This window comes from Aeromonas sp. QDB63 (assembly GCF_027707425.1).
GTDB lineage: Bacteria > Pseudomonadota > Gammaproteobacteria > Enterobacterales > Aeromonadaceae > Aeromonas > Aeromonas caviae.
The window spans coordinates 55,787-104,734 of the sequence record NZ_JAPCIS010000012.1 but is presented as its reverse complement, the minus strand read 5'-3'; the positions used below and the strand labels follow the sequence as shown (position 1 = coordinate 104,734).

Here is a 48,948-nt window from a genome sequence, read left to right as displayed (position 1 = left end):
CCATTGTGCATCAGTCAGCTGATAACGGCGGGACACGGAATGGATCTTAAGCTGTTGAGAAGATGTGAGATTATATCTTCATCACTTTAAGAACACAGCCTAGGGCGCCACCCTACCGCAGACGCCATGCCAATGGGAAAGAAGAGCTCCGATGGATAACAGCTAGCCTTACGGTGACTTGTTTTCGCTGGCATACCTACATAACCCCAACAAAAGAGGCTCCTGCGGTCTGTCTGCATAAGATGGGGATGCGTTACTTGGCTTTGCCAAAATGATAGAATTCGGAGCAGCATCAATCCCAAGGCATAGCTCATGAAAAATACTGATGACAATGTGGTTGAGTTTGAAGGGCAAGATGAGCTGGAGCTCACCTCTCATCCTCATCAAATGGGTACAGATACCCAACTTCGGATCACTAAAGAACAGTCCAGTGTATTTGAGCTACTCAGACGTGAGAGTCGAGGCGATTTGGTACTAGCACCTGATTTCCAACGCACTGATGTTTGGGATAAAAAGCATAAATCAGAACTCATTGAGTCTATTCTTATGGGGATTCCTATCCCTCTCATTTATCTGTTTGAAGATGAAGATGGTGTAAGGCAGATCATTGATGGAAAACAACGTATTACAGCTCTTAAAGGGTTCCTAAACAATGAATTCCCTCTTACTGAACTATCCATGCTCCCTAATTTAAAAGGGAAAAGATTTTTTGATATCCCGCTACTACTTCAAGCAAAGCTAGAAGATTATCAATTGCACTCATATGTAATTCAACCGCCGACCCCAGAATATGTAAAATTCAATATTTTTGAACGCGTCAATCGGGGGGGCGTAAACCTTAACAAGCAAGAAATGCGTCATGCACTTTACCAAGGTAAAGCAACAACATTAATTCAAGAACTTGCTGAAAGTAACGAGTTTAGATTAGCTACCGGAGATGGCGTAAAACCAAACCGTATGCGCGATCGCTACTTAGTTTTACGATTTGTTTCTTTCTACCTATTAATAACAGGCCAATTAACAGGAATTAAATATCGTTCGGACATTGATGCTTTTTTAGCAACAGTGATGAAATATTTAAACAAGCAATCATCACTTGATCTAATTGAACATGCTAAAGCTGTTTGTCTATTAGGCATGAAGAACGTTTACCAAATCCTAGGAAATGAAGCTTTTCGTTTTTCAGCTAAAAATGGTGGAAATAGACGCCCTGTAAATATGGCTCTATTTGAGATGTTGGTTTTTTCTTTTTGCTATTTAGAACATGACCACGTGAATGATGAAAAAGCAAAAAAAATTGTTGACAATTGGAAATCGGAAATTGATGAGAGAGATTTTTTCGCGGGTTCAATAGACACTCAGGAACAGGTGAAATTAAGATTTGAACTTGCACTTAAAATTACCGAGGAAATAAAGAATGCTTAATAAGTTAACAATAGAGAATTTGAAAAGCATTGATAGAGCCGAACTAATATTGGCTCCTCTAACTATTTTCACAGGGGCTAACTCCTCAGGAAAATCTACGGTCCTTCAAGCATTAATGTTGCTCATAAAATATAGTGTAACCGCAAACAGATATAGCATGGAGGAGTTATTACGATATTTAGATCAATTTTCTGCCATAAGAAATAAACATGTAAATGCAAAAATAATAACAGTACAAGTTGTAGACAATAATGGTATATCACATGCCATTGATATTTCATCTGATGCAATCAGCACGAACTCAGCCCTACAATATCAATTCGAATCGATAGTTGATAAAGATAAACCGGAAATATTCTATTTAAATGCCAATCGTATAGGAGCCCAAGACTATGTGCCATTCTCGGAGAGAAAAGTTGGCATTATAGGGGAATATCTCTTCTCTCACTATGAGAAAATAAAAAGAGAACCACTACCAAAAGAACTTGTAAAGTTCGAAGACTCTAGCACGTTAGCATATCAACTAACTCAATGGCTGGCATTTATTTCAGACACGGACGTTGAACTCGTTACCGAGAAAATTGGAGACCGAGTACAAGTTTCATTTAACGTAAAAGATATTGAAGGTAATGTATCACCGTTTAACCTAGGTGCTGGTATAAGCTATATTGCCAAGGTGTTGATAATTTGTTTGATGGCAAAAAGTGGGGATTTGGTTTTATTAGAGAACCCCGAAGTTCAACTTCACCCTAAATCTCAAGCTCTATTGGGTGTATTCCTATCTTTCATTGCAAGCAAGGGCATTCAACTTATTGTGGAAACACACTGCGAGCATTTGATTAATAGAATTAGGCTGGAAGTAAGTAATGAGAAAATTAACAACCAAAGCGTGGTGATTCATTACAAACCATCTACTACAATGCCATTTGAAACTTTATTATTAGATGAAAATGGTCATTTTGTAGACTTCGAAGAAAACAGACTTAGTTTTCCTTCCGGTTTCTTTGATGCAAGTGTTGATACACTCTTGAGTTTACGCTAGGTACATTATGTCAAATTTCAGGTACAAAGTGGTTCTTTCAGATAAGCTATACAGCATATACAAAAGAGCATCACTATCAGGCACTTTAAGTACTAAAGAAAAAAAAGCATATGAAGCTTTAATTGGCAATGTAGAATTAGATATATTAACCAATTTAGCTCAGATAGAACGTTGCAGAGAGACCCACGGGCTTCCAGAAGAAATTTACAACGATCTACGTCCAGCCTTATTAAATGCAGGAGATCTCTGTCATCTTACGTTAGAGGAATTATCAAAAAAAACATTATTTAAGTTTATAATCACACAGTCGAGTGATAATGTTGCCCCACCATATTTCAATCTCAAAGAACACCATGTAAAACGAAACTACAATATAAGCAAGTTACATGGAGAAGATCGCAATCCGTTACAAAAATATCTTTCTACAATTTTGCAGGATGCAAAAAAAGTCTTCATCCATGATAAGTACTTCTCAAAAACAGAAGACAACAAAAAACTATTTGACTTACTACCAGATGAACACTTAAATATAATTTATGTTGAAAATGCGGAAAGACTGAATGGTCCATTCATTGAGAGCAGATGTAATCTAAATGGTAAGTGGACAGTGACAAAATGTGACACAACTCAAGCTGAGTTCAACCGATTTGCTCGCTCTCATGACCGTTACCTTATAATTAACGATAATGTAGAAATAACATTGACCAGTGGTTTCTCCTACATTTGGAGTGACGAAAAAGAGATATCATGCATTATCAAAGAATATATGACATAGTTTTTACAAAAGGGAGCGACTAATCGCTCCCTTATTGTTTATCACCCTTCCTGATTTTCCCCCGCCACCGGCTCACCACCAGCAACAGCTTCAATCTCGATACGATCGACTCGCTGCAAACCGCGGGGCAACTTGGCGCCACGGCGGCCGCGCTCGCCGCGGTAGTAGTCAAGGTCAGCTGGCTTGAGGGTCAGCTTGCGCTTGCCGGCAAACAGGGTGACCGACTGGCCCTGGGGGATGACGGCAGCCATCACCACAAACTCCTCCCGCGCCTTCACCCGAGCCGACGGGATGCTGATGAGCTTGTTGCCCTTGCCCTTGCCGAGTACCGGCAGGGTATTGAGCGGGAACAGCAGCATGCGCCCCTCGTTGGAGATGGCCATGCAGAGATCCGTGTCCGGCGCGCCTATCCTCTGGGGCGCCATGACGATGCCCCCTTCCGGCACGGTCAGCAGCGCCTTGCCGTTCTTGTTCTTACCGATCAGGTCATCGTACTTGCAGACGAAGCCGTAACCGGCGTCAGAACAGATGAGATACGGCTCGCCCTCGTTACCCATCACCAGATGGCGCACCTCTTCCCCGGCCCCCAGCGCGAAGCGGCCGGTGAGCGGCTCGCCCTGACTGCGGGCGGAGGGCAGAGTGTGCGCCTCCAGGGAGTAGGTACGTCCCAGGGTGGAGAGGAACACCGCCTGCTGGTTGCTGCGGCCATGGGCGTGGGCGAGATAGCCATCTCCCGCCTTGTAGGAGAGGCCCTCCACATCCACGTCGTGGCCCTTGGCGGCGCGCACCCAGCCCTTGTCGGAGAGGATCACGGTCACCGGCTCGCTCGGGGTGAGCTCCTTCTCGGTCAGGGCCACGGCGGTGGCGCGCTCCACCAGCGGGGTGCGGCGATCGTCGCCGTACTTCTCGGCGTCCGCCAGGATCTCTTTCTTGAGCAATGTGCTGAGACGGCGCTCGGAACCCAGGATCAGTTCCAGCTTGTCGCGCTCTTCCGCCAGTTCATTCTGCTCGGCGCGCAGCTTGAACTCTTCGAGCTTGGCCAGGTGGCGCAGTTTGAGCTCGAGGATCGCCTCGGCCTGGTTCTCGCTGATGTTGAAGCGCTCCATCATCACCCGGCCCGGCTCCTCTTCGGTGCGGATGATCTCGATCACCTCGTCGATGTTGAGGTAGGCAATGAGCAAGCCTTCGAGGATGTGCAGGCGAGCCAGCACCTTGTCGAGGCGATACTGCAGGCGGCGGCGCACCGTCTCGCGGCGAAAACTCAGCCACTCGGTGAGGATGGTCTTGAGGTCTTTCACCTGGGGCCGGTTGTCCAGACCCAGGATGTTGAGGTTGACCCGGTAGTTCTTCTCCAAGTCCGTAGTAGCGAACAGGTGGGCCATCAGCCCCTCCACGTCCACCCGGTTGGAGCGCGGCACGATCACCAGACGGGTCGGGTTCTCGTGGTCCGATTCATCGCGCAGATCGGTCACCATGGGCAGCTTCTTGGCCACCATCTGGGCGGCGATCTGCTCCATGATCTTAGCGCCGGAGGCCTGATGGGGCAGCGCCGTGATGACAATGTCGCCATCCTCTTCGCTCCACACCGCTCGCTGCTTGATGGAGCCCTTGCCGGTCTCGTAGATTTTGCGGATGTCGTCCCGCGGCGTGATGATCTCGGCGTTGGTCGGGTAGTCCGGCCCCTGCACATGGGCCATCAGATCGTTCAAACCGGCGTTGGGATTATCTAGTAGCTCCACGCAGGCGTGGGCCACTTCCCGCGCGTTGTGGGGCGGGATATCGGTCGCCATCCCCACCGCGATGCCGGTCACCCCGTTGAGCAGGATGTGCGGCAGGCGGGCGGGCAGCACCACCGGCTCCTTCATAGTGCCGTCGAAGTTCGGCGTCCACTCCACCGTGCCCTGGCCGAGCTCGGAGAGCAGCAGTTCGGAGAAGCGTGACAGCCGCGCCTCGGTATAACGCATGGCGGCGAAGGATTTGGGATCGTCCGGCGCACCCCAGTTGCCCTGACCGTCCACCAGCGGGTAGCGGTAGGAGAAGGGCTGGGCCATCAGCACCATGGCTTCGTAACAGGCGATGTCGCCATGGGGGTGATATTTACCCAGCACGTCACCCACGGTACGGGCGGACTTCTTGTGCTTGGAGAGGGCCGACAGACCCAGCTCGCTCATGGCGTAGATGATGCGCCGCTGCACGGGCTTGAGGCCGTCGCCGATATGCGGCAAGGCCCGATCCATGATGACGTACATGGAGTAGTTCAAGTAAGCCTGTTCGGTAAAGGTGCGCATTGGCTGGCGCTCTACCCCGTCCAGACTGAGCTCGATGGCATCACTCATGTGATTATCTCTTTCGGTTCGGGAGCTGGTTGGCGCTCTACTTCATCCAACAGACTGAGCTCGATAGCATCACTCATAAGGTTGTTCTCTTGCTATGGCACGCCCTCAGAGGGCACGCCGGAAATGCGGGTCGGCAAGGGGCCGACGGTGAATCACAAGACCCCCTCCCAACCTCCCCCTCCCCTTGCGAAGGGGAGGGCCGGGGTGGGGTACTTGCGACTCGCTTTAGATGATGGCGAGGTTGCCCTTCTCTTCCAGCCATTCGCGGCGATCACCGGCGCGCTTCTTGGCCAACAGCATGTCCATCAGTTGCAGGGTCTCGTCCCCATCTTCCCCTTCTGCCCCCCCTTCCGCGCCCATGGTGAGCTGCACCAGGCGGCGGGTGTTGGGATCCATGGTGGTTTCCCGCAACTGCTTGGGGTTCATCTCACCCAGCCCCTTGAATCGGGTCACCATCACCTTGCCCTTCTTCTTCTCGGCTTCGACCCGTTGCAGCACGCCGTTCTTCTCGTCCTCGTCGAGGGCGTAGAAGACCTCCTTGCCGATGTCGATACGATAGAGGGGCGGCATGGCCACATAGACATGGCCCTTTTCCACCAGCGTGCGGAAGTGCTTCACAAAGAGGGCGCAGAGCAGGGTGGCGATGTGCAGACCGTCCGAGTCCGCATCCGCGAGGATGCACACCTTGCCATAGCGCAGGCCGGAGAGGTCGTCGGAGTCGGGGTCGAGCCCGATCGCCACCGAGATGTCGTGTACTTCCTGGGAGGCGAGCACCTGACCGGCCTCCACCTCCCAGGTGTTCAGGATCTTGCCGCGCAGGGGCATGATGGCCTGGAATTCGCGATCCCGCGCCTGCTTGGCACTGCCGCCCGCGGAGTCACCCTCCACCAGGAAGAGCTCCCCCTGCATGGGATCGGCGCAGCCGCAGTCGGTCAGTTTGCCGGGCAGGGCCGGGCCCTGGGTTATCTTCTTGCGCACCACCGTCTTGGCGGCTCGCATCCGGCGCTGGGCGCTGGAGATGCAGAGCTCCGCCAGCTGTTCGGCCAGCTCGGTGTTGCTGTTCAGATAGAGGCTGAAGGCATCCTTCACCACGCCCGACACGAAGGCCGAGCTCTGGCGGGACGACAGTCGCTCCTTGGTCTGCCCTGCAAACTGCGGGTCCTGCATCTTGATGGAGAGGATGTAGGCGCAGCGATCCCAGATGTCTTCCGGGGTCAGCTTGACCCCGCGCGGCAAGAGGTTGCGGAACTCGCAGAACTCGCGCATGGCATCGAGCAGCCCCTGGCGCAGGCCGTTGACATGGGTGCCACCGAGCGCGGTGGGAATGAGGTTCACATAGGATTCGGCGAGGCACTCGCCCCCTTCCGGCAACCAGCACAGGGCCCAGTCCACCGCCGACTGCTCGGAGCTGAAAGAGCCGACGAAGGGCTGCTCCGGCAGGCAGGTGAACTGCTTGACCGCATCGATGAGGTAATCCTTGAGGCCGTCTTCGTAGCACCACTCAAGCTTGATGCCGGTGTTCTTGTCGAGGAACTTGATGGTGAGGCCCGGGCAGAGCACGGCCTTGGCTTTGAGCAGGTGCTCGAGCTTGGAGACCGAGAAGCGCGGCGAATCGAAGTAGCGCGCCTCTGGCCAGAAGCGCACCCGGGTGCCGGTGTTGCGACGGCCGCAGGTGCCGGTGATGGTCAGCTCCTGCACTTTCTCGCCCCGCTCGAAGGCGATGTCATAGACCTGGCCGTCCCGGCGCACCGTCACCTCGACCCGATCGGAGAGGGCGTTCACCACGGAGATCCCCACCCCGTGCAAGCCACCGGAGAACTGATAGTTCTTGTTGGAGAACTTGCCCCCCGCGTGCAGCTTGCAGAGGATCAGCTCCACGCCGGAGACCCCTTCCTCCGGGTGGATGTCCACCGGCATGCCGCGACCGTCGTCGATCACCTCGAGGGACTGATCCTCGTGCAGGATCACCTCCAGATTGCGGGCGTGACCCGCCAGCGCCTCGTCGACGCTGTTGTCGATGACCTCCTGGCCGAGGTGATTGGGCCGGGTGGTGTCGGTGTACATGCCGGGGCGGCGACGCACCGGTTCAAGGCCATTGAGGACCTCAATGGCATCCGCATTGTATTGAGTGGACATGGAGGGCCTTGCGAATTGACGTTTGGGGGGAATCTTACTCGCTGGGAGGGCCCGGGACAAATGGGGCGCTCGCAAAGGGTGATCCAGAGGGGCTCCGGCCTCCCCGCCCGGGATCAGGCGGGTTCCCCGGGCAGGGCCTGCACAAGCTGGGAGAGGGAGCAGTGGAGTCGCCACACCAGCCCCGCCAGTGCCCGGGCCGCCGGGTCTGCATGTTCCCCCAGCCCCTGGCTGATGCGGTCCAGCTCCGCCAGGGTGCGCCCCAGGGTCTCGTGCTGCACGCCCCCTTCGGTCAGAATGCCTTTCAGGCAGCGCAGACAGCCGTCCCGCACCAGATAGAGGGCCGGATCCCGGCTGCGCCAGAGCCTGAGCTGCCAGACGATATGGCTGCAATTGAGCAGCACCACGCCCCAGCGCAGCACCCAGAGCCGGGCCCCCTGATCCTGACTCTGGCTGAGCTGGCTCACCGCGTGATAGACCCGGGATTCAAACTCCCCCTCGCTCTGCTGCGGGGCCGGGGCCAGCTGGTCCACGAAATCACGCCGCAGACGATGCATCAGGCGGCGGCTCTTGCGCCGATCCGAGCTAGGTCGCAGCAGCTGGAACGCCAGCCCTGCACTCATCACTCCCAGTGCCTGGGCAAGGCTGCTGTTGACGAAGGCGAGGTAGTCGTAGCTCGGCGGATTGGTGATGGCGAGGAAGGAGCCGAGCAGCACGATGAGCTGACCCCAGAGCGCCGCCCCCTGGGGGCGCTGCAATTTCAGCAGTTGCAGGGTGATGAGGGCGGGGAACAGCAGGGCGCAGAAGATCCAGAAGTCGTCGATGCGGATCATCAGCCCGAACTTGACCCCGAAGCAGATAAAGCTGAGCAGCACGATGGCCTTGAGCATGGTCTGGGCCCCCTTGGCAGGGGCCGGGGTGGCGGAATAGAGCACGCAGCAGATGGCGAGCAGGGTCAGGGCTGCGGCGCCCGCATCCCACTGGCTGTGGATCCAGAAGGTGCAGCCCAGCATCACGCAGAGGAAGGTGCGCCCACCGTTGTAGGCCGCCTCCAAACCGTCGGTGTGGCTGGTCAGAGAGCTGTGGCGCGGCGGCGCCGGCCACTCCTGACCATCGTGGCGGGCCAGCCTTTCCAGCCAGCGCTGACACTCCAGGTAGCTCCAGCAGAAGTGGCGCAGCCGCAGCCAGAAGGCCTGACAGCGATAATCGTTCCCCGAACGGGCCACGAAGGGCGCCATCAGGCGGGCGATGCGCAGCTTGTCGCAGCCCCCCTGCCCCAGCTCCCGCAGCACGGCGGCCAGCATGGGGGCCGGGTCGACTGCGTCCTCTGGCCAATGTTGCAGCATGCGGCGCAGCCCCGAGATGAGGCTGACCATCCTCAGCTGGCGATGGAGCAGATAGTTCAGCAACTGGTTGTGGCGGCGCAGGCGGTGGTGGCTCCAGACGGCCTGGATGCGCAGCACGTTCAGGGTGAGGATCTGACCGATCACCCCCTCGTGGGCGGTGCGCACATCGGCGCCCGTCTCCCCGAGCCAGAGCAGCTGGGCATGTTCCAGCAGCCGGGTCTGGCTCTTGCCAAGGGAGTCCAGCAGGGTCTCGCCATCGGAGAAACTCGGCAGGATCATCATCATCAGGCCACCGCAGAGGATGCCGACGATCACCTCGCTCACCCGGGCCTGGGCGATGTCGAAGATATGTTGCGGGTCGGTCAGGTTGACGCAGGAGAAGGCGATGATGGCGGCGGTATAGCCCGCCAGGGCGAAACCGTAGGAGACGTTGTTCTGATGGTGGTTGGAGATGTAGGTGCAACCCCCCAACCAGAGGGCGATAAGCAGGCTGAAGAGCCAGGGATCACCGATGCCAAGGCCGGTGATCATCACCGCCGCCATGGCGCCGATGAGGCTGCCCACCACCCGCCCCAGGCTCTTGCTGATGACGCCCCCCACGGTGGGAAAGCTCACCACGGCGGCGGAGGTCATGGCCCAGTAGGGAGAGTCGAGTTGCAGCACGAACGCCAGCCAGAGCGACAGGCACATGGCCAGGGCATTGCGCAGGGCGTAGCGCCACTGGCCACCGTTGGCCTTGCCCCAGGGGGTCTGGCGCCAGAGCGAGGGGATCACTCTAGTCCCCTATGGTGATGGTGCAGGTCGTGCCCGCGATCAAGACCAGATCCGGGGGAATCGCCAGCAGCCTGATCCGCACCGGCACCCGCTGGGCCAGACGCACCCAGGGCACGTTCGGCTTGACGTCGAGCAGCAGCCCCTCACTGCCTTCCAGGCTCTGATCGTGAATGGCGCGCCCTATGCTTTCCACCTCCCCCCTGAGTACCCGATCCCCGCTGTAGAGCACCACCTCGGCCGGTTTGCCGGGGGCGATGTGTCTGAGCTTGGTCTCTTCGAAATAGCCCTGCACATAGAAGGAGTGGGTGTCTATCAGGGCCACCAGGGGCACCCCGGCGGTGGCGTAGTTGCCGACCCTAGCCTGCAGATTGGTGATGTAGCCGTCGCTCGCGGCGTGGACCTCGGTCCGGGCAAGGGACCATCTGGCCTGCTCCAGATTGGCTTGGGCCACCTCATAGGCCGCCTTCATCGCCTGGGCATTGAGCCTGGACTCATCCACCGCCTCGGCGGAGATGACGGTGCGGGAGAGGCTCTGGCGACGGTTCGCCTCGTGCTCCGCCTTGTCGAGATCCGACCTGGCCTTAGCCAGGGCCGCGCTGGCGTTGTCCAGCGCGATGCGATAGGGCTCGGGATCCAGGGTGAAGAGCAGCTCCCCCGCCTTCACCAGCTGGTTGTCCTTGACCCCTATCCTGACGATCTTGCCCGACACCTGGGGCGTGATGCTGACCAGCTCGGCCCGCACCTTGCCATCCCGGGTCCAGGGCCCCTGCATGTAGTCGTTCCACAGCCACCAGAGCGACACCAGCGCCAGGGCAAAGACCAGCAGGGTGGAGAGGTATTTGAGGGTCGCAAGGGGTGATTTAGCCATGTAGCAATATCCATAGGGCGCCGCTGACGGCGAGGATGAAGAGGGAGAGATCCATCAGCAGGGGGTGCCACACCTCGCCGCCGTAGAGCCAGTCCCGCAGCAGATGGTGCAGCGGCAGCCAGCCCAGCAGACCGAGCAGCACGGCCTTGAACAGAGGCGGAAAGTAGAGCGAGGCCCCGAGGATCAGATCCGGCAGCGCTGAAGCAGTCGTCACGGGTGTGCCCCCTGTTGGCAGAGATGGAATGAAGAGAGAGGCCGGGGTCCGCCGGGAGACGGACAGGGCAAGGTTAACACAGCCATGGCGGGGGCTACACAAGCAGATGACCCCTGAGGCGTCGTCACGGGAGTGGCACGACAACGCCTCGCCCGTCCTCCCCGCCCCCCGTCGGGGCAGTCACCTCGCGTTCAATCGGCCACGGTATCTGCCGGGTGATGCACCCCGTCGCGGGTCGGCACCTCTCCCAGATCGAACGGGTTGACCCCCTCAAGACAGGCGAGGTTGTAGCCATATTCCGCCGGATTGGATCGGCGCTGGTGATGGGTGTAGATGCCGCAGACGCTGCAGAAGTAGTGTTTCGCGGTGCGGGTGTTGAACTGGTAGCAGCGAAGCGCCGCCTCCCCTTGCAGGATGCGGATGCCGGAGAGCGGCACCGAGGCGACGATGGCCCCTCGCCGCCGACAGAAGGAGCAGTCGCAGCGGCGCGGATCCACCACGCCATCCGGCAGGGTCAGCTCCAGCACCACGGCGCCGCAGTGGCAGCTCGCCTTGTGTTTCTTCTGGATGAGGGTATTGCCGATGCGTGTGATCATGCTGCCTCCTTGCCGCAGTGTCAGGCTGCGAACCGGTTAATCGAACAGGGTATCCCCCCGCCCCTGCGACAGATGGTCATGCAAGGTGCGCAACTGGGACGCCACCACCCGGTGGCGGGAGAGTTCGGGCAAGGCGTCGATGGGGAAGTACCCCGCCCCTTTGGTTTCATCGGTGTCGGTAAGCAGAGCGCCGCCCGTCACCTCGCACAGGAAGAAGGCCTTGTGGGCATGGGGCAGCTGCGGGGGATGGGGATGCTTGAGCTTGTCGAACAACGCCAGCAGCTGCACCGCCCGACAGACGAGGCCGGTCTCCTCCACCACTTCGCGCACCACGGCGTCCGCCGGCGAATCGCCGATGTCGCACCAGCCCCCCGGCAGAGTCCAGCAACCGTCACTGCGCTCTTGCACCAGCAGGACATGGCCCGCATCGTTCTGAATGAAGGCCCGCACATCGAGCTTGGGGGTGGGATAGCCGCTGTCGAGGGCAATCCAGTCGCCGATGGCGTCGGGGGCCAGCTCGCTCTGGCTGGCGATGAGCGTCACCGTGGCCGCTCGCAGCGCCTCGAAGCGGGCGATGTCGAAGGGATCGCGGGAGTAGGTGAGCCCCGCCTGGGCCGTGGCCAGCACCTGTTCGAGGAAGGCGGCCAACGGCAGTTGCATGGCTAGAGCCCGAGGAAACGGACGATCTGGGCGGGGTAGCGCTCGAAGCCTGTGAAGGCGTGATCGCCGCCGCACTCCAGGGAGAGACGGGCAAAGCGGTATTCGTCCAGCGCCTTGCGATAGTCGAGCACCTCGTCCTCCTGCTGTTGCAGCACCCAGAGCCGCTCGGGAGCAGTCACCGGCACCGCCAGCGCTCTCAGCTCGTCCATGTGCCCAGGCAACAGTTCATAGCGTTCGCCGCTGTAGGGGTTGGTCTGGGGGCCGAGGTAGTCGCAGAGCAGCTCGTGGGGGCGCACCGCCGGGTTGATGAGGGCAGCGCGGCAACCGTACATCTCGCTCACTCTCGTGGCCATGAAGCCACCGAGGGAGCTGCCCACGGCGCCCAGTCGCAGGGCGCTACCGTGGCGGGCCTTCAGGTCGGCGATGGCCTGCTCGATGGCAGCCCAGGCGGCCGCCGGGGTGTTGGGCTGGGCCGGGATCACCACCTCGATATCGGGCCTGTTCTCTGCCACCCAGGCCGCCATCTGCTGCGCCTTGGCAGAGCCGGGGGATGAATTGAAACCGTGCAGGTAGAGGAGTACGGGCTTCATGGCAACCCCTCAGTAACCGGTGGCATTGGGGTCGGGCACGAACTGCCCCAGCGGCAGGCGCCACACCTGGCTCGCCACCCGGCCATCCGGGTACAGGGTGAGATAGCGCCAGCCCGGGCCGGATTCGTCCAGTGCGAAACCGTCGGAGAGCGGCTTGAACTGGATGCAGGTAGAGGGGCTGGCGATGAGCCGCACTCCGTAGTGCACCTCGTCAAACTCCTGATGGACGTGGCCGAACAGGATGGTCTTCTGCTGCGGGTGGCGGGCCAGCACGGCGAACAGGTCGTCGGCATTCTTGAGGTTGTGCTGATCCAGCCAGGCGCAGCCCACCGGCACCGCCTGATGGTGCAGGGCGATGAGGGCATGGCGCTCGGGATGCTGGCGCAGGGCCTGATCCAGGGCCGCCAGCTGGTGATCCCCCAGCACCCCGTGGGGTTTGCCGCGCACCTGGGTATCCAGCAGGATCACCTGCCAGTGATCCCCCACCAGCTGCTTGGCCTCGCTGATGCCGGCCGCATGGAGGTATTCAGTCATCAGGGGGCCGTCGTCGTGGTTGCCGGGCAACCAGTAGATGGGGCGAGCCAGGGGCGCCATCATGGAGGCGAAACGCTGGTAGGACTCCGGGCTGTGATCCTGGGAAAGATCCCCGGTGGCGAGGATGAGATCGAACGGGTGCTCGTTGGCCTGCACCCGCTCCAGTACGGCGGCCAGACTCTGCGCCGTGGGCACGGCCAGCAGCCGCCCCTCGGTACTGGCGAAGAGATGGGTATCGGTAATCTGTAACAGGCGCACACTGCCGTCCGGCGCCTGAGGTAGCTCTGTTTCCAAAATCACGCTTCTTTTTTATGGGTTCGACTAGAGGATGTTAATCAGGCTGGTGCCGTGTTTGAGACAAAATCTCAACCAATCGGCCAAGAATAGATTTACCTGCTCCTTTTCATCCCTGTGATGCATTTTTTGATTGGGATAATCATAACGTGGTTGCAACATTGAAATCTGTTGCGCCGCACACACTTCCGCCATTCGCACATCATGATACAAACGAATCTCTATCCGGGCTTGCAAGTAGCTCGGCAATTCGGGGTTGTGCTGGGCCAGGATCACCTGGCTGGTGAAGCGGCTCTCCTCTGTCACCGTGAGCTGGAACTGCAGGCCGTTGCCGACCTGATAGCGGCGCTCGGCACCCACGCTGCCGCCAGGCGGCAACAGTTTCATCAGCGCCATGTAATTGACCTCGCAGGTACGCTGCAAGGACATCAAATCAGGCACATAGCGCTTCATCGGGCTCTGGACTAATGACATGTCGCGGCTCCCTCAATCAGGGTCCATGAAGGGTGGACCCACTGCACAGTGTTCCAGTCGGACACAGGGCACCTGACCCGGGTCTGAACGAGCGTCACCTCAGCGCCCCGCCAGCCAGCGTGCCCGCAGCTCGCCGTGGTTCAGAGCCAGCCACTGCAGGGCGATGACGGAGGCGGCATTGTCGATGCGCCCCTCTTTGAGCCAGGCATAGGCCTGCTCGCGGCTCACCACGTGGACCCGGATGTCTTCCCCCTCTTCCGCCAGACCGTGGATCCCCTTGGCCTGACTGGCATCCACCTCGCCCACGAACACCTCGATGCGCTCGGTGCTGCCACCCGGGCTCACCAGATAGCTGATGGCGTGTTCGCAGCGTCCCACCTCGATCCCTGCCTCTTCCACCGCTTCGCGCCGCACCACTGCCTCGGCGGTCTCCCCTTCATCGATGATGCCGGCCACCAGCTCCAGCAGCCAGGGGGTGGCGCTGGTCTCTATGGCGCCGATGCGAAACTGCTCCACCAGCACGATCTCGTCTCGCACCGGATCATAAGGCAGCAGGGCGGCGGCATGGCCACGTTCGAACAGTTCCCGGACGATGGGGGCGTTCCAGCCACCGGCAAACAGCCTGTGTTGCAGGCGGTAGACATTCACCTTGAAGAAGCCATTATATCCAGCTGATTTTTCAATGATTTTCACATCATCGCTGGAGTAGTGGCAGGTTTGAGGCAAGGCTTGCTGTGACATTCGAGACTCCTGCCAGCTTGACTTGGCTTGGTTTGACCATAATATTCGGGGGCATGAATGAACATTCATTCACTCGCTCTCGCCGACGATGAGGGAAGGATTTTAGCAGCCACAGGGCATTTGGCTAGGCGCGTTGCCGAGAAAACTCGCCCCGGACCTTGACGTTTCCGCAGCTGGAAAAGAGACAGTTCGCAATGAAATCTGCTTATAGTAGAGTGGTTAAGCTGAAATCAAGCTTGGTCGGTGACAATCCCCCCTTCATCCAGCGGACAGCTTTGGGTTGATACAAAAGGTTAAAACTATCATATGAAAAGAACACTCTTGTCAGTCATGGTGATGCTGGGTGTGAGCGGCGCCGCTCATGCCGAAAACCTGCTCGATATTTACCAACAGGCCCAGATCAAGGACACCCAGCTGCTGGAATCCAAGGCCAAGCGGGACCAGGCCTTCGAGAAGATCAACGAATCCCGTGCAGCCCTGCTGCCCCAGATCAACCTGGGCGCCGGCCTGAACTACCTGCAAAACAAGAACGACACCATGACCAACACGGGCGCTACCGGCTCCGTGACCCTGGATCAATCCATCTACCGTCGCAGCAACTGGGTCAACCTGGATCTGACCGAGAAGAGCGCCACCCAGTCCGACGTGGCCTACAACCTCGAGTACCAGAACCTGATGCTGCGTACCGCCCAGGCCTACTTCGACGTGCTCAAGGCCATGGATACCCTGGAATTCGTGCGTGCCAACAAGACCGCGGTCGAGCGTCAGCTTGAACAGACCCAGCAGCGCTTCGAAGTGGGCCTGACCGCCATCACCGACGTGCACGAAGCCGAGGCCGAGCGCGATCAGGCGCTGGCGGACGAGATCAATGCCGAGAACACCCTGGACAACAGCTACGAGAGCCTGCGCGAGCTGACCGGTATCGACCACCGTCAACTGGACGTGCTCAACACCGATCGCTTCAGCCCGCAGAAGACCGCGTTCAACTCCGACAAGTGGCTGGAACTGGCCCTGGACAAGAACCTGGAGCTGCACAGCGCCCGCATCGGCAAGGACATCGCCAAGGAGCAGATCGATCTGGCCAAGACCGGTCATGAACCGACCCTGGATCTGGGCGCCGGCCTGAACGCCGGTTACAACGATTACAAGGACGAGATCCGCAACCCCGAGAGCAACAGCAATCAGGGCAACATCGGCCTGAACTTCAAGCTGCCCATCTACACCGGCGGGGCCACCACCTCCCAGGTCAAGCAGGCACAGTTCAACTACGTGGCCGCCAGCGAACAGCTCGAGCGCAGCTTCCGCTCGGTGCAGAGCACGGTCCGCTCCTCCTACAACAACGTGAACGCCAGCATCGGCTCGGTCCGCGCCTACAGCCAGTCCGTCATCTCCGCCGACAGCGCCCTGAAGGCGACCGAGGCCGGTTACGAGGTGGGTACCCGCACCATCGTCGACGTGCTGGACTCCACCCGCAAGCTGTATCAGGCCAAGCAGAAGCTCTCCGAGGCCCGCTACAACTACATCCTCAGCATCCTCTCGCTCAAGCAGGCCGCCGGCATCCTGGAGCAGAAGGATCTGGAAGAGGTGAACCAGGGTCTGATGCCCGCCGCCCAGGTCACCAAGAAGTCCTGAGTCAGGCGCACACCATGAGAAAAGGCGACCCCGGGGTCGCCTTTTTCATCTCTGTTCGCCGCTGGAAGTGCGTTGGTCGGGGCCTGCCAGGCAGCGGCCATGTCACCGACCCGGCAGCCCCATCAAAAAGGCGCTGTCCCAATTATGTGTTGGAAGGCTAATCTGGAAGTAGGTCATCACCGCGAGGACCTTCATCATGGATACGCCAGCCTTCCAACACCTGTTGTCCCTCTTTCCATTACTTACTCTGCGTCAGCGCCGTGTCGCTCAGCATGAGCTCGCCGCTCCACACCCGATTACGTCCCTCCATGCCCAGTTACCCACATGCTGCGGCTGTCCCCACTGCCAGGCGGATGCCACCCAGCTGGCCCCCTGGGGCTGGAGCCGTGGGCTGCGTCGTTACCGTTGTAAGCAGTGTCGGCGAACCAGCTCCCTCCTCACCAAGACGCCTTTGGCCAGATTACGTAAGGCTGAGCATTGGGAGGACTACGCCCAGGCTCTCATCGACGGGCTCACTGTCCGCCAGGCCGCCGTCCGCTGCGGTGTTTGCAAGAACACCGCCTTCTTGTGGCGTCACCGCTTCCTGAAGGCGATGGCAAACCACCAGGCAACACGGGAAGAAGGCATTGTGGAAGTGGATGAAACCTTCTTCCTCGAATCGTTCAAGGGGCAGCGAGGGTTGCCTCGTCCGGCAAGACATCGTGGCGGGAAAGGGCGTACCCGGGGGACCGGGCGGGATTATATCCCGGTGATGGTGGTGCAGGACAGGGCGGGCCATCAAGCCGACTTTCAGCTGGAAAGGCTGGATGCGCAGACGGTGAAAGCGGTGTTGCAGCCACTCATCGCGCCCGATGCAGTGCTCTGCAGTGATGGTGCAGGGGTGTATGCCAGTTTCAGCCAAGCGTGGGGCATAACACATCAGGTGGTGTACAACCGTCGAGGTGAGCGAGTCATTGGGGCATACCACATCCAGCATGTGAACGGATATCACCGGCGGTTGAAGGAGTGGATGGAACGATTCCATGGAGTCGCAACCCACTACCTGAGGAATTATCTGGGCTGGCGCAGGATGCTGGAACGTTACGGCAGGGAGGTAAATACCAAGATGTGTTTGCATGAGGCGCTAGGGCACCCGATGCAACACGTAATTGGGACATAGCCATCAAAAAACCCGGCCTTGGCCGGGTTTTACGCTTATCCGCGCTCGCGGATGGTCTTGATGATGTCGGTGGTGGAGCAGCCGTCCTCGAAGTTCAGCACCCGCACCTCGCCGCCGTTGGCGGTCACCTCGGCGTAACCGGCGATCTCTTCGGGCTGGTAGTCGCCCCCCTTGACCAGGAGGTCTGGCAGGATCTCGGCGATCAGACGCTGGGGAGTGTCTTCGCTGAAGGGTACCACCCAGTCCACGGCACCCAGGGCCGCCAGCACAGTCATACGGCGCTCGGTCGGGTTGACCGGGCGACCCGGCCCCTTGAGGCGACGCACGGACTCGTCGGTGTTCACCGCCACGATCAGGCGATCCCCCAGCTTGCCCGCATTGGCCAGATAGGAGACATGACCCGCGTGCAGAATGTCGAAGCAGCCGTTGGTCATCACCACCTTCTCGCCGCGCAGACGGGCGGCCTGGACGGCCACCTTGAGCTGGGCCTCGGACATGACGCCAAAGCCGGTCTCCTGCTCGGTATAGAGGGCGTTGGCCAGCTCCACCGGGCTCACGGTGGAGGTCCCCAGCTTGCCGACCACGATGCCGGCGGCAGTGTTGGCCAGGGCGCAGGCCTCGTCCAGACTCTTGCCCGCGGCAAGGGAAGTCGCCAGGGTGGAGATGACGGTGTCACCGGCACCGGTGACGTCATAGACCTCGTGGGCCTGGGCCGGCAGGTGCAGCTCGGGCTGCCCTTCGCGGATCAGGGTCATGCCGTTCTCGGAACGGGTGACCAGCAGGGCGTCCAGCTCGAAGCGCTTGACCAGCTCCAGCCCCCTGGCGACCAGGTCTTCCTCCCCCTTCACCTTGCCCACCACGGCCTCGAACTCGGACATGTTGGGGGTCAGCAGGGTGGCACCGCGGTACTTCTCGAAATCGGTCCCCTTGGGGTCGACCAGCACGGGGATACCGGCGGCGCGGGCACGCCGGATCATGCCGGGCACATCGTTGAGGGCGCCCTTGCCGTAGTCGGAGAGGATCATCACGTCCGCCTGGGGCAGCGCCTGCTCCACCTTGCCCATCAGCAGGCTGGCATCCACGTCGTGGAAGGCCTCTTCGAAGTCGAGGCGCAGCAGTTGCTGGTTGCGGGACAGCACTCGCAGCTTGGTGATGGTCGGATAGTCGGTCAGGCGCACGAAATCACAGGCCACCTTGACCCCGGCCATCTGGCTGGCGAGGGCATCGGCGGCTTCATCCTGACCGGTCAGGCCCAGCAGCACGGCCTGGGCGCCGAGGGCGGCGGAGTTGAGCGCCACGTTGGCGGCGCCACCCGGACGCTCCTCGATGTGCTCGACCTTGACCACGGGGACCGGTGCCTCGGGGGAGATCCGGCCGGTAGGGCCATGCCAGTAGCGATCCAACATGACATCGCCAACGACCAGGATGCGGGCTTTTTCAAACTCGGGCAGGGTGATTTTCATCTGTATCGGCTCTCAAAACCTGAAAAATTCAGCGGCCGATTTTATCACACTCTTTTCCGGGGCGTGAAAAAAGCACGGCCCTGCCCCCTGATGCCCCCTCTGACCAGATGACGGCGATTCGCGCCCGCCCCCGCTTTTCGGATAGAATCCTCGACATGCGAGTGACCGCATCCGCGCCGGGCCACCCCACACAGGCCCCCCGGTTCGGTCGGACTCCCCCCTTTGCCTTTGCGAACAAGAGACTCTTCATGGCCCAAGAACACGCTCCCCGCCTCGAACCCCGTCTGTTCCATCCCCGTTACTGGGGGAGCTGGCTGGGCCTCTCCCTGCTCTGGCTGCTGGTGTTGCTGCCCTGGCGCAGTCAGATGTGGCTGGGCCGCCAGCTCGGCACCCTGGCCCGCAAGCTGCTGAAATCCCGCGTCAAGATTGCCCGCCGCAACCTGGAGCTGGCGATGCCCGAGCTCAGCCGGGATGAGCGCGAAGCCCTCCTGGTGCAGAACTTCGAGAGCGTGGGTTGCGCCATCTTCGAGGTGGGCATGGCCTGGTTCTGGCCAGACTGGCGGATGCGCCGCCTGATGAAGGTGGAAGGGGAAGAGCACGTCATCAACGCCATGGAGAAGGGCCAGGGGATGCTGCTGCTCTCCTGCCACTTCCTCACCCTTGAGCTCAATGCCCGCTGCTTCGGCCTGGTGCGCCCCGGGGTCGGCGTCTATCGCCCCAACACCAATCCGGTGCTGGAGTTCGCCCAGTACCACGGTCGCTGCGCCTCCAACAAATACCTGGTGGACCGGATGGACGTGAAGGGGATGATCAAGGCGCTGCGCAACGGCGACGCCCTCTGGTATGCACCGGATCACGACTACGGCAGCCATGCCAGCGTCTTCGTGCCCTACTTCGCGGTGGAGCAGGCCGCCACCATCACGGGGACCGCCACCCTGGCCCGGGTGAAGAACACCGTCACCCTGCCCTGCTACAACATCCGCACCCGGGAGGGCTACACCCTGCATATCGGGGCCCCGCTCGCGGACTACCCGAGCGGTGACGACATGGCGGATGCCAGCCGCGCCAACCGCGAGATTGAAGCCGCCGTACGCAAGGCGCCGGAGCAGTACATGTGGCTGCACCGCCGCTTCAAGACCCGCCCCAATCCGGACGATCCCGGCTACTACTGATGCCCTCCCGCCCCGTCGACCGGGCAAGTCCAGACGACAGGACAGGATGGCACCGCGCCCCATGAAAAAGCCCTCGCACTGCGAGGGCTTTTTTGTTGGCTGCCAGCGTCTGCCTTACTGGCGGATCAGGCGGTAGATGGCGTAGCCGGGGTGCTTGGCGTCATCCATCGGCAGGGTGGACTGGTACGACAGATCCGCCCCCGCCAGGGCCTTGGCCTCGTCGGTCGGCGAGGAGTAGAGGCGCACGTCCACGTTGGCGGGCAGGGCCTTCATGTGCCAGTTGTTGTTGGCCGCCGGGCTGAAGCCAGCCGGGTTGTCCGCAGACTGGGCCTTCAGGTACTGGGCGATGATCTCCCGCGTCTCGAAGGGATCTTCATGGACGATGTTGCTGCCGTCGATGCCCGGGAAGTGGCCGCCGCCGCTGGCGCGGTAGTTGTTGGTCACCACGTAGAACTTCTGGGCCGGGTCCACGGGCTGGCCGTTGAAGGTGAGGCCGCTGATGCGCTGGCCGTCGCTCACCTTGACCCCGTCCTTGCTGTAGCGGGCCGGCTGGGTGATGTCCACCTCGTAGTTGACCCCGTCAATCACATCGAAGTTGTAGGTGGGGAAGCTCTCGTTCACCAGCCACTGCACCTCTGTCTTGCCGGTGTCGATCTGGTTGAACTGGCCGGCGCTCATCTCCAGCCACTCCTTGACGGTGGCCCCGTTCACCTCGACCACCTGCAGGGTGTTCGGATAGATGTAGAGGTCAGAGACGTTGCGCAGGGAGATGTCACCCTGGGCCACGTAGGTAAAGTCGTTGATGCCGTTGCGACCGCCACGGAAGGGGGCCGCCACCGAGAGGATCGGGTAGGACTCCTTGAGCAGGCCGTCTTGTTGCAACTGCTCCGCGTGGCGGCGCTGGGCATCGCTCACCAGCTGCACCGAGGGGTCGTCCTGCACCAGGGCGAAGAAGCTGTGGATGGGGGAGGTGATCTTGCCGAGCGGCTCGTCCAGCCACTGGTTGGTGGCGTCGTGGTCGGCCTGCACCAGGTCCACCACCCGCTGATCCACCGCACTGCCCTCGCTGGCGTCTATCTTGCGCAGGCTGGCCTGGCTCTGCTTCACCTGCCACTTGCCGTCCACCTGCTCCAGCTTGAGGTCGATGATGCCGAGGTGGTTGCCCCAGTAGCCGGGCATCACGGTGGGGATGCCGCTGAGGGTACCGGCCTGGTTGTCCACCTCCGGCAGATCCGGGAAGTCCCCGGGGAAGTTCTTGTGGGCGTGGCCCAGCATCAGGGCGTCCACCCCCTTCACCTTGGCCAGATGCCAGGCGGAGTTCTCCATCATGGCCTCGTAGCTGCTGGCATTGATGCCGGTGTGGGCCACCACCACCACGATGTCGGCGCCCTTGGCGCGCAGCTCGGGCACATAGTGATTGGCGGTCTCGACCATGTCGGCCACCACCACCTTGCCCTCCAGATGACGCTTGTCCCACTGCAGCACCTGGGGCGGGGTCAGACCCAGGATGCCCACCTTGACGCGCTGGCGCTGGCCCTTGTCATCGGTCACCTCGCGCTCCAGCAGCAGATAGGGGGTGAACTTGTTGCCGCTCCAGTCAATTTGTCCCTTGGCATCGCGCTTGAAGGCCCCCGCCTCGAACACGTTGGCGTTCACATAGGGGAAGTCGGCTCCCGCCAGTACCTTGCCAAGGTAGTCCAGGCCGTAGTTGAACTCGTGGTTGCCCAGGTTGCCCGCGTCGTAGCCCAGCTCGTTCATCGCCTTGAACACCGGGTGCGCCTGCTTCTCGAGATAGCCGGCACCGGACTGTTCGAAGATGTAGTCCGCCAGCGGCGTGCCCTGAATGAGGTCGCCATTGTCGAGCAGCAGGTTGTTGGGGTTCTCGGCGCGGGCGGCGCGGATCAGCAGGGCGGTGCGGGAGAGGCCGAACTTGCGATCCTCCTTGTTCTGGTAGTAGTCGTACCCCAGCACGTTGGAGTGGATGTCGGAGGTCTGGATCAGGCGCAGGGAGACGGTCCCCGGCTGCGCCTTGCTGTCATTCTCGTTGCTGCAGGCAGACAGCAGCACGATGGCGGCAATAGCCCCCAGCTTCATGGTGTTATTCACTGTTTTTTCCCTTTTATTATGAGTAACGCTTTACCAGCGCCGGGAATTTAACAGACGAATATGTCAGCAGATGGCACCGGGACTCATTTTTATGAAGCCCGGCACAAAAATAGCCTCACGAGGCCGGTATGGCACCCAATGCCAGCTTGGCTGCCAGCACCAGCATGATGAGACCTACAACAAGATCAATGGCTTGCTGCACCCGGCCCCGGGCAAGCCAGGGGGAGAGTGCCGCCGCCCCGAACGCCAGTCCGTAGAACCAGACCAGAGAAGCCAGCATGGCCCCCGCCGCGAAGGCGGGTCTGAGCTCCTCGGCAAACTGGCTGCCGAAGGAACCAAGCAGCATCAGGGTATCCAGGTAGACGTGGGGATTGAGCAGAGTCACTCCGAGGGTCATGGCCAGCACGCTCTTCACCCCCATCAACCGGGGCGAGTCCGCCAGGGCCGCTTCCTGGCCGCGCCAGGCACTGCGCAGGGAACGGATACCGAACCAACCGAGGAAGAGCACGCCGCCCCAGGTCAGCAGCGCCAGCCCGATCGGGCTGGCCGCCAGCAGGTTGGCCCCGCCGAATACCCCGATGCCGATCAGCACGAGGTCGCACAGGCAGCAGAGGGTCGCCGTCAGCAGGTGGTGATTGCGGTGAATGCCCCGGCTCAGCACGAAGGCATTCTGGGCCCCGATGGGGATGATCATGGCAAGGCCGAGGGTAAAGCCTTGCAGGGTGGTAGCGAACATGGAGATGCGTTCCTGTGAAAGAGAGAAACGCACTATAAGGGGGCGCGGGTAATCAGAGAAATTCATTCATTTTCTGATGCATTCATAAAACTGATGAAAACCGGGCCGAAACCACACAAAGAAGGTTGTCAATTGCAGGATCTGACAATTGTGGGGTCACAGCCCCGCCCCGAGAATCGGCGGCAGGATGGGACGGCGCAGGACAGCGGTGATGGCGACAGAGGGGATGCCAGGCGACGAGCCGGTGCCGCCGGGCCTGTATTCACTGCAGAAGGGAGGGGAAGTTGGTGACCACCACCTGCTCCAGGTTCGGCAGCAGGATGCCGCTGCTCACCCCCTTGGCGATGGCCTGGTAGCGGTTCATCGACCCCGTCTTGCGGGTGACCTGATTGAGGTGGTAGTTCACGGTGCGCTCCGTGATGCCGAGGATGCAGGCGATCTCCCCCGATGTCTTCCCTTCGCTGGCCCAGAACAGGCACTCGGTTTCCCGCTCCGTCAGGGGCTCCTGGGGATCGTCCTCCCTCATGCTCTGGCGCACGATCCGGATCGCCGCCTCGAAGATGTAGTTGGACATCCAGGAGAGGATGGGCGAGGACTCCAGCATCAGATCGCTCGACGCCCGCTCCCGGGTAATGAAAGAGAGTATGCCGTTCTCCCCCGCCGCCCCGTGCAGCGGGAACGAGATGCCGTTGCGCAACCCGAATTCCGCCGCCAGCCCCATCACATCCATGCTCCCCTCTTGCAGGAAGCGCGCCTTCTCGTCCAGCCGGTTCCAGTAGATGGGCAGGGTCTGCCTGCGGGCGAGCTGGATGATGGGATCGCAGGCCAGCATGTTGTTCAGGGTGTAGGCCTGTACCCAGGAGTCGGGGCACTGGTTGAACAGCACCACCTTGGGCCTTTGCATCGACATGGGCAGGATGAGGGCGAAGCGGTAGTAGTCGTAACCCATTCCCAGGGTGAAGCGGCCGATGAGCTCGGACAACCGGTTGCCATCGGTCACCAGCGTGAAATGTTCCAGGTACTCAAGCAGTTGGTCGCGTGTCATAGGCAAGCCTCCCCTGGCCAAGGCCTTGGATTATAGCGCCTAACCATGAAATGGAGAGACATGAATGCTTGTTTTCAAAGGAAAATTGAAAGAACACCCCAGATGGGAGGTCGAAAACGAGCTCTACCGATTTCGCAACCGCGTCTTCTCCGATCGACTCGGTTGGGACGTGGAATCCCGCCGTGGCCTGGAGCGGGACAACTTCGACAAGCCCGACACCCACTGGGTGCTGATTGAAGACAAGCAGGGGCTGTGCGGCTGCATCCGCCTGCTCAGCTGCGCCCAGGATTACATGCTGCCCAGCATCTTCCCCACCGCCCTCGCTGGCGAAGCCCCCCCTCGCGGCAACGACGTGTGGGAGCTGACTCGCCTCGCCATCGACGCCGACCGGGCCCCTCGCCTGGAGAACGGCATCAGCGAACTCACCTGCGTCATCTTCCGCGAGGTGCTGGCCTTCGCCAGGGAGCAGGGGATCCGCGAGCTGGTGGCCGTGGTCAGCCTGCCGGTGGAGCGCATCTTCCGCCGCCTCGGCCTGCCCATCGAGCGCCTCGGCCATCGCCAGGCGGTGGATCTGGGGGCCGTGCGCGGGGTCGGCATCCGCTTCCACCTGGACGAGCGTTTCGACCGCGCCGTCCATCGCCCCCTGCAGGGCCATTACCGGCCGGCGGGGGATGCACTGCTCGCCGTCATCTGAGCAAAAAAAAGTCCCGGGACCGGCCCGGGATTCAAGACGCTCGCTATGGTCCGTTTCCACCCCATGCAAAAACGGACCGAGTGAGTATCTTATGAATCTCATGTCAGGACTACTGTCACATCTCACAGGGGCGGCCCCGGACACGGGCCCCCTTCATGGGGGCGGTCAGGTTGTCCTCTGGCGCGCCCTTGAGTAGCATTCTTGCTGAACTCCCTTTTTTCATAAGGAATGCTGATGAAAACGCTGGACTACAAGCTGCTGCTGGCCCTGGACGCGGTGATCCGGGAGCAAAACTTCGAGCGTGCCGCCCAGCGCTTGCACATCACCCAGTCCGCCATCTCCCAGCGCATCAAGCAGCTGGAGCAGCAGTTTGCGGAGCCGCTCATCATCCGCAGCCAGCCGCTGCAGGCCACGGGGCTCGGCCAGAAGCTGCTGGCCCACTATCGCCAGGTGCGCCAGCTGGAGCTGGAGCTGGCCGGCGAGCTCTCCCCCGACGAGCCCAGGGCCCCCATCCGGGTCAGCATCGCCGTCAATGCCGACAGCCTGGCTACCTGGTTCCTGCCCGCCCTGGCGCCACTGCTGGAGCAATACCCCATCGAGCTGAACCTGCTGGTGGATGACGAGAGCCGCACCCTGGACCGGGTACGCGAGGGGCAGGCGTTCGGCGCCGTCAGCCTGCAACCCCAGCCGCTGGCGGGCTGCTGCGTCGACGAACTCGGCGAGATGCGCTATCTGCTCACCGCCAGCCCCGCCTTCGTCGCCCGCCACTTCCCGAACGGCCTCACGGCGGCGGCCCTGGCCAAGGCGCCGGCGGTGGCCTTCGATCAGCGCGACGACATGCACATCAGCTACATGGCCCGTCATTTCGCCCTCCCCCCCGGTGGCTACCCCTGCCACACGGTGCGATCCTCCGAGGCCTTCGTCGCCATGGCGGAGCAGGGGCTGGCCTGCTGCCTCATCCCGGAATTGCAGATCCGCCAGCAACTGGAAGAGGGGCGCCTGCTCGATCTCAACCCGGATCACCACCTGGTCGAGCAGCTCTACTGGCACCGCTGGGTGCTGGAGCGGGGGCTGCACAAGCAGATATCCCAGCGCCTGATCCAGCAGGGGCGACGGGCACTGCAACCCCGTTGAGGGGGCCATTCACCTTGGCTTTGGGGGGGTAAAAACGTATAGTGCTGGGCGATTAACCATCAGGTCTCCACTCAGGTTCCCCATTTATGTTCCAAGACAATCCGCTGCTGGCCCAGCTCAAGCAACAAATCCGCGAAAACATCCCCAAGAAAGAGGGTGTGATCCGCGCCTCCGATCGGGGCTTCGGCTTCCTGGAGGTCGATGAGAAGACCAGCTATTTCGTGCCGCCTCCCTACATGAAGAAGGTGATGCACGGTGACCGGGTGAGCGCCCTGATCCGCACTGAAAAAGAGAAAGAGGTGGCCGAGCCGGATGCCCTGCTGGAGCAGGCCGTCACCCGCTTCGTCGGCCGCGTCAAGATGTTCCGCGACCGCCTCAACGTGGTGCCCGACCACCCCCTCATCAAGGACGCCATCAAGGCCCGCGCCAAGAAGGGTCTGGACGAGAAATCCTTCAAGGAAGGGGACTGGGTGGTGGCGACCCTCAAGCGCCATGCCCTGGTGGACGGCAACTTCTCCGCCGAGATCACCCAGCTCATCGCCACCCAGGAAGATCATAACGTGCCCTGGTGGGTGGTGCTGGCGCGCCACAACCTGGCCCAGATTGAACCGGCGGACCTGCCGGAGTGGAAGGTGATCGAAGAGGAAGAGCTGCCCCGCCGGGATCTGACCCAGGTTCCCTTCTTCACCATCGACGGTGCCAAGACCAAGGACATGGACGATGCCCTGGCCATCACCAAGCTGGAGAACGGCTGGGAGCTGCTGGTGGCCATCGCCGACCCGACCGCCTATGTGGCCGAGGGGAGCGAGCTGGACAAGGAGGCCGCCCAGCGCGCCTTCACCGTCTACATGCCGGGACGCAACGTACCCATGATCCCGCGCACCCTCTCCGACGAGCTCTGCTCCCTGAAAGAGGGCGAGGAGCGCAACACCCTGTGCGCCCGTCTGCTCATCGCCGAGGACGGCCTGCTGCTGGAGGAGACCGAGTTCTTCGCCGCCCGCATCAATTCCCATGCCCGTCTCAGCTATGACGACGTCTCCGACTGGGCCGAGCACGGCAAAGCGCTGGATATCGACGCCGGCGTCCTGGCCCAGCTGCCCCTGATGAAGGCGATGACGGAGGCCCGCATCAAGTGGCGTACCGAGCACGCCCTGGTGTTCCCGGACAGACCCGACTACGACTTCGAGCTGGGTGAAGACGGCGAAGTGCTGGCCATCCACGTGGAGCCGCGCCGCATCGCCAACCGCATGGTGGAAGAGTCGATGATCGCCGCCAACATCTGCGCCGGCCGCGTGCTGGGCAAAGAGGTCGGCTACGGCATCTTCAACGTCCACACCGGCTTTGACGAGGAGTCCCTGGACGGCGCCATCGAGCTGCTCAAGACCGCCGAGGCCCCGTTCGAGAAGGAAGAGATCGCCAGCCTCTCCGGCTTCTGCGCCCTGCGACGCTGGATAGACAACCTGGACACCCGCTGGCTGGACGGCAAGATCCGCCGCTTCCAGAGCTATGCCCTGATGTCCGCCGAACCGGGTGCCCACTACGGCCTGGGTCTGGATGCCTACGCCACCTGGACCTCCCCCATCCGCAAATACGGCGACATGGTCAACCATCGCCTGCTCAAGGCGGTCATCGCCGGCAAGACCCCGGGTGAGCGCCCCAGCCTGGAGCTGACCGAGCACCTGACCGCCTGCCGCCGCCTGCACCGCATGGTGGAGCGCGACATCGGCGACTGGCTCTATGTGCGCTACCTCAAGGCCGATGCGGGCACCGACAAGGTGTTCAACGCCGAGATCATCGACGTGATGCGCGCCGGCCTCAAGCTGCGCCTGCAGGAGAACGGCGCCGTGGTCTTCATGCCCGCCCGCCATATCCTGGACAACAAGGATCGGCTGGAGTGCAACTGGGACAACGGTCGCGTCTATCTGGACAAGACCGAGGTGGTCTACGAGCTCGGCCAGATCATCGAGGTGAAGCTGACCGAGGCGGTGGAAGAGACCCGCTCCCTCATCGCCAAGCCGGCGGTGGATCTGGTTCCTGGCCCGGCGCCGGTCGCTCCTGCCAGCGAGGCCGATGCAGCGCCTGCCGACGAGGCCCCCAAGGCGCAGTGATCCCCCTGCTTGTCTGCTCTGCAAAAGCCCGCATCCTGCGGGCTTTTTTTATGGCTGCGCTCCGCGGGCAGACGGAATGGGAGACCCGCTCGCAGGCCCCAGCCTGCGTCGCGACCGGCAGGGAGGATCGAGACGGGAGCGGATCAGGATCCGCCACCCGGGCGTCACAAGAGGCCTTGTCGGAACCGATCCTCTCGGGGGAAAAACTGAAAGTGGGTTACAAAATAAATGATTCATTGGTGATTAACGATGAACTACGGCATATCCATCGTCATTACTTGCGAATACGAGGCGACAAATCATGACTCATTTGAGTGCAAAATTTGGTTTTGTGACGACAGTCACGTTGACACCGTGTTTGCGCAAACCACAAAACGAGACATCAATCACAAAAAATTGACACCCAGAGGCGAGAAGATCGAAATGTTGCCGAAATACAGCGACTGACTGTGATCGTCATCACTATGCCGGGAGGGGGGAGGTCGGGGTATTTGAGATCCAGGTCACAAGACACCCCGTTTTCAGCCTAATTTGATCACAAGCTGGTAGATTGAAGTTGCTTAGACGACTGGGATGGGAGTTCGGCAAAACTCGTCATCCCGACTACCACTTTTAATCACACAGGCTTAAAACGGGGTCCCGACATGTTATCACCGGATACCAAAGTCAAGATACAGAATTTTGGACGCTTCCTGTCCAATATGGTCATGCCCAACATAGGCGCCTTCATCGCCTGGGGCTTCATCACCGCCCTCTTCATCCCCACTGGCTGGCTGCCCAATGAAACCTTGGCCAAGCTGGTTGGTCCCATGATCACCTACCTGCTGCCGCTGCTCATCGGCTATACCGGCGGCAAGCTGATCGGGGGTGACCGGGGTGCCGTGGTCGGTGCCATCACCACCATGGGCGTCATCGTGGGGACCGACATCCCCATGTTCATGGGCGCCATGATGGTCGGCCCGCTGGGTGGCTGGGCCATCAAGCGCTTCGACAAGGCGATGGAAGGTCGCGTCAAGAGCGGCTTCGAGATGCTGGTGAACAACTTCTCCGCCGGCATCATCGGCATGTTGCTCGCCATTCTCGCCTTCTTCGTCATCGGTCCCTTCGTCAAGGTGCTCTCCGGCGTGCTGGCGAGCGGTGTCGGCTTCCTGGTGGACAACCACATGCTGCCCCTCACCTCCATCTTCGTCGAGCCGGCCAAGATCCTGTTCCTGAACAACGCCATCAACCACGGCATCTTCTCGCCGCTCGGGATCCAGCAAGCCACCGAACAGGGCCGCTCCATCTTCTTCCTGATCGAAGCGAACCCGGGTCCGGGCATGGGCGTGTTGCTGGCCTACATGGTGTTCGGCCGTGGCGCCGCCAAGCAGTCCGCAGCCGGTGCGTCCATCATCCACTTCTTCGGCGGCATCCACGAAATCTACTTCCCGTACGTGCTGATGAACCCGCGCCTCATCCTGGCGGTGATCGCAGGCGGCATGACCGGGGTCTTCACCCTGACCCTGTTCAACGCCGGTCTGGTCTCCCCCGCCTCCCCGGGCTCCATCTTCGCCGTGCTGCTGATGACGCCGAAAGCCTCCCTCATCGGGGTGCTGCTCTCCATCGTCGCCTCCGCCACCGTCTCCTTCCTGGTCGCCGCCGTGTTCGTCCGTGCCCAGCAGCCGGAAGCCGACGAGGCCGATGCCCTGGGTGAAGCCACCCGCAAGATGAAGGCCATGAAGGGTACCAAGCCCGAGACCACCGCCGCCAAGAAGCCGGAAACCGAGCTGACCGCAGTGCGCAACATCGTCGTCGCCTGCGATGCGGGCATGGGCTCCAGCGCCATGGGCGCCGGCATGCTGCGCAAGCGGGTGCAGGCCGCCGGTCTCGACATCAGCGTCACCAACCGTGCCATCAACAACCTGGATGATCAGGTGGATCTGGTCATCACCCACAAGGATCTCACCGACCGTGCCCGTCGCCATGCGCCGCATGCACAGCATATTTCGCTGACCAACTTCCTCGACAACGCCCTCTATCAGGAGCTGGTACAGAACCTCAGCCTGGCCAACGCGGCCAACGATGACGTCGCCAACCCGCAACTGCTGGTGGCGGCCAACGACGACAGCTACGAGCCGCAGGAGCCGGAAGTCTTCACCCTGAGCCTGCAAGACGTGCACCTGGGCCTCAAGGCCGAGAGCAAGGAAGCGGCCATCGTGACCGCCGGCAAGCTGCTGGCCGAGCGAGGCTATGTGGCACCGGACTACGTCGACGCCATGCTGGAGCGCGAACAGCTGGTCTCCACCTACCTCGGCGAATCCATCGCCGTGCCCCACGGCACCATCGCCGCCAAGGAGCACGTGAAGCGTACCGGCATCGTCATCTGCCAATACCCTGCCGGGGTCGCCTTCGGCGAGGGCGCCGATGAAGTGGCGCGCCTGGTAATCGGCATTGCCGCCCGCAACGATGAACACATACAGGTCATAACCCGCCTGACCAATGCACTGGATGAGCCCGGTCTCGTCGACCGTCTGGCCAGCACCCAGGATCCCCAGGAGTTCCTGGATCTGCTGGGGGCCGAGCAGGCCGCGTAATCATCCGTCATCGTCTTTGGTTGTAGAGGTTAATATCATGAAAACATTGCATTTTGGTGCCGGCAACATCGGTCGGGGCTTCATCGGCAAACTGCTGGCTGACGCCAGCCATCAGGTCACCTTCGCCGACGTCAACGAGACCCTGATCGACCAGCTCAACCACCGCCAGGAGTACAAGGTGCACGTGGTGGGCACGGATCAGAAGCTGGACGTGGTGCGCAACGTTGCCGCCGTCAGCTCGGCCGGACACGAGGTGATCGCCCGTATCATCACCGCCGATCTGGTCACCACGGCGGTCGGCCCCAACATCCTGGACAAGATTGCCAGCACCCTGGCCAAGGGGCTGCAGGCCCGCTTCGATGCCGGCAACCTGACTCCCCTCAACGTCATCGCCTGCGAGAACATGGTGCGCGGCACCAGCCACCTCAAGGAGGAGGTACTCAAGTACCTGCCGGTCGCGTATCATGCCACCCTCGAGCAGTGCGTCGGCTTCGTCGACTCGGCGGTGGATCGCATCGTTCCGCCCGCCGCGGCGAACGACGATCCCCTGGAGGTGACGGTGGAGAGCTTCAGCGAGTGGATCGTCGATCGGACCCAGTTCAAGGGGGAGATGCCCCAGGTAGCGGGCATGGAGCCCACCGACAACCTGATGGCCTTCGTCGAGCGCAAGCTGTTCACCCTCAACACCGGCCACATCGTCACCGCCTACCTCGGCAAGCTCAGGGGCTATCACACCGTGCGCGAGGCGATCGAGGATCCGCTGATCCGCAGCAAGGTGCGCCGCGCCATGGAGGAGAGCGGGGCCGTGCTGGTGAAACGCTACGGCTTCGACCCGCGCCTGCACGCCGCCTACATCGAGAAGATCCTCTCCCGCTTCGCCAACCCCTATCTGGTGGACGAGATTGACCGGGTCGGTCGCCAGCCGCTGCGCAAGCTGGCGGCGGGGGACAGGCTGGTGAAGCCGCTGCTCGGCACCCTGGAGTACGGCCTGCCCAGCGATCACCTGCAGGAGGGCATCGCCGCCGCACTGCATTACCGCAATGAGGACGATCCCCAGGCGGTGGAGCTGCAGGCCATGCTGGCGGAACTTGGTCCGGCACGGACCCTGGCCCGCGTCACCGGCCTGGATGAGCACAGCGATGTGGTACGCACCATCGTCGCCCGTTACAACAACTTGAAGTGACCTGATGGGGTGGCGTCACACCGCCCGTGACGGACCCCATACGATACAAACCGGGGGAGGGCCTGCTCTCCCCCTGTCAGCCGGACCCGAAGCACTTATGACCACACACCAGGAAGATGAAGTACTGGAGCGACTGAACGAGCAGGATGGCCCCCGCGGCTTCTTTCTCGAGGTCGTGACCATCCTGGAAGAGGCGGTCGACTCCCTGATGCGGCGAGCCTTTCGTCAGGAGGAGTATGCCGTCAAATACGCCATCGAACCCCTGCTCAACCAGAGCGGCCCCCTCGGCCAGCTGGAGGTGCGCCTCAAGCTCATCTTCGCCCTCGGCCTCATCTCCCTCGAGCGCTATCAGGATCTCGAGGCATACCTGAAGATCCGCGACTTTCTGGTACGCGACCCCAAGGATTACCGCTTCAGCGACAAGCCGGTCCGCGATCTGCTCGAGCGCCTGAATGCCATCCAGCAGGGCAGCATGATGCCGCAGGATCCCCCGGCCAACGAGGAGGACTGGCCCCTCTACCAGATGCAGCTCAACCGGCTCGATCAGATGGTGCGCTCCGCCCTGGTGCTGGCGGTGACCGATTGCGTCACCGAACTCCACAAAGAGAGCCCCATCTGATCTGAGCGGCTCTCCCCTGCACGCCTGGCGGGTGTCATCTTGCCCCCCTTCCCCGCTACACTAGGTCCAACCCCATCACCTGTACGAGGTTGGCATGATTGCTCTCTCCCTCGCCGGAATAGCCCTCATCTCCCTGCTCGCCCAATGGCTTGCCTGGTCCGTGCGCGTTCCCGCCATTTTGTTCCTGCTGCTGAGCGGCCTCTTGCTCGGCCCGGTGACCGGTCTGCTCGATCCCGATCAGTTGCTGGGGGATCTGCTGTTTCCCCTGGTCTCCCTCTCGGTCGCCATCATCCTGTTTGAAGGGGCGCTGACCCTGCACCTGACCGAACTCAAGGGGATCGGCAAGGTGGTACGCAACCTCTGCTCCACCGGCATGGTGACCAGCTTTGCCGTCATCGGCGCCGCCAGCTACTTCCTGCTTGGGCTGGACTGGCGGGTCGCCATGGTGCTCGGCGCCGTGCTGGTAGTGACCGGCCCCACGGTGATCGCCCCCATGCTCAACGTGATCCGCCCGGTCCGGGAGGTGGACAAGATCCTCCGCTGGGAGGGGATCGTCATCGACCCCATCGGCGCCCTGTTCGCGGTACTGGTGTTCGAGGCGGTGCGCCTCGGCAGCCAGGGAGATCTGGTCGGTCATACCCTGCTGGCCCTGGCCAAGACGGTGGGAGTGGGGTCGCTCATCGGGGTCGGTGCCGGCTGGCTCACCACCCTGCTCATCCGCAAGGACTGGCTGCCGGTCAGCCTGCACAAGTTCGGGGTACTGGCGCTGGTGCTGGTGACCTTCACCCTGTCTGACTGGCTCAGTCACGAATCCGGCCTGCTGGCGGTGACCGTGTTCGGCATTTGGCTCGCCAACCAGGAGGGGCTGGATCTGGAGGAGGTGCTGGCCTTCAAGGAGGATCTCGCCGTCATTCTCATCTCCTCCCTCTTCATCCTGCTGGCGGCCCGCCTCGATCTGGCCCAGCTCTGGCAGCTCGGCCCCATGGTGCTGGCCCTGCTGTGCGTGGTGCAGTTCGTGGCCCGCCCGCTCTGCATCCTGGTCTCGACCCGGGGGTCGGACCTGCCCTGGCGCGCCCGCGCCCTGCTCGCCTGGATAGCCCCCCGGGGCATAGTGGCGGCGGCGGTCAGCGCCTCCTTCGCCATCAGCATGCACGAGGCCGGCATCCAGGATGCCGACAAGCTGGTGCCCCTGGTGTTTGCGGTCATCATCTTCACCGTGGTGCTGCAGAGCCTGACGGCCACGCCATTGGCCAGATTGCTCGACATGCGCCAGAGCGCCCCCAATGTCTGGCTGCTCATCGGCGCCAACTCGGTGGCCCGGGCCATCGGCAAGGCGCTGGCGGATCAGGGGATCCCGGTGCAGCTCTCCGATCCTGCCTGGGAGCACTGCAAGCTGGCCCGCATGAGCGGCCTGCCCTGCTACTTCGGCAACCCCCAGTCGGAGCACGCCGAGCGGCACCTGCCCCTCACCAGCATCAGCACCGTGCTGGCGCTCTCTCCCAGCCGCCACAACAACGCCCTCGGGGTGCTGCACTTCGCCCACCTCTACGGGGAGGAGAAGGTCCACTCCCTGCGTTCCAGCGAACAGCACGGCAAGGCCAACCGGGAGAGCGCCACCTTCCGTGCCCGCCAGAACCTGTTCGGTGCCGACATCAACTTCGCCAGGCTGAGCGGCCTGCTGAGCCGGGGCGGGCAGATCAAGGCGACCCGCCTGAGCGACACCTTCGACTGGGACCAGTATCAGGAGGCCAATCCCGGCGCCATTCCTCTGTTCGTGCTGGATGCCAGGGCCAGACCCAGGGTGGTCACCGGCCCTGTCACGCCGCTGCCCGGGGAGCTGCTGATCGCCCTGCAACCGCCCCGTGAGGGGGCGACGGCGCCCTGATCCGATGACGGCGCCAACGGGAAGGAGAACTAGACTTGAGGGTGGCGCCATGAGTCATAGGAGGATGTCATGACAGTCAGTGAATTGCGCGCGCTTCACCAGCAGCACAGGTTCAAGGAGGCGGAGATCATGCACGACATCGTCTCCCCCGGCTGGATCGTAGAGTTCAGGGGGCAGGACGGCCACCTCTACGTGATGACGGACACCCTGGGGTGCCCCATGAGTTTCTCGTCCACCGAGGAGGCACGGGACCACATCCACCTGGTGGCCGACTGCCCCGTCCAGGTCGAGCACCTCTACCGCTTCTTCGAACGCTGAACAGCCATCGAAAAAGGCTCCCGAGGGAGCCTTTTCTCATTCCGGCTGCGTAGGCTCAGCCTCCTTTCCCTCCAGCCGCCTCACCGGCTTTTGCAGAATAAGGTTCGCCGGATAGGTGACCAGATCGCCGTTGTCATCCCGCACCCGCACGTAGAAGAGGCCGATCTCGGTGATGATGCCGGTGACGGAGTCATCCTTGTCGAGGATGCGGATGCGATCGCCAATCTTGTAGGGGAAGGCGAAGAAGATGGTAATGCTGGCGGTGATGTTGGAGAGGATCGACCACTGGGCCACCATGGCGACCCCCAGTACCGCGAAGAAGGAGGAGGCGAGCACCACCAGCCGGGAGAAGTCGAGCCCCCAGACCCCGGCCAGGATCAGCAGGGTGGCGCAGCCCAGCAGGAAGTGGAATACGTGCTCCACGTAGAGTACCCGGTTCTCGCTCACCTGCCGGCTCTGGCCAAGGGCCATCAGGCTCTTGTGAATGAGGCCGCGCACCAGGGTGTGCCCCAGCAACAGCAGCAGGGTCACGCCAAAAGATTCCCATGTCGTCATGTTCACTCCTTACCACCAGCGCCTGTGCTTGAGCCAGACCGCCAGTCCGGTCGCCAGCACCAGCAGGAAGCCACAGAACACCCAGAAGGCGGTCGGACTCTCGGCCCCGGGGATCCCCCCCAGGTTGATGCCGAACAGGCCGGTCAGGAAGCTGGCGGGCAGGAACAGCAGCGCCATCACCGACATCTGGTAGGCGCGGCGGTTGGTCGCCTCCGCCATCAGGTTGTTGATCTCGTCCGCCAGCACGGCGGTGCGCGCCACCCCGGCATCCAGATCGTCGAGCCAGCGCCGCAAGCGGTCGGCGATGTCGAGCAGGCGTCGCCTGTCATCTTCGTCCAGCCAGCTGATCTTCTCGTTGGCCAGGCGCGCCACCAGATCCCGCTGGGGGGAGAGGTAGCGACGGATCATGATGAGCTGTTTGCGGATGCGCGCAAGCCGACCGTTGGCGGGCAGGTCGCGCATCAGCACCATCTCTTCCAGATCCAGGATCTGGTCGTGCAGCTCCTCGACGAACTCCCCGGCCCGGTCGGTCAGGGCGTCGCATATCTCCACCAGCCAGTCGGCGGGTGTGTCGGCACCGCCCCCCAGCGACAGCTGCTCGAACACATCTTTCTCGGAGAGCAGCGGACGACGTCGGCTGCTGATGATGAGATCCGGCGTGATGAAGATCCGCAGGGCCACCATCTCTTCAGGCCTGTGATCCTTGTTGTGGTTGATGCCGCGCAGGATCAGCAGCACCGTCTCCCCCATCCGCACCAGCTTGGGACGATTGCTCTGGCCGAGCAGGGCCTCCCGGGCCGCCTCCCCCAGCAGCGGCGTCTGCAGCAGCCAGCGCGCCGACTCCGGGTTGCCATAGTCCAGATGCAGCCAGCCGGGCTGGGCACAGGGGATCTCGCTACCTTCGGCCAGCGGGGTCATGCCCCCCTTGCCGTCCAGGGTCAGGCCATAAATCACGTCACCGGGCACCCGATCCATCTCGTCTCCTTCTCGTTTCATGTGCAGGCCCCAGCTTACACCAAAGGCGGGGACGACTCAGCCCCGGGGCAGCCGCCCCGCACCAGCCATGCTAAGATGCGCCACCCGTTCCAGACACAGGAAGCCATGCCATGCCCATCTGGGTTGATGCCGATGCCTGCCCCATCCCGGTCAAGGAGATCCTCTACCGCGCCGCCCACCGCGCCCAGGTGGTGACCACGCTAGTGGCCAACCAGGGGCTCAGAGTCCCCCCCTCCCCCTTCATCAAGACCCAGCAGGTGGAGAAGGGCTTCGATGTGGCAGATCATGTCATCGCCCAGCAGGTCAAGCCCGGCGACCTGGTGATCACCGGCGACATTCCCCTCGCCTCCTGGGTCATCGACGCCGGGGGCGAGGCGCTCAATCCCCGGGACGAGATCTACACCCGGGAGACCATCCAGGCACGGCTCGGGATGCGCAACTTCATGGAGGAGCTGCGCTCTGCCGGCGTCCAGACCGGTGGCCCTGCGCCCTTCAACGCCGCCGACAAGCAGCGCTTCGCCAATGCGCTGGACAAGTGGCTGGTCAGGGGCAAGCTAAGCTGATCACCCTCTCCCCGGCCCACCGCCGGGGAGAGCCATTCATTTCCCTTTTCCCTTAATTCTTCCTTAATGCGCCTTGATTAGCCTTGCGACTGTTGACCCAACCACCCGCAAGGAGCAAGCAATGAAACTGACCCCCCTGTTGTTACTGATCCCCCTGTTGAGCGGCGCAGCCCTGGCCGACCCCCAATGCACCCAGGCCGACAAGAGCAAGTGGATGAGCGAAGCCGACGCCCAGCAGCAGATCAAGGCGATGGGATACGACATCAAGAAGTTCAAGGCCACCAAGACCGGCTGCTACGAGATCTACGGCTGGGACAAGGAGAAGCGCAAGGTCGAGATCTACTTCGACCCGACCGACCTGAAAAAGGTGAAAGAAGAGATCGACGAGTAACGCCGCCCCGGGCCGGTCTTCCCCCGGCCCCACCATGGAGCCTTGCCATGACACCTGCCTCTGAAGTGAAAGTCTGGGATCCCCTCATCCGGGTGTTTCACTGGGCGACCGTCACCCTCTGCCTGCTCAACTTCTTCGTGCTGGAAGAGGGCAGCAAACCCCACAGATATGCTGGCTACGCGGTGGGCATCCTGCTCATCATCCGCCTGCTGTGGGGGCTGGTCGGCCCCTATTACGCCCGCTTCGGCCAGTGGTGCCCAACCCCTGCCCGGGTCCGCTACTACCTGCGCCAGCTCGCCCAGGGGCGCCACCCCTACTACCTCGGCCACAATCCGGTCGGCTCCCTGATGATCTGGTTGCTGCTGCTGTCCCTGGTCGGGACCGTCGTCACCGGCTGGCTCACCACCTGGGATGCCTTCTGGGGCGAGGAGTGGCTGGAGGAGCTGCACGGCATCATCGCCAACACCCTGATGGCCGCCGTTGGCGTCCATGCGGCCGTGGTACTCCTGACCGATCGCCTCACCCGCAGCGATCTGGTCCGCGCCATGGTGCTGGGCAAGAAGCGGGTCCCCGCCAACATCAAGGTGGAAGACCCCCGCGCTTGATGGCCGGGCTGCCGACCAGTCCCCTCCTCTGTTCACCCGCTCATCTGCCCAAAAAAAGACCCCCTGCCAAGGCAGGGGGTCGTCATGAGCAGTGCGGGGGGAGGACCTAGATCATCACACCGGCGATAACGGCGGAAAGCAGGCTCACCAGGGTGGAGCCATAGACCAGCTTCAAACCGAAGCGGGAGACCATGTTGCCCTTCTCTTCGTTGAGCGCCTTCACCGCACCGGCGATGATGCCGATGGAGCTGAAGTTGGCGAACGACACCATGAAGATGGAGAGGATACCGACGGTGCGCGGGGAGAGCTCGGCGGCAATCTTGCCCAGATCCATCATGGCCACGAACTCGTTGGTCACCAGCTTGGTCGCCATGATGGAGCCGGCCTGCAGCGCTTCACTGCCCGGGATGCCCAGGATCCAGGCAACGGGATAGAAGATGTAGCCCATGACGTGCTGGAAGTTGACGCCGAACGCCGCCTCGAACAGGTAGTTGATGAGGGCGATCAGGGCGATGAAGCCCACCAGCATGGCACCGACGATCACCGCCACGGTGAAACCGGCCATGATGTATTCCCCCAGCATCTCGAAGAAGTTCTCCTTCTTCGGCGTGTGGTGCTCGTCACCCTCGGCCAGCGCCTTGGCATCGGTCACGGTGTTGTCGGGCTCGTAGGGGTTGATGAGGGAGAGCACCACGAAGGTGCTGAACATGTTGAGTACCAGCGCGGCCACCACGTAGCGCGGCTCGATCAGCTGCATGTAGGCACCGACGATGGACATGGAGACGGTGGACATGGCCGTCGCCGCCAGGGTGTACATCTGCTTCTCGTTCAAGTGCGGCAGTATGTTCTTGAGGGCGATGAAGTTCTCGGACTGACCGACGATCATGGAGCTGATGGCGTTGAAGGACTCCAGCTTGCCCATGCCGTTGATCCTGGCCAGCACGGTGCCGATGCCACGAATGACGATGGGCAGCAGACGGATGTACTGCAAAATGCCGATCAACACGGAGATGAAGACGATGGGCATCAGCACCATCAGGAAGAAGGAGAAAGCCCCTTCGTTGACCAGACCGCCGAACACGAAGTCGGTCCCCTGCTTGGCAAACTCCATCAGCTTGGTGAAGCCGGCTGCAAAGCCACCCACCACCGCCAGACCCACTTCGGAGTTGAGCATGAACCAGGCGAGCGCCAGCTCGACCACCAGCAGCTGGCCGATGTAACGCAGCTTGATCTGTTTCCAGTTGCGGCGGTTTGCCAGCAACGCCAATGCCAGGACCATCACGAGTCCGAGCACGAAATGAACGTATTCCATACCAGTAGCACCCATTGAATTGTTATTTTTGACCGGCGCCATCATAAAGAACTGCATATTTAAAAATCAGAGAATCATCACAATCCGCGGTAAAAATATGCATGCGAAATAATACAAACGTTTTTAAATTAATTGCCATGACACACGATTATTAATCGTTAATGGATGAGGTTAAAAATAAATCAAAAACAATAAGTTATGCCAATTTGTTAATTTCATTCCTCATTCGTATATAGATTGAATAACGACCATATCCCATATGGCATCCTCCGATGACTCATCATCACCAGGGCATGTTTAATTAAAAACGTTTTCTCGCCATTCATCATGATCTGGCCATGACCACCCCCTGCTCCATTGTGCTCTTTTTACATACCGCAAGCCCGCCAACGCAGACAGAAGCCTCCATCGGCAACCCATGACGCCAACCGTTCAAATATTCACCGCATCCGGCGGCACATTCTGGTATGATGCGCCCCCTTGCGCACCGCGTCCCCCCATTTCTGGTTTTCCGACATAGAGTCCTTTTGTGAACAACAGCGAATTTAGCAGCCTGAACCTCTCCTCCGCCCTGCAGGACAACCTCGCCAGCCTGGGCTATCTGCAGATGACCCCGATCCAGGCCCAGAGCCTGCCCCTGGTGCTCGACGGCAAAGATTTGATCGCCAAGGCGAAAACCGGCAGCGGCAAGACCGCGGCCTTCGGCCTGGGTCTGCTGGCCAAGCTGGACGTCAACCGGCTGGCCGTGCAGGCGCTGGTGCTCTGTCCGACCCGCGAGCTGGCGGATCAGGTGGCCACCGAGATCCGCCGTCTTGCCCGTACCCTGCCCAACGTCAAGCTGGTGACCCTGTGCGGCGGCACCCCGACCGCACCGCAATCCGCCACCCTGGGCTTTGGCGCCCACATCGCCGTCGGCACCCCGGGCCGGATCCTCAAGCACCTGGAGCAGGGCACCCTTGAGCTCGACGACCTCAAGACGCTGGTGCTGGACGAAGCGGATCGCATGCTGGACATGGGCTTTGGTGAAGACATCAGCCGGGTCATCAGCCACGCCCCGCGGGACCGGCAAACCCTGCTCTTCTCCGCCACCTATCCGGAAGGGATCGCCCAGATGAGCCGCGGCGTGCAGCGCAATCCGGTGGAGGTGAGCGTGGAGTCCCTGCATGAAGAGAGCGCCATCGAACAGAAGCTGTATGAAGTGCCGGCCGGCCAGCGCCTCGATGCCCTCACCTGGCTGCTCAGCCACTACCAACCGGGCTCCTGCGTGGTGTTCTGCAACACCAAGCGCGCCTGCAACGACGTGGCCGATCACCTGGCCGCCAAGGGCTTCTCGGCGCTGGCGCTGAACGGTGACCTGGAACAGCGTGAGCGGGATCAGGTGCTGGTGCGCTTCGCCAACGGCAGCGCCACCATACTGGTCGCCACCGACGTGGCGGCCCGCGGCCTCGACATCAAGGAGCTGGGGGCCGTCATCAACTACGAGCTCACCTACGACCCCGAGGTGCACGTGCACCGCATCGGCCGTACCGGCCGCGCTGGCCAGCAGGGCCTGGCCCTGAGCCTCTACCAGCCGAACGAGGCCCAGCGCGTCAACTTCATCGAGGAGTACCAGCAGGCCCCCATTCCCCAGGGCGACCTGGCCGGGATCGGCCGCGACATCAAGCCGATCGCGCCGCAGATGGTGACCCTCTCCATCGATGCAGGCCGCAAGAGCAAGGTGCGTGCCGGTGACATCCTCGGCGCCCTGACCGGCGAAGGCGGCATTGCCGGGGCCGATGTGGGCAAGATCCAGATTTCCGAGCAGTACTCCTACGTGGCGGTGAAGCGCCAGGTGGCGAGCGCCGCCCTCAAGCGGTTGCAGGAAGGCAAGATCAAGGGGCGCAGCTACCGTGCCCGCAAACTGGGCTAAGGTATTTCACACGCCCCAGCCAGACCACAGGCGCCTGACAGGCGCCTGTTTCATATCATTCGCCGCCATGCGGCAAGACAGGTGACATGACCCAAGCAATCCAGAGCGATGTGAGCTGCCAGAACTGCGAAGCCTGCTGCTGCCGCCTCGAGGTGATGCTCTTCACCGACACCGGCGTGCCGGACCGCTATATCGAGGAACGGGAAGGAGAAGTGCCCGTGATGCACAGACTGGAAGATGGCTGGTGCGCCGCCCTCGACCGCAACACCATGATGTGTCGCATCTACGAGGTGCGGCCGCTTATCTGCCGTGAATTCGAGATGGGGGAGCCCGACTGCCTCGACGAGCGGGACAAGTGGTTCATCAGGCTGGAGTAACCGGGGTGTTCAACCCGTGCTGACGTGGATCTCCTTGCCTTGCAGCCCCTCGAGGCGCTGTGTCAGCCAGTGGATGGCCTGCGCTTCCTCCTCGAAATAGCGCACCTCCTGAAAGGGAAGCTCGCTGAAAACGTGATCCGCCAGATAACGTTTGAAATCCCCGATCATGACCACCGCCAGAAAGGCGCAGCCATGGGTGGCGCACCAGTTGAACTGGCGACGAAAACGGGCCAGCACCTCGGGGCCGGCGGCCTCGAACTCGGTCGCGACCTCGACGATGCCCCAGGGGGCTCCCTGCAAACGGCTTATCTGCTGGCTGAACTTGCCCTCATAGGCCATGGCGCCTGCCAGGTTGAAAGGGCCGCTCGGCCGACAGATCAGCAGTTGCCCTTGTCGCTGCATCTCAAAATGGCCGTGTGCTTGCACGTTCACCTCCTGCCTTGAGTCCTTCGCTGCGGCTGATATGCCCTGTGTTGCCACAAAGTAAGAATTTATCCCCGAAAAGTCCATGAAGCTCCCCGCATTGTGAACGGAAAGCGCCATTCACCCCCCGTTTTTACCCCAGTGGCGGAATGTACATTTCTTCGACATGTTCTGTTGCAGTTAACAAAACGTTGCTGCTATTATCCGCGCCACTCAAAACATTCCACCTACTGAAACCTTTTGGCGTTCACCCAGGGAACAACGATGAAGCAACAAGACGCAAGTTATTACCAACGGATCTGGCGCTGGCATTTCTATGCCGGTCTCTTCGTCGCCCCCTTCCTGATCCTGCTCTCCCTCACCGGCATCGTCTATCTGTTCAAACCGCAGCTGGACAACCTGCTCTACCCCGAGCTGATGAAGGTGACGCCCGCCACCCAGACCCTGAGTGCCGACCAGCTGCTGGCCAAGGCAACCATCGCCATGCCGGACGCCAGCCTGCGCAAATACCTGCCCCCGGTGGCAGCGGACGCGAGCGCCCAGATAGTCGTGATGCGTGAAGGGCAGGAGCTGACCCTCTTCATGGATCCCGCGAACGGCGCCCTGCTCGGTACCATGGACAACAAGTGGAACCTGCAGGCGGTGGCGCGCGCTCTCCATGCGGAGCTGATGCTTGGCACCACGGGAGATCGCCTGATCGAGCTGGCCGCAGGCTGGGGAATCGTGCTCCTCGTCAGCGGACTCTATCTCTGGTGGCCCCGCAAGGGACCGGGTGTGGGGGGCATCCTCTGGCCGAGAATGCACCAGCGCGGCCGTCTCTGGTGGCGTGATCTGCACGCCGTGGTCGGCTTCTGGGGCGCAGGTTTCCTGCTGCTGCTGCTGCTGACGGGCATGACCTGGACCGGTTTCTGGGGCGGCCAGTTCGCCGATGTCTGGAACCGCTTCCCTGCGGCCATGTGGAACGAGGTGCCCAAGTCGGCTCCCCTCACCCGCAGCCTCAACCAGGCTCACGAACAGACCGTCTCCTGGGGGGCCGAGACCCTGCCCATGCCGAGCTCCCAACCCACGGCAGAGAGCCATGATCACAGCGCCATGACCCATGGCGGCGGACACGAGGGCATGGTCATGGCCAGCCATCGCATTCCGCTGCAACAGGTGGTCGACATCGCCAGCGAGCGTGGGGTCAGCCCGGGTTACAGCATCACCCCCCCGGTCGGTGAAACCGGCGTCTATACCATCGCCATCTTTGCCGATGATCCCCGCAACGACGCCACCCTGCACATCGACCAATACAGCGGCAAGGTGCTGGTCGACGTGCGTTGGCAGGATTACGGCCCGGTCGCCAAGACGGTGGAAACCGGCGTCATGCTGCACATGGGCAAGCTCTACGGCTGGCCGCACCAGCTCGTCATGCTGCTCATCTGCCTGATGATTCTGGCAAGCTCGGTGAGCGGGCTCTGGATCTGGTGGAGCCGCCGTCCCAGTGGTCGCCTCGCCGCCCCGCCCCTGCCCGCCAAGTTGCCTCCCATGGGCGGTGCCATCGCGGTGCTGGTCGTGCTCGGGATCTGCTTCCCGCTGGTGGGGGCCTCCATGGTTGCCATCTGGCTGCTGGACAGTCTCTTCTTCTCTCGCCGCACGGCCGTGGCCCAGGCAAGCTGACCCAGGGGCAAGCCCGCCTCATGCACACGAGGGCTCCCTGTCGGGGGCCCTCGTCGTCTGCATCACCTGGCATCATCCTTCGCCTGGCGGCATGCTCCTCCCCTGGCGCTCATCACATCGGTCTGATGAAACAACAACGCGTCGACACATCAACAAAAAGGGCTCCCGTTCGGGAGCCCTTTTTGTTGCCAAACGCGTCGGCCTCAGGTGAGCGCCAGCCCGGCGGAGAGCAGCAGGCTGAACAGAAATGCGCTGATGGCGGTCTTCTTGAGGGCGCCGGTCAGCACCTCGCCATCGAAACTCTCTCGCAGGGTGCGGGCGGCATCGGTGAGGGGCTTCATGGCGGGCAGGAAGATCCAGGGCCAGAGGCTCGCAGGCTGAGTCAGCAGGAAGGCGATGGTCGCCAGCAGCGCCGCCCCCAGCAAGACCCAGTGATAGGCGATGGCCCGGTTGCGGCCAAGGCGCACCGCCAGGGTGATCTTGCCACTGGCGGCATCGGTCTCGATGTCCCGCACGTTGTTGATGTTGAGCACGGCAGTCGCCAGCAGGCCGCAGGCGGTGGCGGGCAGCAACAGGTCCCACTCCAGGCGATGGGTGAAGAGGTAGTAGGAGCCGAGCACCCCCAGCAGGCCGAAGAACAGGAACACCGAGATGTCCCCGAAGCCGCGATAGCCGTAGGGGCTCTTGCCCACCGTGTAGGTGATGGCCGCGACGATGGCCGCTCCCCCCAGCAGGATGAACGTCAGGATCTGCTGCCACGCCTCCCCGAAGGCGCAGACCAGCAGGGAGAGGCCGCTCACCACGGCCGCCAGGGCGGTCAGCCCCATGGCCACACACATCTGGTGCCGGGTGATGAGGCCGGAAACCACGGCGCGCTGGGGACCGATCCGCTCCCCGTTGTCGGCACCGGAGACCGCATCGCCATAGTCGTTGGCCAGATTGGAGAGAATTTGCAGCAGGATGGCGGTCAGCAGGGAGAGCCCCATGATGGTGCCGTCGAACGCTCCCCGGCTGGCTGCCAGCCCCGAGCCCAGCAAGATGGAGGAGCACGCCAGGGGCAGAGTTCGCAAACGCGCCGCCAGCAACCAAACAGAGAAGGTATTTGTCATATTGTGATGGCCAAACAATCAGATATTGATCGTGTTAAGGGTTATCGAACCGGATTTAGGTATACTTGGCTGCGCGGGGGCGTCGGCTCCCCCGGGCAATTTACATGGACGAATGGGCAGATAATATATAGGAAATCGTCGCCCTTTGGCATCAACCTGCGCCATCCTCCCCCGGAGCGATCGCGATTATCCGGCTCAGACTAGACATCCATGTTGGCTCAGACCCACCTCAAGCAACAACTGGACGCCCTGCGTCACAGCACTGTCAGCGGTTTCGTGCGACTGCGCGTGGCCGCTCACGTCGACGTCTTTCCCGGCTGGTTGGCGGCCCAGACGCTCTACCCCCGCATCTATTGGCGCGCCAGAGTGCAACAGAGCCCGGAGTACGTGGCCCTTGGCGCCATCCACGAGCTGACGCGGCCGGAGGATATCCAGCGGGTCTGCGACCTTGTCGGCACGGCCAGTGAAGACAGCCCTCGCTACTACGGTGGCCTGGCGTTCGACCCGGATCTGCCCGGCTGGCAGGGTTTTGGCCCCTGCCGCTTCGTGCTGCCCCGTATCGAACTGGTACGCCGGGGGGAGTGCACCAGCCTCTGCCTCAATCTCTGGCTGCCCGCCCGGGAAGAGGGTCACGCATTCGAAGCCGAACTCTGCGCCGCCGAGGCGGCGCTCGATGCCCTGCAACCCGAGGCCCCCCTGCCCGCCCTGCAAAAGCGGCCATGGCAGCGCCAGGACCTGCCGGGCCCTGCCCAGTGGCAGACCCTGGTGGAGCAGGTCACCGCCCCCGACTTCCAGGCCCGCACCCCCAAGGTGGTGCTGTCGCGGGAGAGTCTGCTCCAGAGCGAGGCGCACGATGCGCCCCTCTGCCCCTGGTCCCTGCTGACACAGTGGGCCCGCCACGCCCAGGAGTGCTTCCACTTCGGCTTCCAATTCTCCCCCGAGCAGAGCTTCATCTCCTGCTCCCCCGAGCGCCTCTACCGCCGGGAGAAGGGCCACCTCTTTACCGAGGCGCTGGCAGGCACCATTCGCCGTTCCGGGGATGAGGCGACCGACGCGGCCCTGGCCGCCGAGCTGCTGGCCGACAGCAAGAACCGGCTGGAGAACCGGCTGGTTCACGCCGACATTCTCAGCCGCCTGGCCCCCCTCACGACCGATGCCACCCTGACCGAGCCGCGCATTCTGAAATTGCGGCTGCTGCAACACCTCAAGTGCGACATCGAGGCAGAGCTCAAACCCGGCGTCTGCGACTGGCAACTGCTGGCTGCCCTGCACCCCACTCCCGCCGTGGGGGGCGCCCCCCGCGAGGCAGCGCTCGCCTTCATCCGTGAATGCGAGCCCCATGATCGCGGCTGGTATGCCGGTGCCTGCGGCATGCTGAGCCGGGAGACCTCGGAGTTCTCCGTCGCCATTCGCAGCGCCCGGATCAAGGGCCAACGCATCAGCCTGTTCGCCGGTGCCGGCATAGTGGCGGGATCGGAGCCCGCCGCCGAGTGGGCCGAACTCGACAACAAGATCGCCAACGTGCTCTCCCTGCTGGGATAGCGTTTCTCACCGACTCCTCACTGCGAGAGCTTCATGTCCGCCAGCCACGTGTCCGCGCATCACGCCTTTGCCAGCCATCACGCCACCTTCAACCATGTCTGGTCCTCCCTCTTGCTGGAAGAGCTCTTTCGCCTCGGCGTACGCGACATCGCCCTGGCCTCCGGCTCCCGCTCGGCGCCGCTCACCATGGCCGCCGCAGCCCACCCGGGCTTTCGCCGCCATCTGCACTTCGACGAGCGGGGTCTGGGCTTCATGGCGTTGGGGCTGGCCAAGGGGAGCGGCCGCCCGGTGGCGGTGATCATGACCTCGGGCACCGCGGTGGCCAACCTCTGGCCCGCGGTGGCGGAAGCCCAGCTCACCGGGGTCCCGCTCATCATTCTCTCTGCCGACAGGCCACCCGAGCTCATCGACAACGGGGCCAACCAGGCCATCGATCAGCCGGGGATCTTCGGTCGCTACCCCGTCTATCAGCAAAATCTGCCGAGCCCCACTCCCACCATTCCGGCGGCCTTCGTGTTGAGCTCGGTGGATCAGGCCCTGGCCCGACAGGCGCACACCCCGGGGCCGGTGCACTTCAACTGCATGTACCCCGAGCCCCTCTACCCCGGCGACCACTATCTGGACTTTTCCGATTACCTGGCGCCCCTCGGCGACTGGCTGCACTCGGCCAAGCCCTGGAGCCCCTGGCTGGTGGGCGAGCCGGGCTGCCCCGCCCAGCCGGACTGGGAGGAGCTGAAGGGCAAGCGCGGTGTCATCGTCGCCGGACGCATCCAGGATCCGGTGCAAGGCAAGGCGGTGGCCGAGCTGGCCGACCGCCTCGGCTGGCCCCTGCTGGCGGATCTGCAAAGCCAGATCCGCTTCGATGATCGCAACCTCGTCCACACGGATCTCGCCCTGCAACACAGCGACTTCGTGGCCGAGCTGGCCCGCGCCGAGGTAGTGCTGCAATTCGGCGCCCGCCTCATCTCCAAGCGCCTCGGCCAGTTCATCAAACAACACCCCTGGCAAGATTACTGGCTGGTGGACCCGCAGCCGGCACGCCTCGACCCCGACTATCGGCTGCGCCGTCGCCTGGTGTGCGACCCCGCCGCCTTTGCGGCCGCCCATCCAATCCCCCATTCGCAGCAGCCCTGGCACCAGTTGGCCACGTGCCAGCAGGTCATCAGCCAGCAAATCCGCACCGCCTGTGATCGCTTCTCGGAGCTCGGAGTGTGCCACCGCCTGAATCAGCTCATCCAGGGTCAGTTGTTCGTCGGCAACAGCATGCCGGCCCGGCTGATGGACATGCTGGGCGAGGTGGGCAAGGGCCCCAGCCGGGTGATGACCAACCGCGGCGCCTCCGGCATCGATGGCCTTATCGCCACCGCATACGGCTTCGCACAGTCGGTCCCGCCTGACAGTCGCGAGCCCACCACCCTGCTGCTCGGGGATCTCAGTGCCCTGCACGATCTCAACAGCCTGGCGCTGCTCGGCAAGGGGAGCCGCCCCCTGGTGGTGATCCTGCTCAACAACGACGGCGGCAGCATCTTCCGCATGCTGCCTGTGCCCACCCAGGACGCCCTGCTGGAGACCTACTACTGCCTGCCCCACGGCCTGCACTTCGAGCACGCCGCCGCCATGTTCGGCCTGCACTACCGGGCCCCCACCACCCTCGACGCATTTGAGCGGGACTATGCCGCAGCCCTGAAAAACGGGGTAACCCTGATTGAAATCAAGGTACCGAGCAGTGAAGTCGCCGAGGATCTCAAGGCACTGGGAGCCGCTATCCGTGGTCTCTGATCCCGCCGTGCCGCTGGTGCTGCTGCACGGACTGCTGGGGGACGCCGACGACTGGCGACCTGTCATCCAGGCCCTGCCCGGCGTCCCGTGCCATGCCCTGGATCTGCCGGGCCACGGCCGCAACCGGGCACTGCGGGTGAGCGGCTTTGACGAGGCCCATCGCTGGCTCTGCGACGAGCTGGCCGCACGGGATATCGCCCACTACCGGCTGGTGGGGTATTCGCTGGGGGGGCGGCTCGCGCTTCATCACGCCAGCCACACCCCGGCGGGGTTGCAGGCCCTGCTGCTGGAGAACTGCCACCCCGGGCTGCCTGCCGGTGAGCGTCCGGCCCGCATCGCTCACGATGAAGCCTGGGCCCGGCGTTTCGAGTGCGAGCCCCTGACCCGGGTGCTTGCCGACTGGTACCGCCAGGGCGTCTTCGCCGACCTGGACGACGATGCCCGCATCCGCCAGGCCGCACGCCGCCTTGGCAACGACGGCAAGGCCGTGGCCGCCATGCTGAGGGCCACGTCCCTGGGGCGGCAACCGGATCTCGCCCCCTGGCTTCGGGATACCCGGCTGCCGGTGCAGTGGGTCTCCGGCAACCGGGATCACAAATTCCATGCCCTCGCTTGCCAGTTGGTAAAGCAAGGCTGCAATATCAAACACTTGGCTCTGGATGGCGGACACAATCTGCACACAAGCCAGCCCGATACCTTTGCCCGGCTCCTGCGGGAGTGGGCTCACCAACCAGAAGAGAAGATCCATGATTGAAGCAATGACGGAAGCCGAGCTCTATGCCCCTGTCGAGTGGCACGACTGCTCCGCCGGTTACGAGGACATCCTCTATCACAAGTCCCCAGAGGGCATTGCCAAGATCACCATCAACCGTCCCCAGGTGCGCAACGCCTTCCGCCCCCGTACCGTGAAAGAGATGCTGCAAGCCCTGGCCGATGCCCGCTACGACGACAAGGTCGGCTCCATCATCCTCACCGGCTTCGGCGAGAAGGCCTTCTGCGCCGGCGGCGACCAGAAGATCCGCGGCGACTACGGTGGCTACAAGGACGATGAAGGCACCCATCACCTCAACGTGCTCGACTTCCAGCGTGACATCCGTAC

The 48,948-nt window shown here is 62.0% G+C and carries 44 protein-coding genes (1 of these 44 running past the window's edge); 24 read left to right on the top strand and 20 right to left on the bottom strand.

Going from position 1 to position 48,948, the window contains the following annotated elements; all coding sequences use genetic code 11:
* Positions 1-312 precede the first annotated feature (312 nt).
* Genes PG879_RS10575 through PG879_RS10565 form a run of 3 tightly spaced genes read left to right on the top strand, consistent with a single transcriptional unit; the run spans position 313 to position 3,242 of the window.
* Positions 313-1,425: a DUF262 domain-containing protein gene (locus PG879_RS10575; RefSeq protein ID WP_270830152.1), complete on the top strand. Its 1,113-nt coding sequence runs from the start codon at positions 313-315 to the stop codon at positions 1,423-1,425.
* Positions 1,418-2,467 (top strand): AAA family ATPase, encoded by a 1,050-nt coding sequence (locus PG879_RS10570; RefSeq protein ID WP_270830150.1) that lies wholly within the window; start codon positions 1,418-1,420, stop codon positions 2,465-2,467. The genes PG879_RS10575 and PG879_RS10570 overlap by 8 nt, the downstream gene beginning before the upstream one ends.
* A gap of 7 nt (positions 2,468-2,474) precedes the next feature.
* Complete coding sequence (locus PG879_RS10565) at positions 2,475-3,242, top strand: hypothetical protein (RefSeq protein WP_270830149.1); 768 nt, start codon at positions 2,475-2,477, stop codon at positions 3,240-3,242.
* A 41-nt stretch (positions 3,243-3,283) separates the two neighbouring features.
* Here PG879_RS10565 and parC read toward each other — a convergent pair whose 3' ends face one another.
* From parC to nudF, 11 genes are all read right to left on the bottom strand, one after another.
* A complete protein-coding gene (gene parC / locus PG879_RS10560; RefSeq protein ID WP_270830148.1) occupies positions 3,284-5,578 on the bottom strand; it encodes a DNA topoisomerase IV subunit A in 2,295 nt (764 codons plus the stop codon).
* Between the two features lie 225 nt (positions 5,579-5,803).
* On the bottom strand, positions 5,804-7,714 hold the full coding sequence (gene parE / locus PG879_RS10555; RefSeq protein WP_042877707.1) for a DNA topoisomerase IV subunit B: 1,911 nt from the start codon (positions 7,712-7,714) through the stop codon (positions 5,804-5,806).
* Between the two features lie 113 nt (positions 7,715-7,827).
* Positions 7,828-9,831 (bottom strand): FUSC family protein, encoded by a 2,004-nt coding sequence (locus PG879_RS10550; RefSeq protein ID WP_270830147.1) that lies wholly within the window; start codon positions 9,829-9,831, stop codon positions 7,828-7,830.
* A gap of 1 nt (position 9,832) precedes the next feature.
* Positions 9,833-10,699: an efflux RND transporter periplasmic adaptor subunit gene (locus PG879_RS10545; RefSeq protein ID WP_128345308.1), complete on the bottom strand. Its 867-nt coding sequence runs from the start codon at positions 10,697-10,699 to the stop codon at positions 9,833-9,835.
* The gene (locus PG879_RS10540) at positions 10,692-10,934 is read right to left on the bottom strand and encodes a DUF1656 domain-containing protein (protein WP_039039819.1); all 243 of its coding nucleotides are present in this window, start codon (positions 10,932-10,934) and stop codon (positions 10,692-10,694) included. The genes PG879_RS10545 and PG879_RS10540 overlap by 8 nt, the downstream gene beginning before the upstream one ends.
* Positions 10,935-11,104: 170 nt before the next feature.
* The gene (locus PG879_RS10535) at positions 11,105-11,509 is read right to left on the bottom strand and encodes a GFA family protein (protein WP_213319783.1); all 405 of its coding nucleotides are present in this window, start codon (positions 11,507-11,509) and stop codon (positions 11,105-11,107) included.
* A gap of 36 nt (positions 11,510-11,545) precedes the next feature.
* Positions 11,546-12,169 carry an NUDIX hydrolase gene (locus tag PG879_RS10530; RefSeq protein ID WP_134997472.1) on the bottom strand — a complete coding sequence of 208 codons (624 nt, stop codon included), beginning with the start codon at positions 12,167-12,169 and terminating at the stop codon, positions 11,546-11,548.
* Between the two features lie 2 nt (positions 12,170-12,171).
* A complete protein-coding gene (locus PG879_RS10525; RefSeq protein WP_045523103.1) occupies positions 12,172-12,759 on the bottom strand; it encodes a YqiA/YcfP family alpha/beta fold hydrolase in 588 nt (195 codons plus the stop codon).
* 9 nt (positions 12,760-12,768) lie between these two features.
* Positions 12,769-13,587 carry a 3',5'-cyclic-AMP phosphodiesterase gene (cpdA, locus tag PG879_RS10520; RefSeq protein WP_270830146.1) on the bottom strand — a complete coding sequence of 273 codons (819 nt, stop codon included), beginning with the start codon at positions 13,585-13,587 and terminating at the stop codon, positions 12,769-12,771.
* Positions 13,588-13,614: 27 nt separating this feature from the next.
* Positions 13,615-14,061, bottom strand: a complete 447-nt coding sequence (locus PG879_RS10515; protein WP_039039758.1) for a DUF1249 domain-containing protein — start codon at positions 14,059-14,061, stop codon at positions 13,615-13,617.
* 99 nt (positions 14,062-14,160) lie between these two features.
* Positions 14,161-14,802: an ADP-ribose diphosphatase gene (gene nudF, locus PG879_RS10510; RefSeq protein WP_213319781.1), complete on the bottom strand. Its 642-nt coding sequence runs from the start codon at positions 14,800-14,802 to the stop codon at positions 14,161-14,163.
* Between the two features lie 306 nt (positions 14,803-15,108).
* Here nudF and tolC point away from each other — a divergent pair, with 306 nt between their 5' ends.
* Positions 15,109-16,434: an outer membrane channel protein TolC gene (gene tolC, locus PG879_RS10505; RefSeq protein WP_029313618.1), complete on the top strand. Its 1,326-nt coding sequence runs from the start codon at positions 15,109-15,111 to the stop codon at positions 16,432-16,434.
* Between the two features lie 196 nt (positions 16,435-16,630).
* The gene (locus tag PG879_RS10500) at positions 16,631-17,593 is read left to right on the top strand and encodes an IS1595 family transposase (RefSeq protein ID WP_042016014.1); all 963 of its coding nucleotides are present in this window, start codon (positions 16,631-16,633) and stop codon (positions 17,591-17,593) included.
* A gap of 35 nt (positions 17,594-17,628) precedes the next feature.
* On the opposite strand, the gene hldE is transcribed toward PG879_RS10500, so the two are convergent.
* A complete protein-coding gene (hldE, locus tag PG879_RS10495; RefSeq protein ID WP_270830145.1) occupies positions 17,629-19,056 on the bottom strand; it encodes a bifunctional D-glycero-beta-D-manno-heptose-7-phosphate kinase/D-glycero-beta-D-manno-heptose 1-phosphate adenylyltransferase HldE in 1,428 nt (475 codons plus the stop codon).
* 248 nt (positions 19,057-19,304) lie between these two features.
* Here hldE and lpxL point away from each other — a divergent pair, with 248 nt between their 5' ends.
* Positions 19,305-20,228 (top strand): LpxL/LpxP family Kdo(2)-lipid IV(A) lauroyl/palmitoleoyl acyltransferase, encoded by a 924-nt coding sequence (gene lpxL, locus PG879_RS10490; RefSeq protein ID WP_270830144.1) that lies wholly within the window; start codon positions 19,305-19,307, stop codon positions 20,226-20,228.
* Positions 20,229-20,342: 114 nt separating this feature from the next.
* Here lpxL and PG879_RS10485 read toward each other — a convergent pair whose 3' ends face one another.
* The 3 genes from PG879_RS10485 to PG879_RS10475 form a co-directional block, all read right to left on the bottom strand.
* A complete protein-coding gene (locus PG879_RS10485) occupies positions 20,343-22,322 on the bottom strand; it encodes a bifunctional 2',3'-cyclic-nucleotide 2'-phosphodiesterase/3'-nucleotidase (protein WP_041214379.1) in 1,980 nt (659 codons plus the stop codon).
* Between the two features lie 127 nt (positions 22,323-22,449).
* Positions 22,450-23,070, bottom strand: a complete 621-nt coding sequence (gene lysE, locus PG879_RS10480) for an L-lysine exporter (protein ID WP_103243798.1) — start codon at positions 23,068-23,070, stop codon at positions 22,450-22,452.
* 262 nt (positions 23,071-23,332) lie between these two features.
* Positions 23,333-24,115 carry a LuxR family transcriptional regulator gene (locus tag PG879_RS10475; RefSeq protein ID WP_010672766.1) on the bottom strand — a complete coding sequence of 261 codons (783 nt, stop codon included), beginning with the start codon at positions 24,113-24,115 and terminating at the stop codon, positions 23,333-23,335.
* A 64-nt stretch (positions 24,116-24,179) separates the two neighbouring features.
* Between PG879_RS10475 and PG879_RS10470 the strand changes: the two genes are divergently transcribed.
* From PG879_RS10470 to PG879_RS10435, 8 genes are all read left to right on the top strand, one after another.
* On the top strand, positions 24,180-24,809 hold the full coding sequence (locus tag PG879_RS10470) for an acyl-homoserine-lactone synthase (RefSeq protein WP_029313613.1): 630 nt from the start codon (positions 24,180-24,182) through the stop codon (positions 24,807-24,809).
* Between the two features lie 234 nt (positions 24,810-25,043).
* A complete protein-coding gene (locus PG879_RS10465; RefSeq protein WP_010672764.1) occupies positions 25,044-25,943 on the top strand; it encodes a LysR family transcriptional regulator ArgP in 900 nt (299 codons plus the stop codon).
* A gap of 86 nt (positions 25,944-26,029) precedes the next feature.
* Positions 26,030-28,051 (top strand): exoribonuclease II, encoded by a 2,022-nt coding sequence (locus PG879_RS10460; protein ID WP_010672763.1) that lies wholly within the window; start codon positions 26,030-26,032, stop codon positions 28,049-28,051.
* Between the two features lie 644 nt (positions 28,052-28,695).
* Complete coding sequence (locus PG879_RS10455) at positions 28,696-30,624, top strand: PTS mannitol transporter subunit IICBA (RefSeq protein WP_039039764.1); 1,929 nt, start codon at positions 28,696-28,698, stop codon at positions 30,622-30,624.
* Positions 30,625-30,661: 37 nt separating this feature from the next.
* Positions 30,662-31,807: a mannitol-1-phosphate 5-dehydrogenase gene (locus PG879_RS10450; protein WP_039039765.1), complete on the top strand. Its 1,146-nt coding sequence runs from the start codon at positions 30,662-30,664 to the stop codon at positions 31,805-31,807.
* Between the two features lie 97 nt (positions 31,808-31,904).
* Positions 31,905-32,426: an MltR family transcriptional regulator gene (locus PG879_RS10445; protein WP_010672759.1), complete on the top strand. Its 522-nt coding sequence runs from the start codon at positions 31,905-31,907 to the stop codon at positions 32,424-32,426.
* A 94-nt stretch (positions 32,427-32,520) separates the two neighbouring features.
* Positions 32,521-34,311, top strand: a complete 1,791-nt coding sequence (locus tag PG879_RS10440) for a cation:proton antiporter (protein WP_223955856.1) — start codon at positions 32,521-32,523, stop codon at positions 34,309-34,311.
* 69 nt (positions 34,312-34,380) lie between these two features.
* The gene (locus PG879_RS10435; RefSeq protein ID WP_010672757.1) at positions 34,381-34,629 is read left to right on the top strand and encodes a hypothetical protein; all 249 of its coding nucleotides are present in this window, start codon (positions 34,381-34,383) and stop codon (positions 34,627-34,629) included.
* Positions 34,630-34,665: 36 nt separating this feature from the next.
* Here PG879_RS10435 and PG879_RS10430 read toward each other — a convergent pair whose 3' ends face one another.
* Both PG879_RS10430 and zntB read right to left on the bottom strand, forming a co-directional pair.
* Positions 34,666-35,184 (bottom strand): mechanosensitive ion channel domain-containing protein, encoded by a 519-nt coding sequence (locus PG879_RS10430; protein ID WP_052815684.1) that lies wholly within the window; start codon positions 35,182-35,184, stop codon positions 34,666-34,668.
* A 9-nt stretch (positions 35,185-35,193) separates the two neighbouring features.
* Entirely contained in the window at positions 35,194-36,159 is a 966-nt protein-coding gene (gene zntB, locus PG879_RS10425) for a zinc transporter ZntB (protein ID WP_174213885.1), read from the bottom strand.
* Between the two features lie 131 nt (positions 36,160-36,290).
* Here zntB and PG879_RS10420 point away from each other — a divergent pair, with 131 nt between their 5' ends.
* The 3 genes from PG879_RS10420 to PG879_RS10410 all read left to right on the top strand — a co-directional run bounded on the left by PG879_RS10420 (position 36,291) and on the right by PG879_RS10410 (position 37,739).
* On the top strand, positions 36,291-36,743 hold the full coding sequence (locus PG879_RS10420; RefSeq protein WP_270830143.1) for a YaiI/YqxD family protein: 453 nt from the start codon (positions 36,291-36,293) through the stop codon (positions 36,741-36,743).
* Positions 36,744-36,864: 121 nt separating this feature from the next.
* Positions 36,865-37,134: a PepSY domain-containing protein gene (locus tag PG879_RS10415; protein WP_010672753.1), complete on the top strand. Its 270-nt coding sequence runs from the start codon at positions 36,865-36,867 to the stop codon at positions 37,132-37,134.
* A gap of 47 nt (positions 37,135-37,181) precedes the next feature.
* Complete coding sequence (locus PG879_RS10410; RefSeq protein ID WP_103255095.1) at positions 37,182-37,739, top strand: cytochrome b/b6 domain-containing protein; 558 nt, start codon at positions 37,182-37,184, stop codon at positions 37,737-37,739.
* A 106-nt stretch (positions 37,740-37,845) separates the two neighbouring features.
* Here PG879_RS10410 and PG879_RS10405 read toward each other — a convergent pair whose 3' ends face one another.
* Complete coding sequence (locus tag PG879_RS10405) at positions 37,846-39,051, bottom strand: NupC/NupG family nucleoside CNT transporter (RefSeq protein WP_041214374.1); 1,206 nt, start codon at positions 39,049-39,051, stop codon at positions 37,846-37,848.
* 529 nt (positions 39,052-39,580) lie between these two features.
* Between PG879_RS10405 and dbpA the strand changes: the two genes are divergently transcribed.
* Both dbpA and PG879_RS10395 read left to right on the top strand, forming a co-directional pair.
* Positions 39,581-40,960, top strand: a complete 1,380-nt coding sequence (gene dbpA / locus PG879_RS10400) for an ATP-dependent RNA helicase DbpA (protein WP_124812998.1) — start codon at positions 39,581-39,583, stop codon at positions 40,958-40,960.
* 86 nt (positions 40,961-41,046) lie between these two features.
* Positions 41,047-41,337 carry a YkgJ family cysteine cluster protein gene (locus tag PG879_RS10395; protein WP_039039772.1) on the top strand — a complete coding sequence of 97 codons (291 nt, stop codon included), beginning with the start codon at positions 41,047-41,049 and terminating at the stop codon, positions 41,335-41,337.
* 9 nt (positions 41,338-41,346) lie between these two features.
* Here PG879_RS10395 and PG879_RS10390 read toward each other — a convergent pair whose 3' ends face one another.
* Entirely contained in the window at positions 41,347-41,739 is a 393-nt protein-coding gene (locus PG879_RS10390) for a hypothetical protein (RefSeq protein WP_200164893.1), read from the bottom strand.
* 285 nt (positions 41,740-42,024) lie between these two features.
* On the opposite strand from PG879_RS10390, the gene PG879_RS10385 reads away from it, so the two are divergent.
* Complete coding sequence (locus PG879_RS10385; RefSeq protein WP_103858688.1) at positions 42,025-43,419, top strand: PepSY-associated TM helix domain-containing protein; 1,395 nt, start codon at positions 42,025-42,027, stop codon at positions 43,417-43,419.
* A gap of 203 nt (positions 43,420-43,622) precedes the next feature.
* On the opposite strand, the gene PG879_RS10380 is transcribed toward PG879_RS10385, so the two are convergent.
* On the bottom strand, positions 43,623-44,528 hold the full coding sequence (locus tag PG879_RS10380) for a 1,4-dihydroxy-2-naphthoate polyprenyltransferase (RefSeq protein ID WP_039039775.1): 906 nt from the start codon (positions 44,526-44,528) through the stop codon (positions 43,623-43,625).
* A gap of 210 nt (positions 44,529-44,738) precedes the next feature.
* Here PG879_RS10380 and PG879_RS10375 point away from each other — a divergent pair, with 210 nt between their 5' ends.
* The 4 genes in view from PG879_RS10375 to menB are tightly spaced (at most 33 nt apart) and all read left to right on the top strand, a layout consistent with a single transcriptional unit that may run on beyond the window.
* Complete coding sequence (locus tag PG879_RS10375; RefSeq protein WP_270830141.1) at positions 44,739-46,070, top strand: isochorismate synthase; 1,332 nt, start codon at positions 44,739-44,741, stop codon at positions 46,068-46,070.
* 33 nt (positions 46,071-46,103) lie between these two features.
* Positions 46,104-47,849 carry a 2-succinyl-5-enolpyruvyl-6-hydroxy-3-cyclohexene-1-carboxylic-acid synthase gene (menD, locus tag PG879_RS10370; RefSeq protein WP_270830140.1) on the top strand — a complete coding sequence of 582 codons (1,746 nt, stop codon included), beginning with the start codon at positions 46,104-46,106 and terminating at the stop codon, positions 47,847-47,849.
* Entirely contained in the window at positions 47,839-48,603 is a 765-nt protein-coding gene (gene menH, locus PG879_RS10365; protein WP_270830139.1) for a 2-succinyl-6-hydroxy-2,4-cyclohexadiene-1-carboxylate synthase, read from the top strand. The genes menD and menH overlap by 11 nt, the downstream gene beginning before the upstream one ends.
* On the top strand, positions 48,596-48,948 hold the 5' portion of the coding sequence (gene menB, locus PG879_RS10360; protein WP_039039779.1) for a 1,4-dihydroxy-2-naphthoyl-CoA synthase. Its footprint extends 508 nt past the window's final position; 353 of the gene's 861 nt are visible here — the first part of the coding sequence; it begins with the start codon at positions 48,596-48,598; its stop codon lies beyond the right edge, outside the window. Before menH ends, menB begins: the two co-directional genes overlap by 8 nt.

What these genes read in the sequence shown, in the direction of transcription:
- lysE (WP_103243798.1), bottom strand. Translation starts at nt 23,070, where the DNA reads ATGTTCGCTACCACCCTGCAAGGCTTTACCCTCGGCCTTGCCATGATC.
- lpxL (WP_270830144.1), top strand. Translation starts at nt 19,305, where the DNA reads ATGGCCCAAGAACACGCTCCCCGCCTCGAACCCCGTCTGTTCCATCCC.
- PG879_RS10470 (WP_029313613.1), top strand. Translation starts at nt 24,180, where the DNA reads ATGCTTGTTTTCAAAGGAAAATTGAAAGAACACCCCAGATGGGAGGTC.
- tolC (WP_029313618.1), top strand. Translation starts at nt 15,109, where the DNA reads ATGAAAAGAACACTCTTGTCAGTCATGGTGATGCTGGGTGTGAGCGGC.
- PG879_RS10440 (WP_223955856.1), top strand. Translation starts at nt 32,521, where the DNA reads ATGATTGCTCTCTCCCTCGCCGGAATAGCCCTCATCTCCCTGCTCGCC.
- PG879_RS10380 (WP_039039775.1), bottom strand. Translation starts at nt 44,528, where the DNA reads ATGACAAATACCTTCTCTGTTTGGTTGCTGGCGGCGCGTTTGCGAACT.
- nudF (WP_213319781.1), bottom strand. Translation starts at nt 14,802, where the DNA reads ATGTCACAGCAAGCCTTGCCTCAAACCTGCCACTACTCCAGCGATGAT.
- PG879_RS10465 (WP_010672764.1), top strand. Translation starts at nt 25,044, where the DNA reads ATGAAAACGCTGGACTACAAGCTGCTGCTGGCCCTGGACGCGGTGATC.
- parC (WP_270830148.1), bottom strand. Translation starts at nt 5,578, where the DNA reads ATGAGTGATGCCATCGAGCTCAGTCTGGACGGGGTAGAGCGCCAGCCA.
- PG879_RS10430 (WP_052815684.1), bottom strand. Translation starts at nt 35,184, where the DNA reads ATGACGACATGGGAATCTTTTGGCGTGACCCTGCTGCTGTTGCTGGGG.
- PG879_RS10475 (WP_010672766.1), bottom strand. Translation starts at nt 24,115, where the DNA reads ATGACACGCGACCAACTGCTTGAGTACCTGGAACATTTCACGCTGGTG.
- PG879_RS10570 (WP_270830150.1), top strand. Translation starts at nt 1,418, where the DNA reads ATGCTTAATAAGTTAACAATAGAGAATTTGAAAAGCATTGATAGAGCC.
- PG879_RS10385 (WP_103858688.1), top strand. Translation starts at nt 42,025, where the DNA reads ATGAAGCAACAAGACGCAAGTTATTACCAACGGATCTGGCGCTGGCAT.
- PG879_RS10435 (WP_010672757.1), top strand. Translation starts at nt 34,381, where the DNA reads ATGACAGTCAGTGAATTGCGCGCGCTTCACCAGCAGCACAGGTTCAAG.
- hldE (WP_270830145.1), bottom strand. Translation starts at nt 19,056, where the DNA reads ATGAAAATCACCCTGCCCGAGTTTGAAAAAGCCCGCATCCTGGTCGTT.
- PG879_RS10420 (WP_270830143.1), top strand. Translation starts at nt 36,291, where the DNA reads ATGCCCATCTGGGTTGATGCCGATGCCTGCCCCATCCCGGTCAAGGAG.
- PG879_RS10405 (WP_041214374.1), bottom strand. Translation starts at nt 39,051, where the DNA reads ATGGAATACGTTCATTTCGTGCTCGGACTCGTGATGGTCCTGGCATTG.
- parE (WP_042877707.1), bottom strand. Translation starts at nt 7,714, where the DNA reads ATGTCCACTCAATACAATGCGGATGCCATTGAGGTCCTCAATGGCCTT.
- PG879_RS10390 (WP_200164893.1), bottom strand. Translation starts at nt 41,739, where the DNA reads ATGCAGCGACAAGGGCAACTGCTGATCTGTCGGCCGAGCGGCCCTTTC.
- PG879_RS10445 (WP_010672759.1), top strand. Translation starts at nt 31,905, where the DNA reads ATGACCACACACCAGGAAGATGAAGTACTGGAGCGACTGAACGAGCAG.
- PG879_RS10450 (WP_039039765.1), top strand. Translation starts at nt 30,662, where the DNA reads ATGAAAACATTGCATTTTGGTGCCGGCAACATCGGTCGGGGCTTCATC.
- PG879_RS10485 (WP_041214379.1), bottom strand. Translation starts at nt 22,322, where the DNA reads ATGAAGCTGGGGGCTATTGCCGCCATCGTGCTGCTGTCTGCCTGCAGC.
- PG879_RS10395 (WP_039039772.1), top strand. Translation starts at nt 41,047, where the DNA reads ATGACCCAAGCAATCCAGAGCGATGTGAGCTGCCAGAACTGCGAAGCC.
- PG879_RS10415 (WP_010672753.1), top strand. Translation starts at nt 36,865, where the DNA reads ATGAAACTGACCCCCCTGTTGTTACTGATCCCCCTGTTGAGCGGCGCA.
- PG879_RS10565 (WP_270830149.1), top strand. Translation starts at nt 2,475, where the DNA reads ATGTCAAATTTCAGGTACAAAGTGGTTCTTTCAGATAAGCTATACAGC.
- PG879_RS10460 (WP_010672763.1), top strand. Translation starts at nt 26,030, where the DNA reads ATGTTCCAAGACAATCCGCTGCTGGCCCAGCTCAAGCAACAAATCCGC.
- PG879_RS10525 (WP_045523103.1), bottom strand. Translation starts at nt 12,759, where the DNA reads ATGAAGCCCGTACTCCTCTACCTGCACGGTTTCAATTCATCCCCCGGC.
- PG879_RS10500 (WP_042016014.1), top strand. Translation starts at nt 16,631, where the DNA reads ATGGATACGCCAGCCTTCCAACACCTGTTGTCCCTCTTTCCATTACTT.
- PG879_RS10575 (WP_270830152.1), top strand. Translation starts at nt 313, where the DNA reads ATGAAAAATACTGATGACAATGTGGTTGAGTTTGAAGGGCAAGATGAG.
- menD (WP_270830140.1), top strand. Translation starts at nt 46,104, where the DNA reads ATGTCCGCCAGCCACGTGTCCGCGCATCACGCCTTTGCCAGCCATCAC.
- PG879_RS10375 (WP_270830141.1), top strand. Translation starts at nt 44,739, where the DNA reads ATGTTGGCTCAGACCCACCTCAAGCAACAACTGGACGCCCTGCGTCAC.
- PG879_RS10530 (WP_134997472.1), bottom strand. Translation starts at nt 12,169, where the DNA reads ATGCAACTGCCGTTGGCCGCCTTCCTCGAACAGGTGCTGGCCACGGCC.
- PG879_RS10455 (WP_039039764.1), top strand. Translation starts at nt 28,696, where the DNA reads ATGTTATCACCGGATACCAAAGTCAAGATACAGAATTTTGGACGCTTC.
- PG879_RS10410 (WP_103255095.1), top strand. Translation starts at nt 37,182, where the DNA reads ATGACACCTGCCTCTGAAGTGAAAGTCTGGGATCCCCTCATCCGGGTG.
- PG879_RS10535 (WP_213319783.1), bottom strand. Translation starts at nt 11,509, where the DNA reads ATGATCACACGCATCGGCAATACCCTCATCCAGAAGAAACACAAGGCG.
- PG879_RS10515 (WP_039039758.1), bottom strand. Translation starts at nt 14,061, where the DNA reads ATGTCATTAGTCCAGAGCCCGATGAAGCGCTATGTGCCTGATTTGATG.
- PG879_RS10545 (WP_128345308.1), bottom strand. Translation starts at nt 10,699, where the DNA reads ATGGCTAAATCACCCCTTGCGACCCTCAAATACCTCTCCACCCTGCTG.
- zntB (WP_174213885.1), bottom strand. Translation starts at nt 36,159, where the DNA reads ATGGATCGGGTGCCCGGTGACGTGATTTATGGCCTGACCCTGGACGGC.